General features: G+C 73.6%; 54 protein-coding genes and 4 tRNA genes (2 of these 58 running past the window's edge). 24 read left to right on the top strand and 34 right to left on the bottom strand.

Features of this window, described 5'->3' with window-relative positions; genetic code table 11:
• The 4 genes from JNO44_RS17790 to JNO44_RS17775 all read left to right on the top strand — a co-directional run.
• Positions 1 to 234, top strand: partial view of a 2-aminoethylphosphonate ABC transporter substrate-binding protein gene (locus JNO44_RS17790; protein ID WP_205365209.1) — the end only. Its footprint begins 831 nt before the window's first position; 234 of the gene's 1,065 nt are visible here — the last part of the coding sequence; the start codon falls outside the window, past its left edge; the stop codon is at positions 232 to 234.
• A 122-nt stretch (positions 235 to 356) separates the two neighbouring features.
• Positions 357 to 1,136, top strand: coding sequence for an HAD-IIA family hydrolase (locus JNO44_RS17785; protein ID WP_205365207.1), 780 nt, complete (start codon positions 357 to 359; stop codon positions 1,134 to 1,136).
• A gap of 105 nt (positions 1,137 to 1,241) precedes the next feature.
• The gene (locus JNO44_RS17780; protein WP_205365205.1) at positions 1,242 to 1,577 is read left to right on the top strand and encodes a hypothetical protein; all 336 of its coding nucleotides are present in this window, start codon (positions 1,242 to 1,244) and stop codon (positions 1,575 to 1,577) included.
• Positions 1,561 to 1,896, top strand: a complete 336-nt coding sequence (locus JNO44_RS17775; protein WP_205365204.1) for a hypothetical protein — start codon at positions 1,561 to 1,563, stop codon at positions 1,894 to 1,896. The genes JNO44_RS17780 and JNO44_RS17775 overlap by 17 nt, the downstream gene beginning before the upstream one ends.
• A gap of 34 nt (positions 1,897 to 1,930) precedes the next feature.
• Here JNO44_RS17775 and JNO44_RS17770 read toward each other — a convergent pair.
• Positions 1,931 to 2,004, bottom strand: a tRNA-Lys gene (locus JNO44_RS17770).
• 78 nt (positions 2,005 to 2,082) lie between these two features.
• Here JNO44_RS17770 and JNO44_RS17765 point away from each other — a divergent pair.
• The 3 genes from JNO44_RS17765 to JNO44_RS17755 all read left to right on the top strand — a co-directional run bounded on the left by JNO44_RS17765 (position 2,083) and on the right by JNO44_RS17755 (position 4,286).
• Positions 2,083 to 2,250 (top strand): hypothetical protein, encoded by a 168-nt coding sequence (locus tag JNO44_RS17765; RefSeq protein ID WP_205365202.1) that lies wholly within the window; start codon positions 2,083 to 2,085, stop codon positions 2,248 to 2,250.
• Between the two features lie 369 nt (positions 2,251 to 2,619).
• Positions 2,620 to 3,039, top strand: coding sequence for an SsgA family sporulation/cell division regulator (locus JNO44_RS17760; protein ID WP_235093420.1), 420 nt, complete (start codon positions 2,620 to 2,622; stop codon positions 3,037 to 3,039).
• On the top strand, positions 3,039 to 4,286 hold the full coding sequence (locus tag JNO44_RS17755) for a hypothetical protein (protein WP_235093419.1): 1,248 nt from the start codon (positions 3,039 to 3,041) through the stop codon (positions 4,284 to 4,286). Before JNO44_RS17760 ends, JNO44_RS17755 begins: the two co-directional genes overlap by 1 nt.
• 324 nt (positions 4,287 to 4,610) lie before the next feature.
• Here the strand turns inward: JNO44_RS17755 and JNO44_RS17750 are convergent, their stop codons facing one another.
• Positions 4,611 to 5,138, bottom strand: a complete 528-nt coding sequence (locus tag JNO44_RS17750) for a DinB family protein (RefSeq protein ID WP_205365200.1) — start codon at positions 5,136 to 5,138, stop codon at positions 4,611 to 4,613.
• Positions 5,139 to 5,333: 195 nt separating this feature from the next.
• Here JNO44_RS17750 and JNO44_RS17745 point away from each other — a divergent pair, with 195 nt between their 5' ends.
• A complete protein-coding gene (locus tag JNO44_RS17745; RefSeq protein WP_205365198.1) occupies positions 5,334 to 7,277 on the top strand; it encodes an AMP-binding protein in 1,944 nt (647 codons plus the stop codon).
• A 234-nt stretch (positions 7,278 to 7,511) separates the two neighbouring features.
• Here the strand turns inward: JNO44_RS17745 and JNO44_RS17740 are convergent.
• The 6 genes from JNO44_RS17740 to ehuB all read right to left on the bottom strand — a co-directional run bounded on the left by JNO44_RS17740 (position 7,512) and on the right by ehuB (position 12,216).
• Positions 7,512 to 7,585, bottom strand: a tRNA-Lys gene (locus tag JNO44_RS17740).
• Between the two features lie 107 nt (positions 7,586 to 7,692).
• Positions 7,693 to 8,451: an IclR family transcriptional regulator gene (locus JNO44_RS17735; RefSeq protein ID WP_205365196.1), complete on the bottom strand. Its 759-nt coding sequence runs from the start codon at positions 8,449 to 8,451 to the stop codon at positions 7,693 to 7,695.
• A gap of 571 nt (positions 8,452 to 9,022) precedes the next feature.
• A complete protein-coding gene (gene ehuA / locus JNO44_RS17730; protein ID WP_420882656.1) occupies positions 9,023 to 9,865 on the bottom strand; it encodes an ectoine/hydroxyectoine ABC transporter ATP-binding protein EhuA in 843 nt (280 codons plus the stop codon).
• Complete coding sequence (ehuD, locus tag JNO44_RS17725) at positions 9,855 to 10,505, bottom strand: ectoine/hydroxyectoine ABC transporter permease subunit EhuD (protein ID WP_039636160.1); 651 nt, start codon at positions 10,503 to 10,505, stop codon at positions 9,855 to 9,857. The genes ehuA and ehuD overlap by 11 nt, the downstream gene beginning before the upstream one ends.
• The gene (gene ehuC, locus JNO44_RS17720; protein ID WP_235093416.1) at positions 10,502 to 11,242 is read right to left on the bottom strand and encodes an ectoine/hydroxyectoine ABC transporter permease subunit EhuC; all 741 of its coding nucleotides are present in this window, start codon (positions 11,240 to 11,242) and stop codon (positions 10,502 to 10,504) included. Before ehuC ends, ehuD begins: the two co-directional genes overlap by 4 nt.
• Positions 11,239 to 12,216: an ectoine/hydroxyectoine ABC transporter substrate-binding protein EhuB gene (ehuB, locus tag JNO44_RS17715; protein WP_420882655.1), complete on the bottom strand. Its 978-nt coding sequence runs from the start codon at positions 12,214 to 12,216 to the stop codon at positions 11,239 to 11,241. Before ehuB ends, ehuC begins: the two co-directional genes overlap by 4 nt.
• 108 nt (positions 12,217 to 12,324) lie before the next feature.
• On the opposite strand from ehuB, the gene JNO44_RS17710 reads away from it, so the two are divergent.
• A complete protein-coding gene (locus JNO44_RS17710; RefSeq protein WP_039636164.1) occupies positions 12,325 to 12,825 on the top strand; it encodes a DUF3830 family protein in 501 nt (166 codons plus the stop codon).
• 200 nt (positions 12,826 to 13,025) lie between these two features.
• Here the strand turns inward: JNO44_RS17710 and JNO44_RS17705 are convergent, their stop codons facing one another.
• Positions 13,026 to 14,444, bottom strand: coding sequence for an amidase (locus JNO44_RS17705; protein ID WP_205365192.1), 1,419 nt, complete (start codon positions 14,442 to 14,444; stop codon positions 13,026 to 13,028).
• 85 nt (positions 14,445 to 14,529) lie between these two features.
• Positions 14,530 to 15,558: a D-2-hydroxyacid dehydrogenase gene (locus JNO44_RS17700; RefSeq protein WP_235093414.1), complete on the bottom strand. Its 1,029-nt coding sequence runs from the start codon at positions 15,556 to 15,558 to the stop codon at positions 14,530 to 14,532.
• 208 nt (positions 15,559 to 15,766) lie between these two features.
• On the opposite strand from JNO44_RS17700, the gene JNO44_RS17695 reads away from it, so the two are divergent.
• The 3 genes from JNO44_RS17695 to JNO44_RS17685 all read left to right on the top strand — a co-directional run bounded on the left by JNO44_RS17695 (position 15,767) and on the right by JNO44_RS17685 (position 18,817).
• Positions 15,767 to 16,666, top strand: a complete 900-nt coding sequence (locus JNO44_RS17695) for a maleate cis-trans isomerase family protein (RefSeq protein WP_073442377.1) — start codon at positions 15,767 to 15,769, stop codon at positions 16,664 to 16,666.
• 154 nt (positions 16,667 to 16,820) lie between these two features.
• On the top strand, positions 16,821 to 17,546 hold the full coding sequence (locus JNO44_RS17690) for a maleate cis-trans isomerase family protein (RefSeq protein WP_205365190.1): 726 nt from the start codon (positions 16,821 to 16,823) through the stop codon (positions 17,544 to 17,546).
• Positions 17,547 to 17,686: 140 nt separating this feature from the next.
• A complete protein-coding gene (locus JNO44_RS17685; RefSeq protein ID WP_205365188.1) occupies positions 17,687 to 18,817 on the top strand; it encodes an LLM class flavin-dependent oxidoreductase in 1,131 nt (376 codons plus the stop codon).
• An 18-nt stretch (positions 18,818 to 18,835) separates the two neighbouring features.
• Here JNO44_RS17685 and JNO44_RS17680 read toward each other — a convergent pair whose 3' ends face one another.
• Positions 18,836 to 20,701, bottom strand: coding sequence for a putative bifunctional diguanylate cyclase/phosphodiesterase (locus JNO44_RS17680; protein ID WP_205365186.1), 1,866 nt, complete (start codon positions 20,699 to 20,701; stop codon positions 18,836 to 18,838).
• A gap of 403 nt (positions 20,702 to 21,104) precedes the next feature.
• Between JNO44_RS17680 and JNO44_RS17675 the strand changes: the two genes are divergently transcribed.
• Positions 21,105 to 22,310, top strand: coding sequence for a M6 family metalloprotease domain-containing protein (locus JNO44_RS17675; protein ID WP_205365184.1), 1,206 nt, complete (start codon positions 21,105 to 21,107; stop codon positions 22,308 to 22,310).
• A 50-nt stretch (positions 22,311 to 22,360) separates the two neighbouring features.
• Here JNO44_RS17675 and JNO44_RS17670 read toward each other — a convergent pair.
• The 6 genes from JNO44_RS17670 to JNO44_RS17645 form a co-directional block, all read right to left on the bottom strand.
• Positions 22,361 to 22,434 (bottom strand) — tRNA-Lys (locus JNO44_RS17670).
• A gap of 56 nt (positions 22,435 to 22,490) precedes the next feature.
• Positions 22,491 to 23,186 carry a bifunctional DNA primase/polymerase gene (locus JNO44_RS17665; RefSeq protein WP_052286881.1) on the bottom strand — a complete coding sequence of 232 codons (696 nt, stop codon included), beginning with the start codon at positions 23,184 to 23,186 and terminating at the stop codon, positions 22,491 to 22,493.
• Positions 23,187 to 23,464: 278 nt separating this feature from the next.
• On the bottom strand, positions 23,465 to 23,848 hold the full coding sequence (locus tag JNO44_RS17660) for a hypothetical protein (protein ID WP_205365182.1): 384 nt from the start codon (positions 23,846 to 23,848) through the stop codon (positions 23,465 to 23,467).
• Positions 23,849 to 23,929: 81 nt separating this feature from the next.
• A complete protein-coding gene (locus JNO44_RS17655; RefSeq protein WP_205365180.1) occupies positions 23,930 to 25,288 on the bottom strand; it encodes an AAA domain-containing protein in 1,359 nt (452 codons plus the stop codon).
• An 82-nt stretch (positions 25,289 to 25,370) separates the two neighbouring features.
• Positions 25,371 to 26,921, bottom strand: a complete 1,551-nt coding sequence (locus JNO44_RS17650) for a hypothetical protein (protein ID WP_205365178.1) — start codon at positions 26,919 to 26,921, stop codon at positions 25,371 to 25,373.
• On the bottom strand, positions 26,912 to 28,102 hold the full coding sequence (locus tag JNO44_RS17645; RefSeq protein WP_205365176.1) for a hypothetical protein: 1,191 nt from the start codon (positions 28,100 to 28,102) through the stop codon (positions 26,912 to 26,914). Before JNO44_RS17645 ends, JNO44_RS17650 begins: the two co-directional genes overlap by 10 nt.
• Before the next feature lie 216 nt (positions 28,103 to 28,318).
• Between JNO44_RS17645 and JNO44_RS17640 the strand changes: the two genes are divergently transcribed.
• Entirely contained in the window at positions 28,319 to 28,912 is a 594-nt protein-coding gene (locus tag JNO44_RS17640; protein WP_205365174.1) for a histidine phosphatase family protein, read from the top strand.
• Between the two features lie 63 nt (positions 28,913 to 28,975).
• Here the strand turns inward: JNO44_RS17640 and JNO44_RS17635 are convergent, their stop codons facing one another.
• Positions 28,976 to 30,505 carry an NsdA family TPR-like regulatory protein gene (locus JNO44_RS17635; protein WP_205371448.1) on the bottom strand — a complete coding sequence of 510 codons (1,530 nt, stop codon included), beginning with the start codon at positions 30,503 to 30,505 and terminating at the stop codon, positions 28,976 to 28,978.
• Between the two features lie 281 nt (positions 30,506 to 30,786).
• Here JNO44_RS17635 and JNO44_RS17630 point away from each other — a divergent pair, with 281 nt between their 5' ends.
• The gene (locus JNO44_RS17630) at positions 30,787 to 31,260 is read left to right on the top strand and encodes a hypothetical protein (RefSeq protein WP_372516309.1); all 474 of its coding nucleotides are present in this window, start codon (positions 30,787 to 30,789) and stop codon (positions 31,258 to 31,260) included.
• Positions 31,261 to 31,338: 78 nt separating this feature from the next.
• On the opposite strand, the gene JNO44_RS17625 is transcribed toward JNO44_RS17630, so the two are convergent.
• The 4 genes from JNO44_RS17625 to JNO44_RS17610 all read right to left on the bottom strand — a co-directional run bounded on the left by JNO44_RS17625 (position 31,339) and on the right by JNO44_RS17610 (position 36,390).
• Complete coding sequence (locus tag JNO44_RS17625; RefSeq protein WP_102924155.1) at positions 31,339 to 32,592, bottom strand: glycosyltransferase; 1,254 nt, start codon at positions 32,590 to 32,592, stop codon at positions 31,339 to 31,341.
• Between the two features lie 118 nt (positions 32,593 to 32,710).
• Complete coding sequence (locus tag JNO44_RS17620; RefSeq protein ID WP_205365172.1) at positions 32,711 to 34,141, bottom strand: sugar transferase; 1,431 nt, start codon at positions 34,139 to 34,141, stop codon at positions 32,711 to 32,713.
• Positions 34,138 to 35,316 carry a glycosyltransferase family 4 protein gene (locus JNO44_RS17615; protein ID WP_240167575.1) on the bottom strand — a complete coding sequence of 393 codons (1,179 nt, stop codon included), beginning with the start codon at positions 35,314 to 35,316 and terminating at the stop codon, positions 34,138 to 34,140. The genes JNO44_RS17620 and JNO44_RS17615 overlap by 4 nt, the downstream gene beginning before the upstream one ends.
• A 63-nt stretch (positions 35,317 to 35,379) precedes the next feature.
• Positions 35,380 to 36,390: a hypothetical protein gene (locus JNO44_RS17610; RefSeq protein WP_205365170.1), complete on the bottom strand. Its 1,011-nt coding sequence runs from the start codon at positions 36,388 to 36,390 to the stop codon at positions 35,380 to 35,382.
• A gap of 219 nt (positions 36,391 to 36,609) precedes the next feature.
• On the opposite strand from JNO44_RS17610, the gene JNO44_RS17605 reads away from it, so the two are divergent.
• A complete protein-coding gene (locus JNO44_RS17605; RefSeq protein ID WP_205365168.1) occupies positions 36,610 to 36,912 on the top strand; it encodes a chaplin in 303 nt (100 codons plus the stop codon).
• Positions 36,913 to 37,068: 156 nt separating this feature from the next.
• Positions 37,069 to 37,926, top strand: a complete 858-nt coding sequence (locus tag JNO44_RS17600) for a spermidine synthase (protein WP_073442364.1) — start codon at positions 37,069 to 37,071, stop codon at positions 37,924 to 37,926.
• A gap of 29 nt (positions 37,927 to 37,955) precedes the next feature.
• Here JNO44_RS17600 and JNO44_RS17595 read toward each other — a convergent pair whose 3' ends face one another.
• Positions 37,956 to 38,528 carry a hypothetical protein gene (locus JNO44_RS17595; RefSeq protein ID WP_205365166.1) on the bottom strand — a complete coding sequence of 191 codons (573 nt, stop codon included), beginning with the start codon at positions 38,526 to 38,528 and terminating at the stop codon, positions 37,956 to 37,958.
• A gap of 201 nt (positions 38,529 to 38,729) precedes the next feature.
• Here JNO44_RS17595 and JNO44_RS17590 point away from each other — a divergent pair, with 201 nt between their 5' ends.
• The 4 genes from JNO44_RS17590 (at position 38,730) to JNO44_RS17575 (ending at position 42,509) form a co-directional block, all read left to right on the top strand.
• Positions 38,730 to 38,888 carry a hypothetical protein gene (locus JNO44_RS17590; RefSeq protein WP_205365165.1) on the top strand — a complete coding sequence of 53 codons (159 nt, stop codon included), beginning with the start codon at positions 38,730 to 38,732 and terminating at the stop codon, positions 38,886 to 38,888.
• 141 nt (positions 38,889 to 39,029) lie between these two features.
• The gene (locus JNO44_RS17585) at positions 39,030 to 39,722 is read left to right on the top strand and encodes a response regulator transcription factor (RefSeq protein WP_039636196.1); all 693 of its coding nucleotides are present in this window, start codon (positions 39,030 to 39,032) and stop codon (positions 39,720 to 39,722) included.
• An 88-nt stretch (positions 39,723 to 39,810) separates the two neighbouring features.
• On the top strand, positions 39,811 to 41,292 hold the full coding sequence (locus JNO44_RS17580; protein ID WP_205365164.1) for a HAMP domain-containing sensor histidine kinase: 1,482 nt from the start codon (positions 39,811 to 39,813) through the stop codon (positions 41,290 to 41,292).
• 152 nt (positions 41,293 to 41,444) lie between these two features.
• Positions 41,445 to 42,509, top strand: coding sequence for a chitinase (locus JNO44_RS17575; protein ID WP_205365163.1), 1,065 nt, complete (start codon positions 41,445 to 41,447; stop codon positions 42,507 to 42,509).
• Positions 42,510 to 42,621: 112 nt separating this feature from the next.
• On the opposite strand, the gene JNO44_RS17570 is transcribed toward JNO44_RS17575, so the two are convergent.
• Positions 42,622 to 43,530, bottom strand: a complete 909-nt coding sequence (locus JNO44_RS17570; protein WP_205365162.1) for a helix-turn-helix domain-containing protein — start codon at positions 43,528 to 43,530, stop codon at positions 42,622 to 42,624.
• 162 nt (positions 43,531 to 43,692) lie between these two features.
• On the opposite strand from JNO44_RS17570, the gene JNO44_RS17565 reads away from it, so the two are divergent.
• Positions 43,693 to 44,343, top strand: coding sequence for an NAD(P)-dependent oxidoreductase (locus tag JNO44_RS17565; RefSeq protein ID WP_073442358.1), 651 nt, complete (start codon positions 43,693 to 43,695; stop codon positions 44,341 to 44,343).
• 85 nt (positions 44,344 to 44,428) lie between these two features.
• Here JNO44_RS17565 and JNO44_RS17560 read toward each other — a convergent pair.
• From JNO44_RS17560 to JNO44_RS17550, 3 genes are all read right to left on the bottom strand, one after another.
• A tRNA-His gene (locus tag JNO44_RS17560) sits at positions 44,429 to 44,504 on the bottom strand.
• A gap of 106 nt (positions 44,505 to 44,610) precedes the next feature.
• Positions 44,611 to 45,231, bottom strand: coding sequence for an oligoribonuclease (gene orn / locus JNO44_RS17555; RefSeq protein ID WP_039636204.1), 621 nt, complete (start codon positions 45,229 to 45,231; stop codon positions 44,611 to 44,613).
• Between the two features lie 5 nt (positions 45,232 to 45,236).
• Positions 45,237 to 46,505 carry a GlxA family transcriptional regulator gene (locus tag JNO44_RS17550; protein ID WP_067351257.1) on the bottom strand — a complete coding sequence of 423 codons (1,269 nt, stop codon included), beginning with the start codon at positions 46,503 to 46,505 and terminating at the stop codon, positions 45,237 to 45,239.
• A gap of 1,023 nt (positions 46,506 to 47,528) precedes the next feature.
• Here JNO44_RS17550 and JNO44_RS17545 point away from each other — a divergent pair.
• Entirely contained in the window at positions 47,529 to 48,050 is a 522-nt protein-coding gene (locus JNO44_RS17545) for a universal stress protein (RefSeq protein WP_205365161.1), read from the top strand.
• A gap of 321 nt (positions 48,051 to 48,371) precedes the next feature.
• Here JNO44_RS17545 and glmS read toward each other — a convergent pair whose 3' ends face one another.
• The gene (gene glmS / locus JNO44_RS17540; RefSeq protein WP_067358745.1) at positions 48,372 to 50,201 is read right to left on the bottom strand and encodes a glutamine--fructose-6-phosphate transaminase (isomerizing); all 1,830 of its coding nucleotides are present in this window, start codon (positions 50,199 to 50,201) and stop codon (positions 48,372 to 48,374) included.
• A gap of 71 nt (positions 50,202 to 50,272) precedes the next feature.
• On the bottom strand, positions 50,273 to 50,548 hold the full coding sequence (locus JNO44_RS17535) for a hypothetical protein (protein ID WP_073442355.1): 276 nt from the start codon (positions 50,546 to 50,548) through the stop codon (positions 50,273 to 50,275).
• Positions 50,549 to 50,784: 236 nt separating this feature from the next.
• Here JNO44_RS17535 and JNO44_RS17530 point away from each other — a divergent pair, with 236 nt between their 5' ends.
• Positions 50,785 to 52,380, top strand: coding sequence for a beta-N-acetylhexosaminidase (locus tag JNO44_RS17530; protein ID WP_205365160.1), 1,596 nt, complete (start codon positions 50,785 to 50,787; stop codon positions 52,378 to 52,380).
• Positions 52,381 to 52,615: 235 nt separating this feature from the next.
• Here the strand turns inward: JNO44_RS17530 and tgmC are convergent, their stop codons facing one another.
• From tgmC to JNO44_RS17505, 5 genes are all read right to left on the bottom strand, one after another.
• Positions 52,616 to 53,746 (bottom strand): ATP-grasp peptide maturase system methyltransferase, encoded by a 1,131-nt coding sequence (tgmC, locus tag JNO44_RS17525; RefSeq protein WP_240167574.1) that lies wholly within the window; start codon positions 53,744 to 53,746, stop codon positions 52,616 to 52,618.
• The gene (gene tgmB / locus JNO44_RS17520) at positions 53,743 to 54,696 is read right to left on the bottom strand and encodes an ATP-grasp ribosomal peptide maturase (RefSeq protein ID WP_205365158.1); all 954 of its coding nucleotides are present in this window, start codon (positions 54,694 to 54,696) and stop codon (positions 53,743 to 53,745) included. Before tgmB ends, tgmC begins: the two co-directional genes overlap by 4 nt.
• A complete protein-coding gene (gene tgmA, locus JNO44_RS17515) occupies positions 54,693 to 55,004 on the bottom strand; it encodes a putative ATP-grasp-modified RiPP (protein WP_205365157.1) in 312 nt (103 codons plus the stop codon). Before tgmA ends, tgmB begins: the two co-directional genes overlap by 4 nt.
• 78 nt (positions 55,005 to 55,082) lie before the next feature.
• On the bottom strand, positions 55,083 to 55,301 hold the full coding sequence (locus tag JNO44_RS17510; RefSeq protein ID WP_235093400.1) for a hypothetical protein: 219 nt from the start codon (positions 55,299 to 55,301) through the stop codon (positions 55,083 to 55,085).
• Positions 55,298 to 55,556, bottom strand: partial view of a hypothetical protein gene (locus JNO44_RS17505; RefSeq protein ID WP_205365156.1) — the 3' portion only. It continues 17 nt past the right edge of the window; only the last 259 of its 276 coding nucleotides appear in the window; its start codon lies beyond the right edge, outside the window; its stop codon occupies positions 55,298 to 55,300. The genes JNO44_RS17510 and JNO44_RS17505 overlap by 4 nt, the downstream gene beginning before the upstream one ends.

Below are 55,556 nucleotides of genomic sequence, written 5' to 3'. Positions count from 1 at the left end.
GCCGCCAACGCCCGCAAGTTCCTCGACTACCTGATCAGCAAGCCCGTCCAGCAACAGGTCTCCGCCGTCGGCGGCGGCTTCACCTCCCGCAAGGACGTCAAGGCCACCGACCCCAACGCCGCCGCCCTCGCCAAGATCATGAACGGTGTCGACGTCTTCGAACCCAACTGGAACGACATCGACAAGAACCTCGACACCTACATCAACGCCTGGAAGACGGCAACCGGAAGCTGACCACCACCGACCGGGACCAGCGGCCCACCGCTGACTTAGGCTGGGGCCGTCGGCCGCCACCCGGCCGGCCGGCGCCCTGGCCAACCGGCCAGCCCTGGTCAACACGCACCACAGGAGTGGCAGTGGCAGAGCGTAAGCCGATCGAGTCCTGGCTCACCGACATGGACGGCGTCCTCATGCACGAAGGCGTCCCCGTCCCCGGCGCGGACGCCTTCATCAAGCGACTGCGCGAGTCCGGCAGGCCCTTCCTCGTCCTGACCAACAACTCCATCTACACCCCCCGCGACCTCCACGCCCGCCTCAACCGCATCGGCCTGGACGTCCCCTGGGAATCCATCTGGACCTCCGCGCTGGCCACCGCCCAGTTCCTCGACGACCAGCGCCCCGGCGGCACCGCCTACGCCATCGGCGAAGCCGGCCTCACCACCGCCCTGCACGACATCGGCTACATCCTCACCGACCACGCCCCCGACTACGTCGTCCTCGGCGAAACCCGCACCTACAGCTTCGAAGCGCTCACCAAGGCCATCCGACTCATCGAGAACGGCGCCCGCTTCATCGCCACCAACCCCGACGAGACCGGCCCCTCCCCCGAAGGCCCACTGCCCGCCACCGGCTCCGTCGCCGCCCTCATCACCAAGGCCACCGGCGTCGAACCGTACTTCGTCGGCAAGCCCAACCCGCTGATGATGCGCCACGCCCTCAACGCCATCGGCGCCCACTCCGAGAGCTCCGCCATGATCGGCGACCGGATGGACACCGACGTCGTCGCCGGCCTGGAAGCAGGCATGGAAACCTTCCTCGTACTCACCGGCCTGACCCGCCCCGAGGACGTCGAACGCCACCCGTTCCGCCCCTCCCGCGTCGTCGACTCCATCGCCGACCTCGTCGACCTGGTCTGACCCCACCCCGCCGGACCCCGCCCACCCGAACGGCGCAACCCGGCCCCGCCCCGGATGCGCCCGGCAGCGCACCGGCGGACCTTCGGAAGTATCCGGAGGTGCACCATGCGCTCACCGCAGCTCACACTCTGCGCCGCGATCGCGGCGTGCGCGTTGACCACGACACCCGCGTACGCCGCCACCGCCGCACACGGCCCCGCCACCGCGCCGACCACCGTCGCCCCGGCCGCCACCACCCCGCCCCGCACCCCGCCCGCCGCCCCGCACCCCGCCGGCCCCGACCCCCGGCAGATCGCCGCCCACCGCGAACTGAGCAGCACCTCCGCCGTCGGCCTCGTCCTCGCCGGCGGCGCGGCCCTGGTCATCGCCGGCCAACTGCTCCGCCTCCGACTCCGCCTCCGCCGCGAACGCCAGGGGAACGGCAGTGCCGACGAACATTGAGGAAACCACCACCCCGAACCGCCCCGACCGGCCCGCCGCCCCGACGGACGCACCGCACAGGACCGCCTCGGCGACCGCCACGGGGAAGGAACCCCCGCACGACGCAGCCGCCGCCACCCGCCTCCTGGCGGGCATCGTCTGGACCGTCCTGCTGCTGACCTGCTGGCTCTGCGGCGGCCACCCCGGCCTGCCGGACAACGGCCCGGCGCGCTTCCCCGCGACCGGCGACGCCGCCGCCGTCGGCCGCCCCACGACCCACGCACCCCCGACGCGCCCCGCGACCCCGGACACCCACGACACCGCACCACAACACGACTGAGGCCCCCCGCAATGCGAGGGGCCTCAGTCCTACGTGCGCCGCCAGGGACTCGAACCCCGGACCCGCTGATTAAGAGTCAGCTGCTCTAACCAACTGAGCTAGCGGCGCGCGCTGACGAAGAAAACTCTACACGAACTCCAGGGGTGGTCCGTACCCAGCAATACGCCCCCCACGCCCGCGACCCCTGTGACCCCCGTCACCTACGCGCCCACCCGCCACCTGCCCCGCCCACGCACCCGCGCGCACCCCGCCGACCCCACCCGCCCCTACCGCACCACCCGCCCTTCCGGCCCGGGCCGAAAGTCCCGCGACATCAGGACCTTCGCCTGCAAGGTCGCCCACATCGCTCTGTGAAGATCGAATCCATGGCCGCAGTGCCGCAGTTGCCCCGTCAACATGCGATATCTCCCGCCAGTTGAGAGGCTGAGGCCGGCGCCGGGGTGCGGCGGGACCGGGCCGGGCACGCGGAACCCACGACCAGTCGGCCCGGAGGTGAAGGGAAATGGCACCCCCCGAACACCCCGCCCACAACACCGCACCCACCCCGCCCCACCCGGCCTGGACACCGGACCACCGGCCGCACCCACCCGCCCCCCGCGGATCATGGCGTCCATCACTACTCCGCCATCGCCTGCAACCCCATCCCGCGAGCCGACGTCTGCTAGGACGCGAGCCCCGACCCGGGGCCCCGGGACTCGCCCCTCCTCGGAAAGGTTGATCGTCGTGGTGTCGACAGCCAAGCGCACCCTTGAGATGCAGCTCCTCCTCGGGCCGGACGAAACGATTCCGGTGGCCGGCCGGTTCAGCTACCGCAGCGACCGCCCCTACGAGGTCGAGGTCGCCTTCATCAGCCGCGGCGAGACCGTCGCCACCTGGCTGTTCGCCCGCGACCTGCTGATCGACGGACTGCACGACGAGGTCGGGCACGGCGACGTGCGGGTCTGGCCCACCCACCGCGCCGGCGGAGCCCACCGCGTGCACATCGAACTCGCCACCGACGACAGCGTCTGCGAGCTGGCAGTGCGCACGACCGAACTCACCGCCTGGCTGGAACAGACCACCGCCATCGTCCCGCCCGGCCACGAGGGCCGCCATCTCGATATCGACGCCCACCTGGCCCGCCTGCTAGCGGGGAAGTGCTGATGACTCCCACTCCCATGACGACCACCCCCGACGTCCGCCGCACCATACGCGCGACGACCGCCACCGAAGCGGGCGCACCCCCGGCCACCGGCGCCGACCCGGCCGTCCGCATCCCGGCACAGGCTGGCCCGCCCGGCGCCCGCACCGGCTGCACCACACCCGCCGACACCACCCCCGCCGACGGCGACACCGCCGGCGCCCCGGCCCCGCACGACCCCTGCGCACACGGCTTCCTCCCCGAGCGGCCCCCTGTACGCTCCATGATCGGCACCTGGACCCGGCTGGACGCCCTGGCCCGCGAGGCCGCCGTCGCAACCGACCGCGCGACCGCGGTCGACATCGTCGACCGCGCCGACTGCGCCGACGAATTGACCGCCCTGCGACAGCGCGTCTCCCGCCTCTCGCCGCGCAACGCCGAGGCCGCCGCGATGCGCGTCGCGGTCATCGCCGTGTCCTGCGGCTGGGGCGCCCTCGACCCGCAGGCACCGGCCGCCCGCGAGGTCGCCAACGAGGCGTTCCTGGAACTCTGGGCCGCCATCGCCCACCGCATCGACCACGACCAGTTCGTCGCCCTGCCCACCCTCGCGCTCCACAACTGGGCCCCCGAACGCAAACCGCGCCGTCACATCCCCATCGACCAGCTGGCCCGCACCGAACAACTCGTCCCGATCGTGCGCTGGGCCCCGGAAGGCCAGCCGCTCAGCCGCCTGGACCGGCTGATGCTCGCCGCGACCCGCCTGGAGGCGCACGGCATCTGGCTCTTCCGCCTCGCCGACACCCTGGCCGGCCGCGCCCCCGACGACTCCTCCACACCGACGGCACTGCGCCGCCTGGTCCGCATCCAGCACGCTCTGCGCGCCCAACTCCACTCCGAAGCGGCGGAGTTGGCGGCGGCCCCGGCCACCGACCAGCAGCGCGCGGTGCTCGCCGCGCTCGCCGAACAGGGCGCCCTGGAGCCCCCGGTCCTCCAGGCCGCCGACGCCGTCCTGGGCATCGGCGGACGCCGCCCCGGCGAAGGCCGACGCCAACACCTGCGCCGCCACCTGCCGGCCCAGCACCGCGCCTGGCTCAGCGCCATGGACCGGCACTGCGCGCCCGTCCGCACCCTCGCCCACCGCGGCGGCCCCGACGCCGCCGTCTACCGTGAGGCCCAGGAGTCCCTCATCGCGCTGCGCCGCACCTACACCGCCCTCGTCCAAACCGCCGCCGCCCCCACACCGGGCGGCCCCCTCCCCGAGGCGGCCTAGGGCGCTTCTGACGGATCTCCGCGGCGTCGCGGCGCCTGGCACGCACTCCCCCACGCCTAAAGGGCGCGGGGGGACCCCCATGCGGCGTTGCCGCAATGTCCCCATAGCTCCGCTATGAAGACATCCCGGCGCCTTGCGATCGCACGCACCAGGCGCCGCTCCTTCTTCCACGGAGATCCGTCAGAAGCGCCCTAGGCCCCGCCCAACGGGGCGGGGCCGGCCGGCCCCTGGGCCCCACCGCCGCGACACCCGGCGCTCCCGAGGAGGGGTGCCGCCCCGCCGCCCGGTGAGTGCCGGAGCCGACCCGGTGGCCGGCAGCCGACCTCAGGCGCCCGTGGCGCCGTCGATGCCTTCCCGGATCAGATCCGCGTGCCCGTTGTGACGCGCGTACTCCTCGATCAGGTGGACCAGGATCCAGCGCAGCGACACCCCCTGGTCGCCGAGGTGCCCGGCCTCCCGCTCTGGGAGCGCACCCGAGTCCTCCAGCGACGCGTCGGCTATCAGCTCCTTGCCCCGGGCGACCTCCGCACGCCAGAGGTCCAGGGCCGCATCGATCCCCCGGTCCGGGGAGAGCGCGAAGCCGTCACCCGAATCCTCCCCGTACACCAGCGGCACATCCTCACCCGCGAACACCCGCCGGAACCAATTGCGTTCGACCTCCGCCAGGTGCTGAACCAGCCCCAACAACGTCATCGACGACGATGTCACCGAAGCCAGCCGCAGCTGACGGTCGTCGAGGCCCGCACATTTCAGTTCCAGCGTCGCGCGATGGAAGTCCAGCCAGCTCTCCAGGTTCTCGCGCTCCCCGGCGTGCGGGGGCGGAATGGGGCGGCCATCAGGTGTCGTCTGCATGCCTGTCACTCTCACACAGACCACTGACAATCCCCGCCCACCCAACCGAGGCACGAACGCGACGGAGGCACGAACACGACGGAGGCACGAACGCGATGGAGGAATGAAGGCGGCGGAGGGGCGAACGCGAGGGAGGAACGACCGGCCCGTCCCCGGGCTCCACATCTGACGCAGTGTCAGTTAGGCTCCGTCGGCATGGTGGCCGACAGCTCCCGCAGCGACAGCCCGCTCGTCCGCGACGCCCGCGATCGCCGTCCGCCCGGCCGTGACGCGGCCCACAGCCCCGCCGAGGCTCGCGTCGGCGCCCCCATCACCGCCCCCGACCGCCCCGGCGCCCGCACCATCGCCGAGCTGGTCCAGGCGCAGTGGGGCGACCACCGCATCGCCCTCAAGTACCAGGACTCGGCGCTCACCCATCACCAGGTCGCCGGCGCCGCCGCCGCGCGGGCCGCGCTGCTGGGGGACGTACTGCCGCGCGGCGCGGAGCCGCACATCGGTGTCCTGCTCGACAACGTCCCCGAGTTCCCGCTGTGGCTGGGCGCGGCGGCGCTCGCCGGAGCCGCCGTCGCCGGCATCAACCCCACCCGCCGCGGCCCGGAGCTGGTCCGCGACATCGCCCACACCGACTGCGCGCTGCTGATCACCGAACGGGCCCACCTGCCGCTGCTCGCCGGACTCGACCTGCCGCTCCCGCCCGAGCGCATCCTGCTCACCGACGACGCCCCCGGCGCTCGGGCCTACCGGGAGTTGCTCGCCCCGCACGAGGACGCGCGGCCGGAGGACGTCCTCGGGTCCGCGCTCCGTGCCACCGGGCACGGCCGGGCCGGCGGGCCGGACCCCGCCACCCGTATGCTCCTCTACTTCACCTCCGGCTCCACCGGGGCGCCGAAGGCCGCGCTGTGCACCCAGGGCAGGCTCGCCGCCGCCGGCCATTCCCTGGTCTCCTCCTTCGGGGTGCGCAGGGAGGACGTCCACTATCTGTGCATGCCGATGTTCCACGGCAACGCGGTGATCGCCGGTTGGTCCCCGGCACTCGCCGGCGGCGCGGCCGTCGCCCTGCGCCGCCGCTTCTCCGCCTCCGCCTTCCTCCCCGACGTACGCCGCTACGGGGCCACCTACTTCACCTACGTCGGCCGAGCCGTGCAGTACCTCCTCGCCACGCCGCCCGCCCCCGACGACCGCGACCACCCGCTGCGCACCGGGTTCGGGACGGAGGCGGGGGCCGTGGACATCGCCCGCTTCGCCGATCGGTTCGGTGTCCGTCTGACCGAGGGGTACGGCTCCTCCGAGGGCGGCGCGTCCCTGCAACGCACCCCGGACACCCCGGCCGGCGCCGTCGGCCGCCCCGCCCCCGGGGACGACCTCGCCGTCGTCGACCCGGATACCGGCGACGAACTGCCGCGCGCCCACCTGGACCCGGCCGGCCGGCTGCTCAACGGCGCACAGGCCATAGGGGAGTTGGTCAATCGGGGGCGCAGCGCCTTCGAGGGCTACTGGCGCAACCCGGAGGCCACCGCCGCCCGCACCCGGGGCCGGCCGGGGGACGGCGTCGGCGCGGGCTGGTACTGGACCGGTGACCTGTTCTTCCGGGACGCCGAGGGGTTCTTCCACTTCGCCGGGCGGGCGGACGACCGGCTGCGGGTGGACAGCGAGAACCTGGCCGCCGCGGTGATCGAGAACATCCTCGCCCGCTACGCCCCGGCCACCGGAGCCGCCGTCTACGCCGTGCCCGACCCGGTCGCCGGCGACCAGGTCATGGCGGCGCTCGCGCTGCCCGACGGCATGGCCTTCGACCCGGACGACTTCGCGACCTTCCTCGCCGCCCAGCCCGACCTCGGTACGAAGATGGCGCCCCGGTTCGTGCGGGCCGTCGCCGCGCTGCCGGTCACCGCGACCAACAAGATCCATCGGGTCGCGCTCCGGCGGGCCGGTTTCTCCTGCCCGGACCCGGTCTGGTGGCGGCCGATCGAGCCCCCGACGCGCCGTCGCACGCGCACCACGGACGGCCACGTCGAACGGCCCGGCTCCGGACGGCCCGGCTCCGCACCGTTGCGCTACCGCCGTTTCACGGACGAGGACCGTGCCGCCCTCCTGTCGCAGTACCGCGACCACGGCCGGGAGCATCTTCTGGAGCGTTGACCACCGCCACCGCCACCGCCACCGCCACCGCTAACGGCACGCCGTCGCCGTCGCCGTCGACGGCAGCCGGCGAGCCGGCAGCGGAAGGATAAGGATGGACGTGGATGAATATGGACAGACATGGGCGTACGCGGACGGACTGCGTCACGCGACAGCCAAGGCACACGCCACCACGGCATGCGAAAGGGGCTTCTCGGTGAACCGAGAAGCCCCAGGTCAGCGACCTATTCGCTGTGCGCCGCCAGGGACTCGAACCCCGGACCCGCTGATTAAGAGTCAGCTGCTCTAACCAACTGAGCTAGCGGCGCCTGCTGACGAAAGAAATACTACCTGGTCGAGAGGGGTGCTCATGACCACCCGGGTGATCGGGTCCGGAGGGGCCCTGCGCCGGGGTGCTCACTGCCGGTCCCGGTGCTCAGATCGCCAGTGACAGCAGGACCGGCGCGGCCTTGCGGTTGAGGGTGTCGGCGGCCTGCCGCAGGCGGTGGGCGTTCTCCAGCGGCATCGACAGCGCCAGACAGCCGACCGTCTTGCCGGCGGTGATCGGCACCGCGGCGCAGACCGTGCCGACCGCGTACTCCTGGAGGTCCAGGACGGGGACGGTCGGTGGCTGGCTGTCGAGCTTGTGGAAGAGCACCTTCTCGTTGGTGATCGTCCGGGAGGTGAGCCGGGCGGTCTTGTGGCGTGAGAGGTGGTCCATCCGCCCGTCGTGGTCGAGCTGGGCCAGCAGGCACTTGCCGACCGCGCTGGCGTGTGCCGTGCGGCGGAATTCGGCCCACTCGTTGACCTTGGGGGCCAGCGGGCCGTCGGCGTAGTGGAGGATCTTCACCTCGCCGTCGATGTACCGGCTGATGTAGACCGCCGCCCCGACCGAATCGCGCAGCTGGTCCAGCGTGCGCTGGAGCTTGTCGCGCAGGGCGCGGCTGCGGTCGGAGTCCGAGCCCAGCAGGAGCAACGACTCGCCGACGACATACGCGCCGTCGGCGAGCTGTCGGGCGTAGCCTTCGCGGCGCAGCATCGACAACAGCTGTGTGAGGTGGGCTGCCGGCAGGCCGGTCTCGCGAGCGATCTGCGCGTCGGTCACGCCATCGGCGTGCCGCGAGATCGTTTCGAGTACGCGTAGGGCGTGCTGCACCGAATGGAACGGCGCGGTCGGCTCGGGCTTCAGCGCCACGGTGTCCCCCTAGGAGGTTGGTACCGCTTGCGTCGTGACCGTTGTCGGCGGGTGCGACCACGTGGAACGCGGTTCGCTTCCGGACAACGGGCTCGTATCACGATAGCGGTCAACGGGCCCGGATGGAGGGGGTCTTGACCGAAAACCGGATTGGTTCACGCGTCTGTGCAGGCGCCCTACACTCTGGCATATGCCCTGGTCATGAGCGGAGCGTGGGATGCCCCGCGGACCGGCGGCAACGGCGGACCGGAGCCGACCGGCCGGGCCGCTGACGTTCGGGGTTGACGGCCGGTGGTGACGTGCGGAGTTGACGGAGTGTCGGGTTTTCGCCTGAGGCTCGCACGCCCCGCCCTTCCACCTGATGTACGTCTTTCCGTCTGATGTTCATACACCTCACCCGTCACTCGCGGCGCAGTGGTCACGGATGTCTCAAAAATGCGCGGTGCGCGGTTCCGGCACCCGTCCACCGGGCCGACGGGACGCGGGCGGGGCGCGCGGAGACGCGCACCACGTGCCGCACCTCCGCACGCCCCCGGGCGGCGCCCCTCGGGGCACCGCCCGGGGGCGCCGTCTACCGCACCGCGCTCAGGAACTCCCGGGTCCGCTCGTGCTCCGGGGCCGTGAAGATCTGCTCCGGCGGGCCGAATTCGATGACCCGCCCGGCGTCGAACATCATCACGCAGTCGGAGATGTCCCGGGCGAAGTTCATCTCGTGCGTCACGCAGAGCATGGTGATGTCCGTGCTGTGGGCGATGTCCCGCAGCAGGTCCAGGACGCCGGCCACCAACTCCGGGTCCAGGGCCGAGGTCACCTCGTCCAGCAGCAGCACCTGCGGGCGCATGGCCAGTGCCCGGGCGATGGCGACCCGCTGCTGCTGGCCGCCGGAGAGCTGCGAGGGGTACTTGTCGAGGTGGGCGGTGAGGCCGACCAGGTCCAGGAGCTCGCGGGCGCGTTGCTCGGCCGCGTCCTTGTCCATGCCGAGGACGTGCACGGGGGCCTCGGTGATGTTCCGCAGCACCTTCATGTTGGGGAAGAGGTTGAACTGCTGGAAGACCATGCCGATGTTCTTGCGGATCTCGCGGCTGTAGCGGTCGCTCGCCGGGACGAGTTTGCCGCCCTTGTCCTCGTGGGTGAGGTACCGGTCGCCCAGTTTGATGGTGCCCTCGTCCGGCTTCAGCAGCGTCATCATCAGCCGCAGGATCGTGGTCTTGCCGGAGCCGGACGGGCCGATCAGCGTGACGTGCTTGCCGGGGTAGACCTTCATGTCCAGCGCGTCGAGGACGGTGTGCGAGCCGAACCGCTTGGTGACCTTGTCGAAGCGGATCAGCTCGGTCTGTCCGGAGGCGGAGGCGGAGGCGGCGGCGTCGGTGCCGTCGGCGGGCGGGGTGTTCGGGGTGCTGCGGTCAGCGGACAAGGCGGCGCTCCAGGGCTCGCAGGAGAAGGGAGGCGGGGTAGGCGATGGCGATGAAGGCGACCCCGACGACCGTGTACGGCTCGACGGTCTGGAAGGTCTGGGACGAGAACTGCCGGGCCTCGCCCAGCATCTCCAGCACACCGATGGCGAAGAGCATCGGCGAGTCCTTCAGCATCGCGATGACGTAGTTGCCCAGGGCCGGCGCCACCCGGCGGATCGCCTGCGGCAGGATCACCGCGGTCCAGGTGCGGCGGCGCGGCAGGCTGAGCGCGATCGCCGCCTCCCACTGGCCGGCCGGGACGCCGTCGATACCGGAGCGGTAGACCTCGGCGGTGTACGTCGAGTAGTGCAGCCCCAGCCCGATCACGCCGGTGGCCAGGGCGCTGAGCGTGACGCCCCACTCGGGCATCACGTAGAAGAGGAAGAACAGCTGCACCAGCAGCGGGGTGTTGCGCACGAACTCGGTGAGCGCGGTCACCGGCCAGCGCACCACCTTCAGGGACGAGCGCTGCGCCAACGCCCAGACCAGGCCGAGTCCGAAGGCGATCAGCGACCCGAGCGCCAGGGCCTGGAGGGTGACCAGGACGCCGTTCCAGAACGTCGGCAGGAAGGCGCCGACCGCGGACCAGTCGAACTTCATCGGGCCTCACCTTCCGCGGGAGCGGTGGCACCGGTGACCGTCGGTCCGGTGGCGGGCCGCAGCCGCGACCGCCCGGCCGGCGCCTGCCCGATGCCGGCCTTGGCGTGCCGCTCCACCGCCCGCATCCCGCGGGTCAGGGCGAACGCCAGGACGAAGTACATCACCAGGATGATCGTGTAGACGGGGGCGCTCTGCGCGGTGGCGTTGCGCACCAGGGAGGCGCCGAAGGCGATGTCGCCGACGCCCAGGATCGACACCAGCGCGGTGCCCTTGAGCAGCTCGATCAGCAGGTTGTTGAACGGCGGGACCATTCCCGGCCAGGCCTGCGGCAGGACGATCTTCCGCAGCGTCTGCGCGGGCGAGAAGCTGAGCGCCACGCCGGCCTCGCGCTGTCCCGGCGGCACCGCGGCGATCGCGCCCCGGACGACCTCGGACCCGTACGCGCCGTAGGTCAGCCCCAACGTCAGCACCGCGGCCCACATCGGGGCCAACTGCCAGCCGAAACCCATCGGCAGCACGAAGAACATCCAGAACATCAGGATCAGCGCGGAGGTGCCGCGGAAGATCTCGAAGTAGGCCCCGGACAGGAACCGCACGATCCACCGCCGGTGGGTGCGCGCCAGACCGATGCCGAAGGCCGCGACGGCGGCCAGTGCCGCGCTGTAGACGGTCAGTTGGACGGTGATCCACACGCCCTTGAGGAGGAGTTCCCACAGACCCCAGGTGATGTCGCTCATGGCCGGCACTTCTCCTTGGCGGTGATCTCCGTCATCTGCTGCGCGGTGAAGCCGAAGGGCCGCATGAGGTCCAGGAGTTCCCCGGACCGCTTCATCTTGTGGAGCTCACGGTTGAACGCGTCACGGAGGTCGGTCTCCGGGGTGCGGAACGCGAACCCGCCGACGTCGATCACCGGCTTCCCCTTCACGTACGGGGTGACCTCGGGCGTGGCCTCCGCCTTGGTGGTGCGCGACTGCTTCACCACGTTGCGGACCGTCACCGCGGTGCCGACGAAGACGTCCACCCGTCCCTGCTCGACCGCCAGCAGCCCCGCCAACTGGTCGGGCAGCGTGGTGATGTCGGTGACGCCGGCTTCCTTGGCGTAGTCGATCTCGGCGTAGCCGACGCCGGTGGCCATCCGCGCGCCGGTCCGCGCGATGTCCTTGTAGGTGCGCAGCTTCAGCGGATTGCCCTTGCGGACGATGAAGGCGTCCAGCATCTGGTACTCGGGATCGGCGAAGATGACCTGCGCGCAGCGCTCGGGGTTGATGTACATCCCGGCCGCGACCACGTCGAACTGCTGGGAGTTCAGGCCGACGATCAGTGAGCCGAAGTCGGTCGGGAAGGGCTCGACGCGCGGGACGCCGAGCCGCTTGAAGATCACCCGGGCGATGGTGGGCGCCGAACCGGTCATCTTGCCGTCGGTGCCGATGTAGCCGTACGGCTGCTCGCCGGCCAGGCCCAGCGTCACCGAGCCCTTGGCGCGCAGCCGCTCCAACAGCCGCCCGCCGCCCTGCGCCTGCGCGGTCGGGACCCGGCTGCAGCCGCTGGCCGCGCCGATCGCACCTGCTGCGCCGAGCGCCGCCACCCCCGCGAGCAGCGACCGGCGGCGGAGACCGCTGGCCCGTTGTCCTGATATCTCGGGTCTCCAGGGGGTGTGGCCTTGAGGATGTGGTCCCTGATTGTCTGAGGTTGTGCTCTGTGGTGGAGCCATGGGCGCGCGGCTACCCGAACCGTTCACACCTATGCCGATGGTTTCGAGCCCTTCACACCGCCGCGGGAGATGTTCCCGTACGCCGGTATTGCCCCCTACGCTCGGGATATGACCGATCGCTTCATCGAAGTCTCCCTGGACAAGCGCGGCGTCAGCTGCACGGCCAAGTTGCTCGACGATCGCGCTCCGCTCACGTGCGCCGCCATCTGGGACGCGCTGCCGCTCGGCGGCGACGTCTACCACGCCAAGTACGCCCGCAACGAGATCTACGCCCTGGTCCCGCCGTTCGCCCCCGAGGAGCCGCCGCTGGAGAACCCCACGGTCACGCCGATCCCCGGCGACCTGTGCTACTTCACCTTCAGCGACACCCAGTTGGGCACCGCCTCCTACGGCTACGAAAGCGCGGCCAAGCACCGCGGCCGGGCCACCGTCGTCGACCTCGCGCTCTTCTACGAACGCAACAACCTGCTGATCAACGGTGACGCGGGCTGGGTGCCGGGCATCGTCTGGGGCGCGGTCGTCGAAGGCCTGGACCGGATGGCCGACGCCTGCCAGGACCTGTGGCGCGCCGGGGCGCTGGGGGAGACCCTCGCCTTCCGCCGGGCCTGACGCCCGTCCTGACGCCGGGCCCGATGCGGGGCCCGGCGCCGCGCCCACCACGGGGCCCGGCGCGCGGGCGCTCCGTGCGCCCGGAGGCGTCGGAATCCCCACCGCCCCCGCCGCGTTGTGGCCCCGTAGGGGGCGCACCCACCCCCTACGGGATCTGTTCGCCCCCGCCCTAGGGGACCCCCGCCGCAGGGACCCCGCCCCTACGGCACCGCCGGCGCCGGGATCCCGGCCGCCCCCGCCTCGTAGAGGGCGTGCGCGGCGCGCAGCACCAGTGCGTCCGCGTGCCGCGCGCCCACCAGCTGCACCCCGATCGGCAGCCCGTCACCGTCCACCCCGCACGGCACGGTCGCGGCGGGCTGCTGGGTGAGGTTGAACGGATAGGTGAACGGCGTCCAGCCCGTCCACCGGGCGTGGCCGGAACCGGGCGGCACCTCCACGCCGGCCGCGAACGCGGTGATCGGCTCGGTCGGCGTCACCAGCAGGTCGTAGACGCTGTGGAATTGGCCCATCGCCCGGCCCAGCGCCATCCGGACGTCCACCGCCGCCAGATAGTCCAGTGCGCCGTACCGGGCGCCCTGCTCGCAGATCTCCCGCAGCCCCGGGTCCAGCAGCTCCCGGTCGGCCGGCCCCAGCGGCTGCACCAGCCGCGCCGCGCCGCTGAACCACAGCGTGTGGAACGCCGCCACCGGATCCGCCACGCCCGGGTCGACCTCCTCGACGTCCGCGCCGAGCCCGGCCAGCGCGTCCACCGCCCGCCGGACCGCCGACGCCACCTCCGGTGCCACCGGCACGTCCCAGCCCAGCGACGGACTGTAGGCCACCCGCAGCCCCGCCACCTTCCCGGCCAGCGCCTCCCGGAACGATCCGGTCGGCGGGGCCAGCTGGGACCAGTCCCGCCAGTCCGGGCCGCAGATCACGTCCATCATCAGCGCCGCGTCCGCCGCGTCCCGGGTCATCGGCCCCACGTGCGCCAGCGTCCCGAACGGGCTCGCCGGATACGCCGGCACCCGCCCGTAGGTCGCCTTCAGCGCGAAGATCCCGCAGAACGACGCCGGGATCCGCACCGACCCGCCGCCGTCCGTCCCCAGGCTCAGCGGCCCGGCCCCCAGCGCCACCGCCGCCGCACCGCCCCCGCTGGAGCCGCCCGCGGTCCGCCCCGGGTCGTACGGATTGCCCGTCACCCCGTGCCGCGGACTGTCGGTGACACCCTTCCAGCCGAACTCCGGGGTGGTGGTCTTGCCGACGAACACCGCCCCGGACTCCCGCAGCCGGGCCACCGCCGGCGCGTCCTCGTCCCACGTCGCGCCCTCCGCCCGGACCGTCCGCGACCCGCGCAGCGTCGGCGCGCCCCGCATCAGCAGCACGTCCTTGACGGTGACCGGCACCCCGTCCACCGGCCCGGCCGGCGCCCCGCGCCGCCAGCGCTCCGCCGACTCCGCCGCCCGCGCCAGCGCCTGCTCCGCGTCGATCCGGGTGAAGGCGTTGACGGCGGCCTGGGCGGCCTCGGCGCGCGCCAGCACGGCCCGGGTCACCTCCACGGGGGAGAACTCGCCGGCGGCGTAGCCGGCCGTCAGGCGGGTGGCGGTCAGGTCGGCGAGGCGGGTCGGTCCGTTGGTCATGCGTCCTCCGAGCGTCGGCCGCCCCGGGCGGGACGGCGGGCGGGGCACGGACCGCCGCGGGCCGGACCCGGACGGCCCGCGCCGGTCACTGCACCGGTACGTATCCGAGGCGTTTGTCGACCACGTTGAGCAGCGGTTCCCCGGCCGCCCACCGGTCGAAGTTGTCCTGGAACTGCGCGGCGAGCACGTCCCGCCAGCCCAGGGTGTCGCCGCTCATGTGCGGCGAGACGATCAGGTGCGGCACGTCCCACAGCGGGCTGTCCGCGCCCAGCGGCTCGTGCGCGAAGACGTCCAGCGCCGCCGCCGCGATCCGCCACTCCCGCAACGCCGCGACCAGCGCCTCCTCGTCCACCAGCGGCCCCCGCGCGACGTTGATGAAGCGGGCCCGGCGCGGCATCAGCGCGAACGCCGCCGCCCCGAACATCCCCCGGGTCTCCTCCGTCAGGGGCGCCGCGCAGACCACCCAATCGGCATGCGGCAACAGCCCGTTCAGGGCCCCGGCGGCGTGCACCCGGCCGAATTCCGGATCGCCGTCCCGCTCCCGACGGCCGACCAGATCGACCTCGACACCCAGTGCCAGCAGGGTGCCTCCGACGGCCCGGCCGATCGGCCCCGCGCCCACCACCACCGCGCGGGTCCCGGCCAGCCGCAGCGTCTCCCGGTGCTGCCAACGCCGCTGCCGCTGGAGCTCCCAACTTCCGTAGAAGTCCTTGGCCATGGCGATCACCAGTCCGGCGACGTACTCGGCGATCGGCTGCTCGAAGACCCCGCGGGCGTTGGTGACCACGGTGTCGTCGGCGATCAGCGCCGGGCACAGCAGCCGGTCCACGCCGGCGCTCGCGGTGTGCACCCAGCGGGGCCGCGGGCCGCGCCCGGGCCAGCTCTCCCGGATCGCGTCGGAGGTGAAGTCCCAGGCCAACAGCACATCGGCGGTGGGGAGTAGGTCGGCCAGCATCTTCTCGTCGGCGAAGACCACCTCGGCCCGGCCGGTGAGCCGGTCCAGCCGCGGGAGCGGATCGGAACCCAGCACGAGAACGGTGCTGACGGGGCTGACGGTGCTGCCAGTGCTTCCGGTGTCGTCGGTGCTTCCGGTGTTTCCGGTGCGATCGGACATAGGCCAGAGAAACCGTTCTGAAACGAGTGCCCCGTATCACGGAACAGGGCGCCGACAGATGCCTGAGATGCGAGGATTGACCACGCTAAGAAGTCGTATCTACCGTGTCAACAACGGCTCTGTCCCGACGTCCCGGCTTGTCCGGCTGCACCACCTCTCCCGGCCACTGGCCCTGCCATTCCAGCCCTTCGTGCCTCTAGGGGCCTTCATGGACGTCTCTTTCCTGGGTGGCCCACAGCCCCAGCTCGGTGTGGGCGTCGTCGCGCCCTTCGACTTCGCGCTCGACCGCGAGCTGTGGCGCTGGGTCCCCGACGACGTGTCCCTCCACCTGACCCGAACTCCCTTCGTACCCGTCGAGGTCAGCCTCGACCTGGCCCGTCTGGTCAGCGAGCACGAGACCCTGGACGCCGCCGTCCAGGCGCTGTGCGCGGTATCGCCGCAGGTCATCGCCTATGCCTGTACGTCCGGCAGCTTCGTCGGCGGCATGGCCGGCGAACGCGCGATGTGCGCGGCCATGGCCCAGGCGGGGGAGGTACCCGCCCTCACCACCTCGGGCGCCGCGCTCGCGGCGCTCCAGGAGATCGGGGCGCGACGCATCGCCGTCGTCACCCCGTACACCAAATCGGTCACCGATTCCCTGGAGGAGTACCTGGGCGAGGCCGGCATCACCGTCACCGGCCGCGCCTACCTTGGACTCACCCGGCACATCTGGAAGGTCCCCTACCGCGACGTCGTCGACATGGCCCGCGCGGCCGTCGTCGGTGCCGCCGACGCCCTCTTCATCAGCTGCACCAACCTCCCCACCTACGACGTCATCCCCCAACTGGAGGCGGAGCTGCGGATGCCCGTGCTCTCCGCCAATCAGGTGACGATGTGGGCCGCGTTGCGCGCCATCGGCGTGCAGGCCGTCGGTCCGTACCAGGCGCTGCTCGACCCGGTGGCGCGCAGCGGCCCGGCCGCCATGACCTGTCCGTCTGCCGGCGTACCGGAAGGCGGGCCGCAGGCTACGCCCGAGGCCGCCTTCGCCGGCACCACTGCACCGCCCGAAGGGGAGGTGGTGGACGGCGGCGATCCGCCGCCCTTCTTGCCCGATGAACTCGGGCCCTAGTTCATCCGCAAGGGAGAACCGCGTGACTCCGCTCCCTCCTCAGGGAGGGGGCTTCCAACCCTGAGGGTTGCGGTCCAGCCCGGACCGATCCCCTGTGGGACGCGGGGACTCTGCGGCGCTCCGAGAAGCCCGGTCAACAGAGAAGGAGAACTGCATGGCATCGGTCGGCTTCCTCTACCCCGGCCACTCCGCCGAGGACGACTACCCCCGCCTGGAGGCCCTCCTGGGCGGCGCGGTCCGACTGCCGCTCGTCCACACCGACATCGGCGAGGACGCCCACCGCGTCGACGCCCTGCTGGAGATGGGCTCCGCGGCCCGGCTCGCGGCCGGCGTCGGCGCGCTGCGGGACCGCGGCGCCGACGTCGTCGTCTGGGCCTGTACCAGCGCCAGCTTCGTCTTCGGCTGGGACGGCGCCCAGCAGCAGGTGCGGGAGCTGTCGGCCACCGCCGGGCTGCCCGCCTCCAGCACCTCCTTCGCCTTCGCGCACGCCGTCCAGGCGCTCGGTGTCCACCGGGTCGCGATCGCCGCCACCTACCCCGCCGACGTCGCCGCGTACTTCCACGCGTTCCTCAAGGCCGCCGGCGCCGAGGTCGTCGCCACCCGCGGCAGCGGCATCATCACCGCCGCCGAGGTCGGCACCTGGGGCCGCGAGGAGGTGCTGGCCCTGGCCCGCGCCGGCGACCACCCGGACGCCGAGGCCGTGCTGCTGCCGGACACCGCCCTGCACACCGCCGCCCACCTGCCCGCCCTCGAAGCGGCGCTCGGCAAACCGGTCCTCACCGCCAATCAGGTGACGGTCTGGGAGGGGCTGAGGCTGCTCGACCGCCCGCTCGCCCGCCCGGAGCTGGGCGCCCTCTTCTCCCGCGCGGTGGGCGCGTAGGTCCCGCCGCCCCGCCCGCACGGAATCCCCGTCCCCGCCCGGGAATAACCGGAGCATTGCTCCGGTTGTCCTGCTCGCAGACCACCGGCGTCGGAACCCCCGACGACGTCACCACGCGCGACGCGAGGAGGACCCGCACCGTGAGCGGCGAAGACCAGCAGACCCCGAGCACCGACGACCGGCCCGGGGGCGACGGGATACCCGGCACCGCCCTGGGCACCGCACCCGTCCCCCTGTCCGTGCTCGACCTGGTGACGGTCGGCGCCGGCAGCACCGCCGGCGCGGCGGTACGCACCGCCGTCGACCTGGCCCGCACCGCCGAGCGCCGCGGCTTCCACCGCTACTGGGTCGCCGAGCACCACTCCATGCCCGGCGTCGCCTCCTCCTCGCCGGCGGTGCTCCTGGCCCATCTCGCCGCGCACACCGACCGCATCCGGCTCGGCTCCGGCGGCGTGATGCTCCCCAACCACGCCCCGCTGGTGATCGCCGAACAGTTCGGCACCCTGGAGGCGATGGCCCCCGGCCGCGTCGACCTGGGACTGGGCCGCGCCCCCGGCACCGACGGCGCCACCGCCGCCGCGCTCCGCCGCACCGACCGCCTGCACGAGGGGGCCGACGATTTCCCGCAGCAGCTCGCCGAGTTGACCCGCTTCCTCGACGACTCCTTCCCCGACGGCCACCCCTACTCCCGGATCCACGCCGTCCCCGGCCCCGTCCAGGCCACCGCCCCCGGCGGCGTCCAGTCCCCGCACCGCCCGCCGCTGTGGCTGCTCGGCTCCTCCGGCTTCAGCGCCCGCCTGGCCGGCACGCTCGGCCTGCCGTTCGCCTTCGCCCACCACTTCTCCGCGGCCAACACCCTCCCCGCACTCGACCTCTACCGCGCCTCGTTCCGCCCCTCCGAGACGCTCGCCGAGCCCTACGCCCTGATCGGCGTCTCCGCGCTGGCCGCCGAGGACGAACAGGAGGCGCTCCGTCAGGTCCGCACCGGCGCGCTCGCCATGATCCGGCTGCGCACCGGCCGCCCCGGCCTGGTCCCCACGCCCGAGGAGGCCGCCGCCCACCGCTTCACCGAGGCCGAGCAGAACTTCGTCGACAGCTGGCTCGGCAACGTCGTCCACGGCACCCCGGACGCCGTCCGCCAGGGTCTCGACGACCTCGCCAAGCGCACCGGCGCCGACGAGTTGATGATCACCGCCAACGCCCACACCGGCGAGGTCCGCCGCCGCTCCTACGACCTGATCGCGGACGCCTACGACTTCCCGCGGGGCTGACCGGGCGCGGGGCGCGGCTCAGCCGCAGGCGCGCCCCGCGTCCAACAGCGCCTCCACCCGGTCCGGGGCCACCGGCCGGGAGTAGAGCCAGCCCTGGCCGGTGTCGCAGCCGATCCGGCGGAGCCGCTCGGCCTGCTCGGCGCTCTCCACGCACTCCGCGGTCACCGTGAGCCCGAGCCGGTGCGCGAGCGCGACCAGTGCCTCCACGATCATCTCGTCCGCCGGATTGGGGTGCTCCTGCGAGCGGAAGCCGTGCACGAACGACCCGTCCAGCTTCAGCACCGACACCGGCAGCCGGCTGAGGTAGGCGAGGTTGGAGTAGCCGGTGCCGAAGTCGTCGATGGCGATCCGCACGCCCATGTCGCTGAGCGCCTGCAGCGCCTGCAGCGGCCGGCCGGCCGAGCCCATCACCGCCGACTCGGTCAGCTCAAGCTGGAGCAGCCGCGGCGGCAGCCCGGTCTCCGCCAGGATCCCGGCGACGTCCGCGACCAGGTCGGAGTCCCACACCTGACGCACGGCCACATTCACGCTGACGAACAGCGGCTGCCCCCCGGGGTGCGCCAGCTGCCAGGCCCGCGCCTGATAGCAGGCCCGCTCCAGCACCCAGCGGCCCAGTTCCACGATCGCGCCGTTCTCCTCGGCCAGCGCGATGAACCGATTCGGCGCCAGCACCCCGAACTGCGGGTGCCGCCACCGCACCAGCGCCTCCACCCCCTGCGCCCGGCCGTCGCCCAGCCCGACCAGCGGCTGGTACTCCAGGGTGAACTCCCCCCGGTCCACCGCCGGCCGCAGCGTGCTGGACAGCGCCTGCCGGGTCATCCGGTGGGCGTTGCGCTCCGGGTCGAAGAGCGTCCAACGGGCCTTGCCGTCCTCCTTGGCCCAGTACAGCGTGGTGTCCGCGGCCTGCATCAGCCCGGTCGCGGTGGTTCCGCCGGCGGCCCGCTCCACGACGCCGATGCTCGCCGACACCGACAGCCGCTGCCCGGCCAGGTCGAACGGCTGCTGGAGCGCGTCCAGCAGCGACTGCGCCAGCTCCGCCAGTTGGTCGGTGCCGGTGGAGTTCTCGACCAGCAGCGCGAACTCGTCGCCGCCCAGCCGCGCCACCAGATGCCCGCCGCGGCCCGGCCCGCGCTCCGCTGCGCTCTCCGCACAGCGGGTCAGCCGCTGCGCCACGGCGCTCAGCAGCCGGTCGCCGACCCGGTGCCCCAGGGTGTCGTTGACCGCCTTGAAGCCGTCCAGGTCCAGGTAGCACAGCCCGATCCGGCCGGTTCCCGACCGCTCGAAGGAGGCCGCCTCCAGTGCCGCGGTGAGCCGCTCGAAGAACAGCGTGCGGTTGGGCAGTCGGGTCACCGGATCGTGCATCTGCAGATGCCGCACCCGGGCCAGCAGATCGTGCCGGTCGCTGATGTCCGCGGCCGACAGCAGCACCCGTTCGGCACCGCCCGGCTGCCCCTCGGCGACCGGCTCGACCGTCACCTCCACCCACACCGACGCCCCGTCGGACCGTTTCAGCCGCCGGGTGCAGCGCAGCCGCTCGCTGCGGCCGCACAGCACCTCGCGGTAGGCGGCCCACACCCTGGGGTCGGCGCCCAGGTCGGTGAGGTCGGCGGCGTTGGCGGCGATCAGCTCGTCCGGGTCGGCGCCCACCAGTTCGCCGAGCGCGGGGTTGGCGGCGAGCACCAGTCCGTCGCGGTTGAGGACGGCCATCGGCAGGCTCGCGGTGTGGAAGGCGGCGCGGTAGTCGCCGAGCGAGGCGGCGGTGCCGTCGCAGCGCGCCGAGGCGTCGCACGACGGCGGTCCGGTCGCGCCGTCCGAAGCGGCAGGGGAGCACGGCGGTGCGGTCCGGGCATCGGGGTCTTTGGTTGAACCATCACGCTCCGTCACCGAGGGCAGTGTCGCTCCGGGCGTGCGGCCCGTGCTGTCGGGGTGTCCGCTCACTGCTCGCTCCCGCATGGCGCTTGTCTCGTGACGGAGGGGGGACCTCGCGCTGGAAAGTGTGGCGATCATAGAGGCTGGCACGAGGGCCGATCCAGCGACGAAGCCGTGACCATCCGCACGCATGACGGAAGTTCAGCCAATTCTGCCCGGCTCTGTTCGTCCCTATTGCACCTTTAGTCGCTTGTGACTTTCCGTTACGAGGCGGGGGAGGTGCGCGGGTCACTCATTCGGGCTGCCATATCAGGACGAAGACCATGAAATCACCACAGGGTAAGTGGGTGTCCCGAATCCACCCCTGGAGGTCTACGTGCCGCGCGTACAGACACCCCACGGGGTGGACCGCCGCCGCATGCGGCGCGTCGCAGCCGTCGCCACCTCCTTGAGCGCGCTCATCGCGACCTCCATCGTCGCCGGCCCGGCCACCGCCTCCGAAGCCGCCCTCTCCTGCGCCCTGGGACGCACCGAAGCCCACCACTCCGAAGGCGTCGACGGCTGGAACAGCGCCTACCCCCGCCCCGACCGCCATCTCGAAGCGGTGATGATCTTCCTGTCCTTCCCCGACGCCAGGCCCACCACCTCCCCCCAGCAGCTCTCCGGCGACTACTTCCCCGCCACCTCCCGCTTCTTCGACCGCGCCTCGTACGGCAAGTTCCGCCTGCGCACCCACGTCCACAACCGCTGGGTCCGCATGCCGCACCCCTCCACCTCGTACGGCATACAACGCGACTGGGACTCCGGCCGCCGCTCCGCCTACCTCCGCGACGCGGTCGCCGCCGCCGACCCGGTCATCGACTTCAGCCGCTACGACCTCGTCTACTTCACCGCCGACCCCGGCGCCCCCGGCGTCGACTCCGACGCCACCAAGGTCGTCAACCTCGACCAGCCCATGCACGCCGACGGCGTCGAGCTCCGCCGCTTCGTCACCGTCTTCGAGCACAGCCCGCCCGACCGCAACGTCCTCGCCCACGAGACCGGCCACGTCTTCGACCTGCCGGACCTCTACCACCGCCCCGAGAACGGCCACGGCGACTGGGACACCTACGTCGGCGACTGGGACCTCATGGGCAGCCAGTTCGGGCTGGCCCCCGACCCCTTCGGCTGGCACAAGTGGCGGCTGGGCTGGATCACCGACGCCCAGGTCGACTGCGTCGGCCTGGACCACCCCCGGATGCACGCGCTGCGCCCGCTCTCCGCCCCCGACGACCCCGACGACCGCCACCGCCCCCGGCTCCTGGTGGTCCGCACCGGCCCCGACAGCGCACTCGCCATGGAAGCCCGCGTCGCGGGCGGCAACGACCGTTCCCTGTGCACCGAGGGCGTCCTCGTCTACCGCGTCCGCAGCACCACCGCGTCCGGCTCCGGACCCGTCCAGGTGCTCGACGGTCACCCCGGCACCTCCGCCTGCCGGGGCTCGTCCGTCTACCCGCCGCTCGCCGACGCCCCGCTCGGCGTCGGGGAGGGCATGAACGACACCGAGGACGGCGTGCGCATCCAGGTCGAGGGCCGCACCACCGACGGCGAATGGGCGGTCAAGGTCACCCGCAGCACCGCATGACCCCCGGCACGCCGAAGGCCCCCACCGGAGTGGGGGCCTTCGACCGTCTGTGCGCCGCCAGGGACTCGAACCCCGGACCCGCTGATTAAGAGTCAGCTGCTCTAACCAACTGAGCTAGCGGCGCCTGCTGACGGGGAAAACATTAGCATCCTGGCCGGGTAGGGCAAAAATCGATGGTCCTCAGCCGCCCGTCAGCGCGGTATCCGCAGTGTGCACGGCGGGCTCCTGGTGCGGGCGGGCGGTCTCCTGGTCCGCGCCGAGCCCGCCGCGGGCGGCCCGCACACAGGCCCACAACAGCACGTCGGGCCCCGGCAGCCAGGGGTCGCGGACGTCCGGCGCCACCAGCCAGCGCGAACCGGCGGACGCCGCGGGATCGCCCGGCTCGGCACCCTCGGCGGGGTGTCCGACCGCCCGCCCGCGCCCGGCGCCCGCGGCCCGCGCCGTCCCCGTGCGGGCGGTACGGGGACGGGGGTGCAGCGGCGGCACCGTCACCGCGTCCCCGCTGCCGTGGCACAGCAGGTGCGGCACCGCGCTGCCCCACTCCTCCCAGGCCAGCAGCGCGGGCAGCCGCTGCGCGGTGCCGGGGGAGGCGAAGAGCAGGATCCGGCCCCGGTGCGTGGCCACCGGACCCGACCCGGGGCCGGCCGACCACAGGCGGTCCACCATGCGCCGGCCGAAGAGCGCCGGGGCGTTGATCACGTCGAAGACCGCCCCGCACGGCAGCACGCTCGGCGCCGTGGGCCGCTCCGCCCACAGCATGTGCATCCCCTCCGGGTGCGGGCTGGCGGAGGCGAGCCAGTCGGCCCCGGCGAGGGTCACATACGCCGTGGTCGGGAAGGCCAGGTTCCGGGGAGTCTCAGGCAGCCAGTCGCTCATGGGACAGGTCTATCGACTTCCCGTGCCCGTGCCGAGTCGATTGGCGGAAATCAGGACAGGGCGGGGCGCCGGGGAGTATCTTCCCCTCCCCGCATATGCCAGCGGCTCATGATCTTGGGTCATGAGCCGAGAGGGGCGCCTGTGGTGGATGTGACGTATGTGACGGGGGCCGGGGCGATCGACGGGGGTGCCGGCCGATGCACGAAGGCTCCCGGGCCGCCCGGCCCCTTGCCCCCGTGGCGCGCGCGTGCCCACCCGCCGACGCCCGGCACCGGCGCTCAGTCGATGTCGGGCGGCACGGTGCTGCCGCTGCGCATCAGGCTCTGGCCGAACTCGACCATCTTCTGCGCGTAGTCCTCGGTCCAGTCGGCCCGCTCGGCGACCTCCGCGAGCGGCAGCCGGTCGAAGCGACGGGGGTCGGTCAGCTGCGCGGCGGCCATCGCCTGGAACTCCGTCGCGCGGTCCGCCGCCGCCCGGAAGGCGATGGTGAGCTCGGTCGCGCGGCCGAGCAGGGCGCCGGGGTCCTCCATCGACTCCAGCCCGAAGAAGTGCTCGGGATCGGCGGTGGCCTCGGGCGGCTCGAACAGCAGCTGCGCGGGTTTCATGCGGTGGGGGGCGGGCGCCGTACCGCGGGGATCGGGAGCCGACTGCGGCTCGGACATGTACCTACCTCCATCGTTGTCTGCCGCATTCCATTGTCCCGCTCCGCGCAAGGGGGCCCGGAGCCGCGGTGCGCGGGGTGATCACGTCCGCAGGACCACCCGGTGTTCCGCGAGGTGGGCGAGGACCGCGTGGTTGGCCTCCCAGCCGTCCGGGAACTTCACGGTGACGCCGAGTTGGACCGGTTCCGTGGCGGGGTGTTCGTCCAGCAGCTCGGTGACGCCGGCGCGGCAGACGACGATGCAGGCGTGCCGGTGTCGGGAGGCGAGCACGCACAGGCGGCCGGTCTCCAGGTGGAAGGCGGTCGCGTCGGGGCGGCCGGAGAGCGGGTGGAGGACGACGGTGACGTCGAACTCGCGGCCCTGGAGGCGGTTGGCGGTGTCCACCGTGACACCGGTCACGCCCAGCCCGGCGAGGGCGGCGCGGACCGCCGCGGCCTGGTCGCGGTGGGCGGTGCCGACCGCGATCCGGGCAGCCGTCAGCGGCTCCGGGGTGCCCGCGTGCTCGCTGGTGGCGGCCCCGCCGCGGTCCAGCAGCCGGCGGACGACCCCGGCGACGGCGCGGACCGCCTCCGGGTCCGTCCGCGGGGTGTGCCGGGCGGGCAGCTCCAGCAGGCCCCAGCCGGACTCCGCGGCCTCGTCCAGCACGCGGTCCACGGCCGAGCCGTCGCCGCGCACGCCGAACGCCAGCCGCCGGTCGCCGGGCCCGGTGCCGCTGCGGAACGGCGTGTACGGGTAGAACGCGCCGGACACCAGGGGCGCGGCGGAGGCCGGCAGCCGCCAGGAGACCGGGAGCCGGTGCTGCGGCAGGTCGGGGTTGTGGGCGAGGAGGGTGGCGACGGCGCTGGCGGAGGGGTCGTAGGAGAGGCCGGCCCACTGGTCGGCGCCGACGACGCTGAAGGGGTCCAGCTGGCCCGGGTCGCCGACGAACAGTGCCCGATCGAAGAGGCCGGCGACGCTCAGCAGCGCGTCCGAGCGCATCTGGTACGCCTCGTCCACGATGGCGTGCCGCCAGGGCTCCTCGACCTTGGTGTAGGCCCACTTGGCGGCGGTGGAGACGACGACGTCCAGCGCGGTGAGGTCGGCGATCTTGGTGGAGGTGCGGACGGCGGGGAGGTCCGCGAGGGCCGGGTCGAAGGCGCCGGGCTCGCTGCTGTGCAGGCGGCCGACGGGGAGTTCGGGGTCCTTCGCGGCGAGCCGCAGCACGAGGTCGTCGACCTGGGCGTTGGTCTGCGCGACGATCATCAACCGGCGGCCCGCGGCGGCCAGTTCGCGGGCGGCGCGGACCACCAGGGTGGACTTCCCGGCGCCCGGCGGGGAGTCGACGACCACGCCGCGCCGGGGGCTGTGCAGGGTGTCGTGGAGGATCGCTGCGGTGGCCTCGGCCGCCGCCGCAGCGGGGTCGACCGGCGGTGGGACGGGCAGGGGCTGAGGGGGCGTCATGCCGGGGCGCTCTCCGGGGAGTGGGCGGGCGTCGGGCGGTGGCCGCGCGGCGCCGGAGGCCGACGGCGGCGGGGCGGTCCGGTCACAGGAAGTCCTCAAGGGTCACCGGGTCGGGCGCGGCGGGCGGCGCGTCGCCGGGGCCGGACGGCGGGCCGCCGTGCGTCCACGGGGTGTCCTCCGGCTCCGGCAGGCCCGGGCCGCCGCGCGGGGCGTGCTCGAAGAGCGTCCAGCAGGTCGTCTCGCCGGGCTCCGGGACCGAGCCCGGCTCGGGAGTGCGGCTGCGGCCCATCCCGCCGGTGAGCCGGACCACCGGCGCGCCCTCCTCGCCGGCGGCGTACCCGACGAACTCGGCGGTCTGGGTGCGGCCGTCGGCCAGCGGGCGGTGGACCTTGACGCCCTCGGACAGTTGGGGGCGGTCGTCGGTGTGCAGCGTCACCAGGGGGCGCGGCATCGGCCGCCGGCCCTCGGAGAACGCCATCTCGACGGCGGTGACCGTGCCGTACAGCGCCTCGCCGGCCAGCCGCCGGGCGGCCATCACCAGGGGGTCGTCCAGGGCTTCCTGGGCGTCCAGTTGGGCCTGCGCGGCCTCCCGGGCGGCGAGCTTCCGGGCGGCGGTGACCGCGTCGTCCTGTTTGGGCTGCGGCGGCTCCCCGGCCCGGATCCGGTCGCGGTGGGCGGTGTACGACCAGCGGTCGCGCTTCCAGCGGTCGGCGACCCGGGCGCCCTCGGGGAGGCCGCGGAGCAGGTCGATGCCCTGCCAGACGGCGTCCCAGGTGGGCCGCAGCTGGCTCTCGACGAGGGCGCGCAGGGCCTCCTCGGCGCCGGGCAGACCGGCGTCGTAGCCGGCCATCGCGGGCGCCAGCAGCCGGTTGTCGAACGCCGGGTCGGTGGCGGGCCCGGCCGGCGGGCAGCGCAGTTGGCCGTCCGCGTCGCGCGCCGCCTCGGCGTACTCGGCCGCCTGCGGGGCTGGTACGCCGGGCGGCGGGGTGATCCAGGCGAGCAGCGCGCCCAGGTGCTGGTCCTCCAGGACGCTCTGGCCGGTCGCCCAGTGACGGGACAGCAGGCCCGTCATGGACAGCAGCAGTCCGGCGCCGGGCACCCGGGCCCGCTCGCCGAGGTGGGTGAACCAGCGGCCCAGCAGCGGGACGTGCGGCGGCGCGGGGTGCGGCGTCTCCGGCTCCTGCTCGGCCGTCCGCCGGAACCGCATGGAGCGGCCCAGCAGCCGGACGTAGTCGATGCCGGCCGCGCTGGGCACGATCACCTGCGGCGCGTCGGTGCACAGTTCGACCTGCACCGGGACCTTCTGGCCGGTCTCCGCGTCGGTCTCCTTGCGCTCCTCGAACTCGACGTCGTCGGCGAAGCCGTCCACGTAGGGCAGCACCGCCTCGGCGAGGTCGGCGAGGAACCCGAACCGCAGGTCGCGGTCGCGGGGCTGGGGGACCGTCAGCAGCAGCGGCTTCTCCCGGTCCGTGCCGACCAGGGCGCCCAGCGGGGCACCGGCCTCGCCGGCGGTGGTCAACGGGACCAGGACCAGCGGGCGTTCGGCGAGGTGGCGGTGGCGGACCGTGGTCAGCGGCTGGGCGCGGCCCGCGGCCACCGCCTCCATCCGGGCCAGCGTCTCGATCAGTGACATGTGTCCTCTCCCTGCCGGGGTGCGCGGCCGGAGAGCGCTGCGGCGCGCAGTGCGGCGGCGGTGCGGAGGGCCTGCACGGCCGGGTCGTCGGGGTCCGCCCCCGGTGCGCCGCCGGCCGCCGCCAGCGCCTCCTCGATGGTGCGCAGTCCGCCCAACTCGCCCCGCAGGCCGCGGCCCAGGCTCTCCACCGCGCCGTCCTGGCGGGACCGCCGGCGGCAGTGGAAGGCCAGTTCGCAGGCGGCCAGGCACTCCGGGGCGTAGGCCGCGGTGACCGCGTCCACCGCCTCTGCCAGTTCCGCGGCCGGGCGGGTCGGGGTCTGGCCGTCGTCGGCCAGCCGCAGGTCGAAGGTGGTCCCGGGGGGCAGCGCGGCGGCGATCTCCTCGACGCGGGTGAGCCGGGCCAACTGGCGCCGGGTGGTGGCGCGTTGCTTGCGGACGTCGACGGCGGCGGCCGTCGGGAGGTTGGAGAAGTCCTTGGGGCAGACCAGCAGCGCCCGGTCGCGGACCCGGGCGGGGCGGCCGGTGTGCGCCGCGGTGTGCTCCGCGACCGCCTCCAGGGCGAGGACGTACACGGCGGCCTGCCGGGCGGCGGCGCCGACCTTGGCGGCGTCCGCGGTCCCGTCGATCATCGGGAAGGACTTGATCTCGACGACCGTCCAGCTGCCGTCCGGGTGGACCACCACCGCGTCCGGCTCCACGTAGGCGGGGGAGCCGGCGACCTCCATGGCCAGCAGGGGGTGGTCCAGCAGTGCCCAGCCGCCGGCCGCGGTCGCCTCGCGCAGCGCCAGCGCGGTGCGCGCCGCCCGGCCCTCGGGACCGGCCGCGGACAGGTCGGGCCGGGCGACCGCGCCGTCCTCCGGTGCCGCCGTGCCCGGCGCCAGCCGCTCGCACACCAGCCGCAGCAGCTCCAGGCCGCCGTCGGCCTTCACCCGGGCCTCGAAGGAGTTGCCGCGGGCCAGGGCGAACTGGGACTGGCCGTACGCCGCGGGCGATCCCAGCGCGCGGGCCAGTGCGCCCTTGTCGACGCCGGCACCGTCCAGCAGCGCCCGGCGCCGGCAGCCGGGGTTGGCGGCGAGCGCGGCGAGCGCGCGGGCGTCCAGCGAGCGGGGGCGCACGCCGGGTCCGCGCAGCTCGGTCAACTGCTTCCGCAGGCTCGGTCGGCTTTCGCGGGAAACGTTCACCCGCCGAAGTCTGGCATCTCACACCCCCGGTACGGGCACCGGTCCCCAAGCTCGCGCATCCGCCCCGGCGCGGCGGATCGGCCGGTGCCGGGCCCTCGGCTGAGGCCCTGGGCCGGCTTCCCGGCGGGTACGCGATGATGGAAGGGCCGCGGTCAGCGCCGCCCGCGCCCAGCCGAGCACGACGACAAGCCGGGAATCCGGCGAGAGGTACGACCCATGGCACCGCGCATTCTCCTGGCCAGGCACGGACAGACGGAGTGGTCCGTCTCCGGCCGGCACACCGGACGCACCGACATCCCCCTGCTCGACGAGGGACGCCGGGGCGCCAAGCTGCTGGGCGAGCGGCTGCACCACGCCCCCTGGGCCGGCCTGCCGGACGTCGAGGTCCGCACCAGCCCCCTGGTGCGCGCCAAGGAGACCTGCGAGCTGGCCGGCTTCGGGGCGCGGGCCCAGGAGTGGGACGCGCTGCTGGAGATCGACTACGGCGCGTACGAGGGGCTGACCCCGGCGCAGATCAAGGCCGACCGGCCGGACTGGCTGATCTGGCGGGACGGGGTGCCGGCGGGCGAGACGCTCGCCGAGGTCTGCGCGCGGGCCGACGCGGTGGTCGACTGGGCGCGCTCGGCCGACCGCGACGTGCTGGTCTTCGCGCACGGCCACATCCTGCGGGTGCTGGGCGCGCGCTGGCTGGGCCTGGACGTCTCCTTCGCGGCGCGGCTCCGGCTGGCGCCGACGTCCCTGTCGGTGCTCGGCTGGGCCTACGGCGAGCCGGCCGTGGAGAGCTGGAACGACACCGGCCACCTCGACTGAGCCGGCACCCGGCCGGGGGCGCGGCGTCGGCCGCACCGGTGGAGCCGGTGCTTGCACCGGGGGTCAGGACGGCTGGCGCCGCGCGGGGTCGCCGGCCGCCCGGTACCGCCCCAGGAACGCGGCGACCGGGGCGCAGCTGCGGTACGGGCGGAGCGTGCGGGCGATGGCGTCCAGCATCGCCCGGATCCGGGCCGAGCGGACCTGCGTCAGCAGGGCGAGCGTCTGGAGGGCCGCCGCGGCGGCCTCCTCGGCGGCGCCGCTGGCCGCGAGGTTGCCGGCCAGCTCCGTGGTGAACAGCGCGATGTTGCGGGTGAAGTGCGGATCCTGCAGTGCCACCGCGCGGCGGGCCAGCTCCGCCGCCCGCCCCCGCTCGCCCAGCGCGGACCAGCACTGCGCCGTGAGGCCGGCCAGCTCGGCCTCCCCGTAGAAGGTCATCCACTCCGGGTCGCGTTCGCTCGGCCCGGCCGCGAACAGCCGCTCGGCCCGGGCCAGTGCCTGCGTGCAGCCGGTGCGGTCGCCGAGCCCGGCCCAGCCGCCGGCCTCGCGCAGCGCCAGCAGCGACCGCAGCCGCGGCGAGCCGAGCCGCTTGGCGGCCTGCTGGGCGGCCTGTGCGGCCCGCACCGCCTCGCGCGGCCGGCCGGCGTCGCGGGCCAGGAACGCGGTGTTGCAGAACGCGTGCGCCTCCAGGGCGGCGTTGCCGCAGACCCGGGCGGTGGACAGCGCTTCCGCGTAGTGCGAGCGGGCGTCCTCGAAACGGCCGGAGTCGTGCGCCAGCCAGCCCACGGAGATGGCGAGTTCGCCGGCTCCGGCATGCAACCGGTCGTAGACCGCGCGGCGTTGGATGCCGGCGTCGAGCAGTTCGTAGGCGATGCGCAGGGGTTGGGCGGCGCGCTGGTAGAGGCCGTCGGCGCCGTGCCGGTCGTCCAGCAGGCGGATCCGGCGGACGGCCTCCTCGACGGCGGTGGCCTCGGCGGCGCCGGCCCGGCTGCCGGAGGCGGTTCGGGGCCCGGGCACGGTCGCGGCGAAGCCGTCGGGCGACAGCGCTCTGCCCTGGTCGAGCGGGCTCGACGGCCTGGGGATCGATGCGTGCGGCGGGGGGCCGGGCGGGCAGAGGCCGGCCAGGCCCAGGGCGGCCGCGGGGCCGCCGGTGATGAACGCGCGACGTAGCACGTCGCTCTCCTCGCAGTTCTGGATACGGGTATCGCGGTGGTCGGGGTCGGTCGCCAGGGACGCGGGGGCCCCCGGTGCGAGCACCTGCTCCACCGGGCCGCCCGACGCCGCCCGCCCCTTCGGCGCCCGCCGTCCGCGTACCGTCTCCCGCGGCGCGAACCCCATGTCGGGCAGCGTCAGCCCCGGGAACATGTGCCGGAACACCCGTTCGTAGGCGTAGTTCGGGCACCGGATCTCCCCGGACTCGACGCGGCCCACATAGCGGGCGTCGCACGAGACCTGCTCGCCGATCTCACGGGCGGACCGTCGGACCGCCGCCGCGAACTCGCCGGGCGACAGCCGGCCGCGCAGCTGCCGGAAGGCGGTGTTCGGGCGGGCGGGTGCGGTGCGGGACGACGCTGGACGTTGAGCTTGCGACGTCATGGCGGACCTCTCCGTGCCCCAGGGTCGGCCTGGTGGATCACGGCCGGGCCCGACCCCGATCCACCAGGCCGGCCCTCCTCCGTGCCATCGTGTGACCTTGCCGCGTCCTGGCGGTGCGGCGGGACGACGGTACCGGCTGTGATGGGTCCGCCACCCTGTGTTTGGCCACAAACCGGAATATCTCACCCGCGATCCGCCATGAAGTGCCATCCTTTGCAGCGTTCCGCCGCCGTAGCTGTTGACGCGTTTCTCCGTTGAAGACGGTGTAAAGGGTGTGGCGCGTGCAGGAGGAGGGGTTCTCCGTGTGGGAGACCGGCGTCAGCAGGGGCGGCAAGGAGTCCGCGGGCCGGGTCGCGGGCCGCGAGGGGCGCATCGCCCCCGGGATCGTCGCCCAGCCCTGTGACCTGGTCACGGTGCCGGCCCGGCAGGGACTGGAGGCGGTGGACATCCTGCGACTGCGGGACGGCGTCGGCCCGGTGCTGCACGACGGCGCCTGCGACACCCTCGGTTTCCTGGTCCCGCCGGGGACGGCCGCCGGGTGGGACGTGCCGGGCAGCGCCTGTACGCAGACGTCCGGGCGCGGGATCCCCCTGGGCGGGCCGGAGGGCGGCGCGGCACCGGAGCCGCCGGTGCAGGGCACCGGCTGGCTGGTGCCGCCGGACGGCGCGTACGCCGACGCCACCGACCCGGCGGTGCTGCGGGCGGCGTTGGGCGAGGCGGCCCGCACGATCGAGGCGGTCGACCGCTGCCAGTGAGGCGGCCGGCGACGGAAAGCGGTGGAGGGGCGGCCGGTGCCGCCCCTCCACCGCTTCGTGTGCCGCCCCTGTCGCCCGTCAGCGCTTGGAGAGCGAGTGCCCGTCCGGGGCCGGGGCCGGCGACGGGTCGGGCAGCGTGAAGCCCGGGGGCAGCCCCTGGGGCGGGGGTCCGACGGGCGGCGCGGTGAGCTTCGCCGCCGGGCGGGCCCGGCGCGCCGCGTCGCGGGCCTCCTCGTAGACGGCCATCAGTTGCTGGGCGCTGCGGTCGATGTCGTAGCGGCGGACCACCGGGGGTACGGGCAGCCGGCCGGGCTCGGTGCGACGCAACTCCCGCAGTGCGGTGGCCAGTTCGTGGACGCCGTGGCCGAAGCGGTGGGCGCCGGGGGCCTGGTCGTCGGGGAGGTCGTCGACGGCCGGGCAGCTGCCGTAGAGGACGTGCAGACCGGACGCCAGGGCCTCCAGCGTCGCCAGGCCGAACGCCTGGTCGGGGGAGGGGGAGACGAAGACGTCGATGGCCGACAGCATCCTGGGGATGTCCGGCCCGTCGCCGGGCACCGGGCCGTCCGCGCCGCCGTAGGCGCCGAGCAGGTGGATCCGGTCGCCGGAGCCGAACTGCCCGGCCATCCGCTGCAGCAGCTCCCGCTCCGGTCCGTCGCCGGCCAGCAGCAGGTGGATGCCGGGGAGTTGGGTGATCGCGCGGACCAGGACGTCGAACCGTTTGCCGGGCACCAGCCGGCCCGCGCCGCCGACCACGAACGCGTCGGGCGGCAGTCCGAGTCGGGCCCGGAGCGCGGCCCGGGCCGCCGGGTCGTAGGCGAAGCGGTGCGCCTCGATGCCGTTGGGCACCACGTGGATCCGCCGCGCGGGGACGCCCCAGCGGCGGAGTCGGGCGGCGACGGTGTCGGAGACCGCGACGGTGGCCGAGCCCAGCCGTTCGGTGGCCCGGTACAGGGTGCGGACGCCGCGGGTCAGCCGCCGGCCCTCGATGACCGCGTCGCCCAGCGAGTGCTCGGTGGCGACCACCGCCCGGACGCCGGCCATCCGGGCGGCGATCCGGCCGTAGACGCAGGCCCGGTAGAGGTGGGTGTGGACGAGGTCGGGGTCGGCGGCGCGGATCAGGCCGGCCAGGCGGGGGAGCACCGACAGGTCGCGGTTGCCGGTCATGTCGAGGTGGGTGACGCGGGTGCCGTCCGCCTCGATGGCCTCGGCGAGCGGGCCGGGTCGGGTCAGGGTGACGACCTCGCAGTGGGCGGGCAGCCGCCGCAGCAGCAGCCGCAGCTGCTGCGCGGCGCCGCCCACTTCGAGGCCGGTGATGACGTGCAGGACTTTCACCGGATCCCTCCAGGGGTAGCGGCCAGGGTGGCCTGGTCAGCGGCCGGGTCGGCCTCGTCGGGGGGCCGCGCGCGGCGGTGCCGCGGCTGCGGGCATCGGCCGGTCGGGGCGGTCGGGGTCATCCGTCCTCCCGCCGGAACAGCGTGCGGGCCGCGGCCCGCAGCAGGATCCGCAGGTCCCCTCCCGGCGACCAGCCGTCGATGTAGAGGTTGTCGAAGCGCGCCCGCTCCTCGGTGCGGGCGCCGTCGCGCAGCCCGTGCACCTGGGCCAGGCCGGTCAGGCCCGGCGGCATCCGGTGACGGGCGGCGTAGCCGGGGTGGCGGCGGGCGAACTCGGCGGCCCGGGACGGGCGTTCGGGGCACGGCCCGACCAGGCTCAGCTCGCCGCGCAGCACGTTCCACAGCTGCGGCAGCCCGTCCAGCGAGGTGCGCCGCAGCCAGCGGCCCAGGCCGCCGGGCGGGGTGCCGGGGCGCGCGATGCGGAACCGCAGCAGGGCGCAGCGGCGGCCGTCCTGGCCCAGCCGGGGCAGCCGGCAGAACACCCCGGGCCCGTCCACCAGCCGTACCGCCAGCGCGCAACCGAGCAGCAGCGGCAGCGTCAGCAGCAGCGCCGCCGACGCCAGGACGAGGTCCAGCGCCCGCTTGGCCGGTCCGCCGGGCCGGGCGCGGCCGGCCTCCCACGGCCGGCAGGCGAACCCCCACAGGTGGCCGGCGCCGGGCCTCGGCGGCCGGCCGTCGCGGGCCGCGGCGGCGCCGGCCAGCCAGACGGCCGTGCCCTGGCCGAGGAACCGGCGCAGCAGCGCCGCGGCGTACGGGTCGCTCTCCGGCGGCAGCAGGAAGACCGCGTCGCGGACGGTGTACCGGATGACGGCGCGGGTGAGTGCGTCGGACGAACGGAGCAGCGGCGGCGCCGTGCCCGCCGGGGCGCCCTGCGGCGTGGCCGGCCCGGTCGGCACCAGGCCCACCGGGCGCAGCCCGTACTCGGGGTGCGCCAGCAATGCCGCGGCCAGCTGCCGGGCGACCGGCTCGGGGCCGACCAGCAGCGTCGACCGCGGCCGGCGCCGGGCGGTGGCCCGTCGCACCCGGTAGACCACGGCCCGGGCGGTGGCGGCCAGCGCCGCCTGGGCGGCCACCGCGGCGGGCAGGGCGACCGGGCCCAGCGCGAGCCCGGGGTGCAGCGCGGCCAGCGCCGCGCCCGCCGCGCACCAGCCGGCGGCGGCCCGGCCCAGCAGCGGTGCCACCTCGTCCAGCGCGGCCGGGGCCGGGCCCGGACGGTAGAGCCCGGCCCGGGAGTTGAGCAGCAGCAGGACCGGCACCAGGCCCGCGAGCAGAGCCGGGTCGGTGTCGACGAGGAGGGTCGCGCCGGCCGTGGCCAGGGCGTCGGCCGCCGCCAGCAGGACGGGGACGGCCCGGCGCGGCACGGCCCGGCCGGGGGGCGCCGGTGCCACCGGCGCGGCGGCCGGGGCGGCGGGGCGGGGCAGTGCCCCGGCGGGCGGCCGGGCGTGCCGTCCCGCGTGCGCCGGGGGAGCGTCCGCGCGCTCGGCGGTCACCGCTCGGCCCGCGGCACGGTCAGGACGGGCGGCACGGCCAGCAGTTCGCGGTAGAGGTTCAGCACCGCGCCGGCCGCCCGCTGCCCGTCGTGGGCCATCCGTACGTGGTCCCGCAGCCGCTCGCCGAGCGTTGTCCGCCGTTCGGGGTCGGCCAGCAGGGTGATGACGGCCCGGGCCAGCGCGGCCGGGTCGCCCGGCGGCACCAGGCAGCCGTCCGCGGCGTCGGCCGGCAGGCACTCGCGGGCCCCGCCGACGTCGCTGAGCACCACGGCCCGGCCGCAGGCCATCGCCTCCAGGGGGACCAGCGCCATGCCCTCCCACCGGGACGGCACCACCACCAGGTCCGCCGCCTGGTACCAGGGGGCGACGCTGTCGGTGGCGCCGGTGAAGAGCACTCCGGGCGGCGCGGCCCGGTGCAGCGCCGCCCGGTCCGGCCCGTCGCCGACCAGCGCCAGGCGCGCGTCGGGGACCGCCGCCGTCACCTGGGGCCAGGCCCGCAGCAGCGTCGGCAGGCCCTTCTGCGGGAACAGCTGCGCCACGCACACCACCAGCGGCGCCCCGGCCGGCACCGCGTCGCGCAGCGCGGGCAGGGACGTGCGCAGCGCCGCCCGGCCGTCGTCGTCGGCGGGGGCGAACCGCCGCAGGTCCACGCCGTTGGGGATCACCACCCAGCGGCCGGTCACGCCCACGGCCGTCCCGCGCGCCCGCTGCGCCTCGCTCACGCACAGCATCCGGTGCGTCCAGCGGGCCGCGTACCGCTCCCAGACCCGCGCCGTGCGGCCCGCCGGTCCACCGTCCTCGAACGGCCAGCAGTGCGGCTGGTGGACGGTGGGGATCCGCCCGCGCACCGCCCGCCGGACGGCGTACCCGGCCCGGGCACCGTGGGTGTGCACGAGGTGCGGGCCGGTGCGCCGGACGAGTCGGGCCAGCCGCGCCGACGCGGACAGCGCCGTGCCGAGGGCGCCGCGGGCCGGCCAGAGCACCACCTCGGCGCCCGCGACCGCGGCCTCCGCGTGCAGGGTGCCGCCGGGCGGCGCGGCCACCACCACCCGCAGCCCGGCCGCCACCTGGGAACGGACCAGGCCGGCGACGACCCGGGCGATCCCGCCGTCGACCGGCTGGGACACATGCAGGACCGTGAGCCGCTCCTGGGACGGCGGGTCTTGTGGCGGCACGCGCACTGCTCCCCTGATTACCGAGCTGTCAAAAACTCCGCGGGAATTGCCGAAGCCCGCCGCTCAGCGCCGCAGATCGGCCTGGACGAAGAGCGCGCCGAGCAAATAACCCGCCTTTCGGGTGGTGAAGCGGAATGCCAGCCGGTCGCCTCCGGACCGGAGCGCCGGCGTCAGGTCGAAGACATCGGAATCAAAACCGAGGGCGTTGTGGTATGTGGCCCTACCCGGCGCCTGCCGACCGGAATTCGGGCGCATCGATTGCGGCCCCTCATTCGCTGGATCGGCCGCACCATGGAGCGCGACCGGAGTAATGCGGCCGGCCCGGGCGGAGATTTTTCCGTGGGTTCCGCGCGTTCCGCGGTAGGCCACGACTCCGGCCCGTCCCCGGGAATGCGCCGGAATGCGCAGCCCGGGCAGTTCCACCGCGAGCGCCCGGCGCTTCCCGCCCAGCGCCTCGAATCCGTCCCACAGCGTCAGCCGCCGCAGCGGCTCCCGCGGGTTCTCGTAGGCGGCCACCAGCACCCAGCCGCCCCAGGACCCGGCCCGCGCCGCCCGGCGCCCGGTGGCCGCCCGGGCCACCGTGTACGTGCCCGGGCCGCCGCGCCGCACCAGGGCGGTGACGTCCGCGGACGCCTGGTAGACGTCGGTCCGGGCGGTGCTGCGGCGCCCGATCGGGCCGTCCGCGCGCACCTCCTCGTACCGGCCGCGGGGACCGGCGAGCAGCACCTGGCCGGTGTTCCGGGCCGCCCGGGGCCCGCCGGGGCGCAGGTCGCCGCCCCAGTACAGCCGGGCGTAGCGCACCCGGGAGCCGGCCGGCAGCCGTAGCCGGGCGCTGCTGGAGCCGACGGTGCGCGGGGCGTCGTCGGTGTCGAGGTGCGCCGTTCGGGTGACGGTGGTGCGGCCGGCCCGCGCGATACCGCCGTGCCCGGTGCTGTGGAAGCGCTCGGCGAACGGAATGCGCGGGGATTCCGGGGGAGCCGGGGCGGCCACTGCCGAAGTCAGCGCGGCCGACAAAGCCAGGGTCGCGAGCGCGCATACCGCGCCGCACCTGGTGCGGTCCATCGACTTCGGCATGTGGTCCTCTCCGACTTCAATCAGTCAAACAGGAGAGCACTCTGGCAGAAATCATGTTGGAAATCGCGGCAGGCGCGCCGCGGCCCCACCCCCGTTTTCCACCGGTCGTCCGCCAGCCAGTCAGCCTAATGAATCCGCTTAAGTGGTAACGGCCGTATCCGTAACCCATATTGTTCGTTGTGTCCGATGCCCCATACGCGAGCTGAAAAGGAGAATGGGATGAAGCGGTTCGTCAAGACCGCCGCGATGGCCGCGGCCACCTCGGCCCTGGTGCTGAGCGGCGCGGGCGCCGCCACCGCCTACGACGGCGGGCACCACGGCAAGAGCCACGGCCGTTTCAAGGAGGGCCGTCACCATGGCCGGGGCGCGCACGCGAAGGGGATCGCCAAGCACTCGCCGGGCGTCCTCAGCGGCAACGTCATCCAGATCCCGATCGACATTCCGATCAACGTGTGCGGCAACAGCGTCGACATCATCGCGCTGCTGAACCCGGCGTTCGGTAACCACTGCATCAACAAGTGATCCGGAGCCGGTCCGAAGGGACATCGGACCGGCTCGGGTCGCGGCACACCAGGCGGGCTGCCCGCGGCTCCGGCCGTCGGGCGGTCCGCCGCCTGGCTTCTCGCACCATCCCTGACCTGCGGATACCGTGCCACGGCTGACCGCCATACTGGAGGCATGGCGAGAAGCAGGCGCGGGCGCGGCCCGGAGTCCGTCACCGGAACGGTGGGCGGCGGGGTCGCGGAACTGCGACCCGATCGGGACCGGCCGCGCGGCTGGACGCTGTTGATAGACGGCGCCCCGCAGTCCCACGTGGACCTCGACGACCCGGCGTACCTGGAGTTCTCCTACCAGCGGCGGCTGGGGCACATCGCCGACCTGGTCGCCCCGCCCGGTGCGCCGCTGCGCGTCGTCCACCTCGGCGGCGGCGCCCTGACCCTGGCCCGGTACATCGCCGCGACCCGGCCGCGGTCCACCCAGCAGGTCGTGGAGATAGACACCCCACTGGTCCAGCTCGTCCGTGAGCGGCTGCCGCTGGAGAGCACCTGGCGGATACGGGTGCGCGGTGCGGACGCCCGCGCCGGGCTGGCCAGGATCCCGGACGGCTGGGCGGACCTGGTCATCGCCGACGTCTTCGCCGGCGCCCGCACACCCGCGCACCTGACCAGCGTGGAGTTCGTGACGGAGGTGCGCCGGGCGCTGCGGCCCGGCGGCCATTACGCGGCCAACCTCGCCGACGGGCCGCCGCTGGCGTTCCTGCGCGGCCAGATAGCCACCGTCCACACCGTCTTCCCCGAGCTGGCCCTGACCGCCGAGCCGGCCGTGCTGCGCGGCAGGCGGTTCGGCAACGCGGTGCTGCTCGCCGCCGACCGGACGCTGCCGGTCGCCGAGCTGACCCGGCGGGCGGCCGGCGACCCGCACGCCGGCCGGGTCGAGCACGGCCGGGCGCTGCTGGACTTCACCGGCGGCGCGGCCCCGGTCACCGACGCCACCGCGGTCGCCTCGCCGTCCCCGCCCGCCGGGGTCTTCACGTAGGGGCGTCCGACGGCATGTCAACTCCCGTGCTACGACGCGTGGTTGCTGGTCTCCACCAGTGGTGGATGGCCGTTCCAGGTGCAGATCACCGAGGTGTGCGCGCCGCCGCCGGTGAAGTCGACCCGGAGCCATTGGTTCTGCTTCCACACCTGCATCTGCCAGCCCGCGTTCGGTGTCGCGGACACCAGCTCGGCGGAGTCGGCGCCCAGCGAGAGCACCACCCGGCCGCCGTTGGTGACATAGCCGCGGATCCGGTCGCCGGTGGGCGCCGGGGTGCCGCTGTCGGGCAGGGCCGAGGAGGTGGACGAGGGGGCGTCCAGGGAGCGGGACGGCGCCGCGGTCCGCGGCGGCCGGTCGTCGGCGGGGGAGGAGGAGGGGCTCGCGGACGGCGAGGCGGACGGCTTCGGCCGATGGGTGGAGGAGACCTGCGGCAGGGCCGAGGACGCCACCTGGTCGGAGAGCGGAAGCGCCCGCGGCGCGTCGTACACCGTGCCGGACAGTACGGTGTGCACGCCGAACCACGACAGGGCGACCGCGGCGCCGGTCGCCAGCGTCCAGGCCGCCGCGTGCACCAGGCCCCGCCCCGAACTCCCTCTGTCCATGCCCCCTATAGGACCATGCCGGCCGGCGGAAAGAACAACCCCGTCCACGCGGGCTTGACGGTGCGGGGCCGGGGCGGCGCCTCGCTTTCCCCGATCCGACGCCGCGTCATATAACCGCCACAAGAGGGATTTAGCGCGTATAGGCGGAGGAAGTCGGGCAGAGTGAGCGAAAGATCAGCGACTTCCCGGGAGGCTCGTGCAATGCGCCGTGTCGCAGCCCTCATCGTCGGAACCCTCATCACGCTGGCCGTGTTCAGCGCGCCGGCCAGCGCCGATCCGGACCCCTCGGGGAGCGGCCTGTTCGGCTCCCGACTCATCGACCCGCAGGTCGGCGACACCAACATGGTGGGTCCCGGCTAGGGCGCCCGCCCGTACGGGCCGCGGGAGGCCGTCATTGCGGCGCCGGTGGGGATGAATCCGCCCGCCCGCCACCGGGGGTGACGCCGTCCGGTCGTCAACCGTGCGCAGGGGAACGCGCCCGTATGGCGTACGGTGCCGCCCATGGCACGAGTGCTCGTGGTCGAGGACGACCAGTTCGTACGCTCCGCGCTCATCCGGCATCTGACCGAGGCCGGGCACGCGGTGCGCAGCGTCGGGACCGCCCTGGAGGCGCTGCGCGAGGTCGCGCACGTCGGATTCGACCTGGTCGTCCTCGACCTCGGTCTGCCCGATCTGGACGGCGGCGAGGCGCTGAAGATGCTGCGCGGCATCACCGACGTCCCGGTGATCATCGCCACCGCGCGGGACGACGAGGCCGAGATCGTCCGGCTGCTCAACGACGGCGCCGACGACTACCTCACCAAGCCGTTCTCGGTCGAGCACCTCTCGGCCCGGATGGCGGCCGTGCTGCGCCGGTCCCGGGGCGGGGCGCCGGGGGCCGAACCGCCCTCACGGGCGACCCGGGTCGGCGGGCTGTCCATCGACCCGCTGCGCCGCCAGGCCGAACTCGACGGCGTCGCACTGGACCTCACCCGCCGCGAGTTCGACCTGCTGGCCTTCCTCGCCGAGCGCCCCGGCGTGGTCGTGCCCCGCAAGGAACTCCTCGCCGAGGTCTGGCAGCAGTCCTACGGCGACGACCAGACCATCGACGTCCACCTGTCCTGGCTGCGCCGCAAACTGGGCGAGACCGCGGCCCGGCCCCGGTACCTGCACACCCTGCGCGGTGTCGGGGTGAAGCTGGAGCCGCCCCGGTGAGCCGGGGGCAGCCCCGCCCGGCGGCCGCGGCAGCCGCACCGCCGCGCCTCGCGGGCGGCGCGCCGAAGGAGTGGAGAGGCGGGACGCCGTGAGGTGGGCCCTGGTCAAGGTGGCCCTGGCGGTCACCACGATGGTCGTGGTCGCCTTCGCGGTCCCGTTGGGTCTGGTGGTCAAGGAGATGGCCTCCGACCGCGCCTACGGAGGCGCCGAGCGGCAGGCCGCCGCCATCGGCCCCGTCCTGGCCATCACCACCGACCGCACCCAGTTGGAACGGGCCCTGGCCAGCGCCGAGACCGGCCCCGGCGGTGGGATCGGCATCCACGTCCCGGCTGCCGCCAAGGGCGGCAGCCCGACCGAGGTCGGTGTCCGCCGGGCCGCCCCCGCCGATGTCGCCGCCGCCGTCCGGCTCGGCCGGGCCTCCATCGCCGAGGTCCCCGGCGGCACCTCGCTGCTCCAGCCCACCGCGGTCGCCTCCGGCATCGCCGTCGTCGAGGTGTACGTCCCCGACGACGCGCTCACCAACGGTGTGGCCACCTCCTGGGCGGTACTGGCCGGCGTCGGACTGGCACTGGTCCTGGGGTCGGTCGCGGTCGCCGACCGGCTCGGCACCCGGATGGTGCGCCCCGCCGAGCGGCTGTCCGCCGCCGCCCACGACCTGGGCCGCGGCGACCTCGGCGTCCGCGTCCAGGAGGACGGCCCGAAGGAGCTGCGCTCGGCGGCCAGCGCCTTCAACTCCATGGCCGACCAGGTCGTCCAACTCCTCGCCAACGAACGCGAGTTGGCCGCCGACCTCTCGCACCGGCTGCGCACCCCGCTGACCGTGCTCCGGCTCAACGCGGCCTCGCTCGGCGACGGTCCGGCCGCCGAGCAGACCCGGGCCGCCGTCGAGCAACTGGAGCACGAGGTGGACCAGATCATCCGCACCGCCCGCGCCCAGCGGGAGCACACCGCACAGGCCGCCGCCGCGGCCGGCTGCGACGCGGCCGAAGTGATCCGCGAGCGGATGGACTTCTGGTCCGCGCTGGCCGAGGACGAGGGCCGCACCGTCCGGGTCGCCGGCGCGGACCGCCCGGTGCGGGTACCGGTCGCCCGCCCCGACCTCGCCGCGGCCCTGGACGCCATGCTCGGCAACGTCTTCCGGCACACCCCCGAGGGCACCGCCTTCGCCGTCGACGTCCACAATGCCGACGATGCGGTGATCGTGCTGGTCTCGGACGCCGGGCCGGGCATCGCCGATCCGGCCGCCGCGCTGCGCCGCGGCTGGTCGGGCGGCGGCCGGGAGGACCGTCCGGCGGCGGCCGGGGGCGGCTCCACGGGGCTCGGCCTGGACATCGTCCGCCGGCTGGCGGAGTCCACCGGCGGCGACGTCCGGATCGGACGCTCGGTGCTGGGCGGCACCGAGGTCCGGGTCTGGCTGGCCCTGGACGGGCGGCGGGCCCACGCCGGCGCCCGGCGCGGCCACCGGTTGCGGCGCCGGATCGGCGGCCGGGTGTTCGGCGCCCGCGGACGGCGGGCCGCCCGCACCGCCGCACCGGGCGCCGGCTCCCCGGGCCGGGGCACCGGCTCTTAACCACCCCCTTCGGCTTCCTTAAGGGGGCCATAATTCCGCCAACCGCCGTGCGGAACCCGGCATTTGTCCGTTTCGCTGCCGCTAGCGTGCAGGATGCACCTCCCCCTCGGTGCGCCCCACCCCACCCCCATGTGACGACAGGCAGGCACGAGATGAGTTCCTCGGCACACCGGCGCCGGACGAGCCGCACGACCATGGTGATCGGCGCGGCGGTGGCCGGCGCGCTGGCGGTCGGCGGCGGGTTCGTCGTCGCCGGCTCCGCGATGGCCACCAAGGCCCCGCGGCCCGGCGCCCCCGCCGCCGGCACCCCCGCTGCCGGCGCCAAGGCCGGCTTCGCCCCGTACGTCGACACCTCCCTCACCCCGGCCTTCGACCTGGCCGGCACCGCGCAGCAGACCGGGGTCAAGCACTTCACCCTCGCCTTTCTCACCTCCGGCGGCGGCTGCGTCCCCAAGTGGGGCGGCTCGGGCGACCTCGGCAGCGACGCGGTGGCCAAGCAGATACCGGCGCTGCGCAAGGCCGGCGGCGACGTCCGGGTCTCCTTCGGCGGCGCCAACGGCACCGAGCTGGCCGCCGCCTGCTCCTCCGCTTCCCAACTGGCCGCCGCCTACGGCAAGGCCGTCGACCAGTACAAGCTCACCAAGGTGGACTTCGACATCGAGGGCGGCGCGCTGCCCGACACCGCCGCCAACACCCGCCGCGCCCAGGCCATCGCCCAGCTCCAGAAGCAGCACCCGGGCCTCGACGTCTCCTTCACCCTGCCGGTGATGCCCGAGGGCCTCACCCAGGACGGCGTCAACCTCCTGGCCAACGCCAAGCAGAACGGCGCGCGGATCTCCGCGGTCAACATCATGGCGATGGACTACGGCTCCTCCTACAACGGCAACATGGGCACGTACGCCACCCAGGCCGCCACCGCCACCCAGGCCCAGCTGAAGAAGGCCCTCGGCCTGGGCGACGCGGACGCCTGGAGGACCGTGGCGGTCACCCCGATGATCGGCGTCAACGACGTCCAGGGCGAGGTCTTCAAGCCCGCCGACGCCGCCGCCCTGGTGAAGTTCGCCCAGAGCAAGCACCTGGCCTGGCTGGCCATGTGGTCCGCCAACCGCGACCGGCCCTGCCCCGGTGGATCCACCAACTCCGCCCAGCCGACGTGCAGTTCCCTCGACCAGGCCCCGCTGGCCTTCACCAAGGCACTCGGCGCCTACACCGGCTGACCCCCCACCGGTCCGGGCCCGTTCCGAGCCCCGGACTGCCCCCGATGCGGGGCGCGGCGGCCCCACCCCCCACCCGCCGCGCCCCGCCCCTCCCGGGGCCGACGGCGGCCGGTCAGTCGCCGCCCCGCACGGCGGCCCGGAACGCGATCGGCGTGACCCCGGCCTGCCGTTGGAAGAACTTGCTGAAGTTGGTGGCGTCCGCGAAGCCCAGCCGGTCCGCGATCCGCGAGGCCGGCTGATCGCCGTGCGCCAGCAGCCGCTTGGCCTCCAGCACCACCCGCCGGTCGATGAACTCCTTCGCGCCGACCCCCGCCGCCGCCTCGGTGGCCCGCGAGAGGGTGCGCGGCGCATAGCCCAGCGCCCGGGCGTAGTCGGCCACCCGGCGGCTGCGGGCGAACCCCCGCTCCACCGCGTCCCGGAACCGCAGATACGTCTCGCCCGCCTCGCACGTCCCGTCGGCCGCCCCGTCCGCCGGCCCGGCCGGATGCGCGGCCCGCAGCACCAGGACGGCCAGCAGATGCCGCAGCACCTCCAGGTGCACCTCCAGCGGCAGCCCGCCCAGCGCCCCGAACTCCCGGTGCAGTTGCCCCAGCGCCTCGTCCAGCGCCCGGGCCGCGGCGCCCTCGGGGTGCAGCACGGCCGGCCCGTACCAGTCCTCGATCCGGGCCGCGGCGGCGGTCGCCGGGTCCAGGAACCCGGACTCGAAGAGCACCAACCGCCCCTCCGCGCCCGTCAGGTCCCCGAAGTGCTGCACCTGCCCGGGCCGCGACCACAGCAGGTCCCCGGGCGCGAGGCGGTGCTCCTTGAAGTCGACGCAGTGCACCAGCCGCCCGCGGTCCAGGACCAGCAGATGGTGGAATCCGGGCCGGTGCGGGGTGGAGAGTCGGCAGGCGTCCGCACGCTCGCGCAGCTCGGCGAGGGTCAGCACCTCCACGCCGGCGGGCCGCCCGGCCGGCGCGGAGAACGGCACCTCACGGATCGCCTCTGCGTCCTCTCGGGGGTCCTGTCGCTTTTTCACCATGACCCGTCGCCTCGCTACCCCGAAATCTCCCGTTGATACCCCTAGCGTAGGAGACGTCAGCACGACTGATGGCGGAAAACGGCAGCCGCACCGCGGAGGCCGGAACACCGCGGTCCACGCGGGCGCACCTCGCCCCCCACCGAACCACCGGGAGAACCCACCATGTCCAAGATCGCTCTCTTCGGGGCCACCGGCACCATCGGCAGCCGCATCCTCGACGAGGCGCTGCGCCGCGGCCACCAGGTCACCGCGGCTGTCCGCGACCCCGCGAAGGTCACCATGACCCACCCCGCCCTCACCGTGACCTACGGCGACGTGCTCGATCCGGAATCCGTCGCCGAGGTCGCCAAGGGCCAGGACGTGGTGGTGAGCGCGGTCGGCGGCGGCGACGGCCCGGGCCACATCGCCACCATCCGGCCCGCCGCCGAGGCACTGGTCGAGGGCCTGCGCATGCTGGGCGGGGAGATGCCCCGATTGATCGCGGTCGGCGGCGCCGGCTCGCTCCGCAAGCCCGACGGCGTCCAGGTCTGGGACACCGAGGGCCTCCCGATCCCGCTGCTGCAGATCATGCACGCGCACGGCGACGCGCTGGACTTCTACCGCACCGTCTCCGACGTCCGGTGGACCAACCTCAGCCCGGCCGGCACCATCGAGCCCGGCGAGCGCACCGGCACCTACCGCACCGCCCTGGAGGACCTGGTGGTCGCTGCGGACGGCAGCAGCCGGATCTCCACCGAGGACTACGCCGTCGCGCTCCTCGACGAGCTGGAGCAGCCCGCCCACCTCGGCGAGCGCTTCACCGTCGGCTACTGAGGCTCGGCCGGCCCGCCCCGGCCGGCGGCGGCGTCCGCCCGGAAACACTCGAGGCCCCCGATCCGAAGATCGGGGGCCTCGACAGTGGGGTGAGTAACGGGACTCGAACCCGCGACATCCTGGACCACAACCAGGTGCTCTACCAGCTGAGCTATACCCACCAAGACCGGTGCTGTGTGGTTCCTTTTCCCCACCGGCTGAGAAAAAGTGTACAGGTTCCGGAGGGGTGCTCGCTCCCAGGTTTCGCGTCCCTGGGAGCGAGCTGCGTCACTGTGCCGCCGACTCCGGTTCGGCAGGCAGCTTGTGCTTGGCCGCGATGGCCTTCGCGGTCTCCGAGTCCGGCCCCGGCTGGGGCACGAACACGGCCTCCCGGTAGTAGCGCAACTCCGCGATGGATTCGCGGATGTCGGCCAGCGCCCGGTGGTTGCCGTTCTTGTCCGGACTGTTGAAGTACGCCCGCGGGAACCAGCGCCGGGCCAGTTCCTTCACGGACGACACATCGACGATCCGGTAGTGCAGGTAGCTCTCCAGCGTCGGCATGTCGCGCAGCAGGAAGCCGCGGTCGGTACCGACGGAGTTTCCGCACAACGGCGCCTTCCTCGGCTCCGGCACATGCTGCTTGATGTAATCAAGCACCTGTGCCTCGGCCGCCTCCAGCGTCGTTCCGGAGTCCAGCTCGGCCAGCAGCCCGGAGGCGGTGTGCATCTGTCGCACCACCTCCGGCATGGTGGTCAGCGCCTCGGCCGGGGGACGGATCACCACATCCACTCCGTCACCCAGCACGTTCAGTTCCGAGTCGGTGACCAGGGCGGCCACCTCGATAAGCGCGTCACTCGCCAGCGAGAGTCCGGTCATCTCGCAGTCGATCCACACCATGCGATCGTTCATACGTCTCACCCTACGGGGCGCTCCCGCTGACCGGGCAGTACGGGCCGACCGGCCCCCCGGCCGACCGGGGTCTCCGGCAGTCGTGTGGCATACCCCTCCGACGGCGGCTTGGTCGCGTCCGCCACCTCGGCGGCCAGACCGTGCCCGCCCAGTGCGGCGGCCGAGAACCGCTCGCTGCCCAGCGCCGCCCGCTCGCGCTCGGGACGCTCGGCCCGCTCCGGACGCAGCGCGGGCTCGGGTGCACCGCTCTGCGGCCGACGGGCGCGATAGGCCGCCCGATAGGCCGCGGGCGAGGCGCCCAGCTGCCGCCGGAAGTGGCCGCGCAGCGCGACCGGCGAGCGGAACCCGCACCGGCCGGCGACCTCGTCCACCGAATAGTCGGAGGTCTCCAGCAGCCGCTGGGCCTGGAGGACCCGCTGGGTGATCAGCCACTGGAGCGGCGCGCTGCCCGTGAGGGAGCGGAACCGCCGGTCGAAGGTGCGTCGGCTCATGTACGCGCGGGCCGCCAGCGTCTCCACGTCGAACTGCTCGTGGAGGTGCTCCAGCGCCCAGGCGACGACCTCGGCGAGCGGGTCGGCGCCGATCTCCTCCGGTAATGACCTGTCCAGGTAGCGCTGGTGCCCGAGGTCGGACGCGGTCCGCCGGGGCGGGACGACCAGTCGGCGGGCGAGCGCGTTGGCCGCGTCGGCGCCGTGGTCGGTGCGCACGATGTGCAGGCACAGGTCGATTCCGGCGGCGGTGCCGGCGGAGGTGAGCACGTCGCCGTCGTCGACGAAGAGCTCGCGCGGATCCACATGGACGGACGGATAACGCTTGGCGAGCGTCGGCGCGTACATCCAGTGGGTGGTGGCCGGTCGGCCGTCGAGCAGTCCGGCCGCGGCGAGGACGAACGCCCCCGTGCACAGCCCGACGATCCTGGCCCCTTCTTCGTGCGCGCGGCGCAGCGCGTCGAGCGCCGCGGGCGGCGGGGCCTGGGTGATGGAACGCCAGGCCGGTACGACGACCGTCCCGGCACGGGAGATCGCCTCCAGCCCGTAGGGGGCCGATAGTTCGAGCCCCCCGGTCGTGCGCAAAGGCGCATCTTCGCCGGCGCACACAAGCAGCCGGTACCTCGGAACGCCGGCGTCTTGGCGGTCGATGCCGAAGACCGAGAGCGGAATGGAGCTCTCGAAAATGGGGCCGCCGCTGAAGAGGAGCACCGCGACTATTTCGCGGCGTCGTCGGGCGGCGAGCTTGCGTGCGGCATCTGGTACGGCAGCGGAGTCCTGGCTCATGGCACTTAAGCCCCCCTCGGTCGTCTCGCCCTCTCGGTCCTGCACAGTTCCCCCGCCGTCACTGACCAAGATCGAATCTACTGTGTCCCGTGAGGATGGAGTGCCAAGTTCACCACCCACTGGTATGTCGATATGGCAACTTGGCGCGAAGCATTCGATCACGAAGCGTTCCACTCGTCGGGCCTGCATGGGAAGTGCGCGTCTCGGCTCTGCCCGTTCGCAATAGGGCACAACCATGCCCGGCGGTCCTTTCCTCCCTGCTCACACCCGGGTTGAGGGGGGTCTGGGGCAAGGTGAGGATCCGGGCCGGAAGTTGGCTGAAAACGGTCGTGCACAGACTTGCGGACGCCTCTACCGGTCGGTGTACGCCCCCTCTCAACACGCCTCCCCCTTTGCCCTTCTGTCCAAATGTGCCCACTTATGTCCCCCTGGTGATCGATGCCTGCACCGGGCCGCCGTACGGCCGTCCGTCCGGGCCGCGTTGACAACCCGCGCCGCGCGCCGGCCGCCGCCGAGGGGCCGTCGGCACCGCCGCCCGCATCCGTCCCGGCGGTCCCGCACGCGATCAAGGTGACGGGCGCCGGGGCGCATCCGGATGCGCCCCGGGGTGCGCCGCCGCTCACCGGGTCGGGTGATCTACCGGACGGCGTCGGTGGCGTGGAGATCGCCGCGGGCGGTCGGCGGGGGCGGTGCCGCCGGCGATCGCAAGGGGCCGCCGGGGGTACGTACGGGGGCAGGCCGGGGCATTGCCATCCGCGCCACGCTCCGGCATGCTCCGGGGAACGCTTGCGGTCCCGGGGTGCCCGTGCGGGCTCCCCGGGGGGCCGTGTGCGTTCTGGGCGGTGGAGGAGTAGCGCCGTACTCTTGGGGTATCGGCTTGGGAAGATGATTCCCAGTCGTATCGTTCCTCTTTGAACTATGGCTCCCGCTCCTTGATCGAGCCGCCCAGGTCAACTGCCGGATCAAGTCAATCGCCGTTCCCCGTTCGCCCCTCCGCAAGAGGACGTTCTCGCCGAGACACCCATGGCCGGTCACGAAACCCCTGAACCCGCGGACCGCAAGCAGGTCGCCGATCCGATGGCGGACCTCGAAGCGGCGGAACAGAAGCACCACTCCTGCGATCCCGCCTTCCGGCACGGCGTCGTGGTCGGCTTCGACGGCTCCACGTCGAGCGAACGCGCGTTGGCGTATGCAATCGGTATGGCGCGGCGCCACGGCACGGGCCTGATCCTCGTCCACGTGGCCAATCGGCTGCCGACGACGGTGTGGGCGGGCTGCGAGCCCCCGGTCTTCGTGGACGTCCCCGATCACCGCACCGAGGTGCTCGGGCTGGAGCTGGCCTGCGCCGACCACCTCGCCGAGGTCCCCTGGATCCTCGTCGAGCGCGGCGGCGACATCTGCCACGAGCTGGAGGAGGTCGGCCGGGAGTACGAGGCCGACGCCATCGTGGTCGGCTCGACGCACGGCCTCGTCGGCCGGATCTTCGGCTCGGTGGCCGGCCGGCTGGCGCGCCGTGCGCAGCGCCCGGTCATGGTCATTCCCTGACGCCGGCGCGCGGCCGCCCGGCCCGGAGCGCGGGCGAACTCCCTTGCGCGCGCCCCTCGTTGATCGGCTCTCCGCGGTATGTCCACAGTTGAGGGGGCGTCATGGGGATTGTGGGCAGTGGGCGTCCGGTTGCCGTCCGGAGGTTGCTCGTGCGCTTGTGACGGGTAGAAAACGGTCACAACGACGTGCTGCCGGTCGGGAAGTGACGGATCCCGGGGCGGCGGCATCCCGCCGGCGTAATGGGCGACGCCGGCAAAAGGGGAGGCGCCGGCTCCGTGTGCGTATGGTGGCACGCACGCGGAGCCAGCGCTCGCGGGGGGACTACTCCACCGTGACGGACTTGGCCAGGTTGCGCGGCTTGTCGATGTCCCGGCCCAGGGCCAACGCCGTGTGGTAGGCGAGGAGTTGGAGCGGGATGCCCATCAGGATCGGGTCCAGCTCGGGCTCGTTCTTCGGCACCACGATGGTGTGGTCGGCCTTCTCCTGCTCCTGGTGGGCGACGGCGAGGATCCGACCGCTGCGGGCCTTGATCTCCTCCAGCGCGGCCCGGTTCTTCTCCAGCAGGTCGTCGTCCGGCACGATCGCGACCGTCGGCATCGCCGGCTCGATGAGCGCCAGCGGGCCGTGCTTGAGCTCGGAGGCCGGGTACGCCTCGGCGTGGATGTACGAGACCTCCTTGAGCTTCAGGGACGCCTCGCGGGCCACCGGGTAGCCGCGCACCCGGCCGATGAACATCATCGACTTGGCGTCGGCGTACAGCGCCGAGAGCTTCTTGATGTCGTCCTCGCCCTTGAGGATCTCGTCGATCTGGCCCGGCAGCTTCCGCAGGCCCTCGATGATCCGCTTGCCGTCCGCGACCGACAGGTCCCGGATCCGGCCCAGGTGCAGGGCGAGCAGCGCGAAGGAGACCACCATGTTGGTGAAGCACTTGGTGGAGACCACGCAGACCTCGGGGCCGGCGTGCACGTAGATGCCGCCGTCGGTCTCCCGGGCGATCGCCGAACCGACCACGTTGACCAGGCCCAGCACCCGGGCGCCCTTGCGCTTGAGCTCCTGGACGGCGGCCAGCACGTCGTAGGTCTCACCGGACTGGGAGACGGCGACGTAGAGGGTGTCGGGGTCCACGACCGGGTTGCGGTAGCGGAACTCGGAGGCCGGCTCGGCGTCCGAGGGGATGCGGGCCAGCTCCTCGATCATCTGGGCGCCGATCTGGCCGGCGTGGTAGGAGGTGCCGCAGCCCAGGATCTTCACCCGGCGCACCGCGCGGGCCTCGCGGGCGTCGAGGTTGAGGCCGCCGAGGTGGACGGTGGAGAAGCGGTCGTCGATCCGGCCGCGCAGCGCCCGGTCCACCGCCTCCGCCTGCTCGGAGATCTCCTTGTGCATGTAGGTGTCGTGGCCGCCCAGGTCGTAGGACTCGGCCGCGTACTCCACGGTCTCCGGCGTCGCCGTCGTGCGGGAGCCCTCGGTGGTGTACGTGCGGTAGTCGTCGGCCTTGAGGGTGGCCATCTCGCCGTCGTCGAGGGTGACGACCTGGCGGGTGTGCGAGACCAGCGCGGCGACGTCGGAGGAGACGAACATCTCGTGCTCGCCGATGCCCAGGACGACCGGGGAGCCGTTGCGGGCGACCACGATGCGGTCGGCGAAGTCGGCGTGCAGCACGGCGATGCCGTAGGTGCCCTCGATGTGGCGGAGCGCCTCGCGGACCTTCTCCTCCAGCGTGGCGGCGGTGGAGCTGCCGATGAGGTGGGCCAGGACCTCGGTGTCGGTCTCCGAGGCGAAGGTCACGCCGTCGGCGGTCAGCCGGGCGCGCAGCTCGGCGGCGTTGTCGATGATGCCGTTGTGGACGACCGCGACCTTGCCCTCGGTGTCCAGGTGCGGGTGGGCGTTCTCGTCGGTGGGGGCGCCGTGGGTGGCCCAGCGGGTGTGCGCGATGCCGGTGCTGCCCGCGAACCGCTTCGGCAGGCGGGACTCCAGCTCTCGGACCCGGCCCTTGGCCTTGGCGGTCTTCAGACCGCCCGCGGCCTTGCCGGTGCCCTTGGCGTGGATGGCGATACCGGCCGAGTCGTAGCCGCGGTACTCCAGGCGCTGGAGGCCCTCAAGGAGCAGCGGCGCGACATCGCGCTTGCCGATGTATCCGACGATCCCGCACATACGGTGACCCTTCTCGTTGGCGTTCATGGGTGCCCGGCCGTCCTCCGGCGGGCGCTGGTCCGTCCCGGCGGTCAGCCGTAGACCAGGCGGCGCAGCTGGCGCAGCGAGAGCGAGGGGGGCGACACGGCGCGGTGCGGCAGCTCGTGTGCGATCCGCTCGAAGATCGCCTCGTTCCGCAGCCCCTGGGACTGCAGCTCGCGGTGTCTGCGGCGGACGAAACCCTCCGTGGTCTCGTCGAAGTACGCCAGCACGTCCAGCACCACCCGGGCCGCCTCGCCGCGCTGGAGCGGCGTGCTGCGGACCAGGTGGTCGATGAGGTCCTCATGGGACGGACGGCGTTCGAGCACCCGTCGATATTGCGGGTCCTCGCCAAGATTCGCAAGAAATCTGCCCGATATCGGGCACGTATACCAGAACGCGCACCGAAACTGGTCTACACCTTGACCGGTAACCAGGCGCGCGGTACGCATGGTCACCGTCCGGTCGCTCCACGCCAGTCAGAACGTGCGCCCAGGGAAACGCGCCGTCCGCAACGCCCCAGCCAAAGACGTGCCGCGCTCGAAGCTCGCCGAAGGGACCGTCCATGAGACGACGCAGACTCCTGACCTCGCTGCTGCTGGTCGCGGCGGCCGGCACGGCGACCGCCGCCGTGCCGTCGCAGGGCGCCGCGGCCCGTGCCGTCACCCCGCTGGACCGGGTGATCCCGGCGCCCGCCTCGGTCCGCCCGACCGGTGACGCGTACACGATCGGTGAGGGCACCCGGATCCGGGTGCCCGGCAACTCCGGCGAGGCCCAGCGGATCGCCGGCTATCTGGCGGGGCTGCTGCGGCCGGCCACCGGCTTCTCGCTGCCGGTCACCACCCGCGGCGGCACCGACGGCATCGTCCTCAGGCTCGGCGGCCGGGACACCCGCGGCCTCGGCGCGGAGGGCTACAAGCTGACCTCCGGCGGGCGCGCGGTCACCATCAGCGCCGCCCGCCCGGCCGGCCTCTTCCACGGCGTCCAGACCCTCCGGCAGCTGCTGCCGGCCGCGGTGGAGAAGGAGACCCGGCAGCCCGGGCCCTGGCGGATCGCCGGCGGGACGATCTCCGACGCGCCGCGCTACGCCTACCGCGGCGCGATGCTGGACGTCTCCCGGCACTTCTTCACCGTCGGGCAGGTCAAGCGGTACATCGACCAGCTCGCCCAGTACAAGATCAACAAGCTGCATCTGCACCTCTCCGACGACCAGGGCTGGCGGATCGCGATCAGCTCCTGGCCGCGGCTGGCGACCTACGGCGGCAGCACCCAGGTCGGCGGCGGCCGCGGCGGCCACTACACCAAGGACGACTACCGCGAGATCGTCCGCTACGCCGCCAGCCGCTACCTGACCGTCGTCCCCGAGATCGACATGCCCGGCCACACCAACGCCGCGCTCGCCTCGTACGCCGACCTCAACTGCAACGGCCAGGCGCCGCCGCTCTACACCGGCACCAAGGTCGGCTTCAGCTCGCTGTGCGTGCCCAAGAAGATCACCTACGACTTCGTCGACGACGTGATCCGGGAGATCGCCGCGCTCACCCCCGGCCGCTACCTCCACATCGGCGGCGACGAGGCGCACTCCACCAGCCACGCGGACTACGTCGCCTTCATGGACCGGGTGCAGCCGGTGGTCGCCAAGTACGGCAAGACCGTGATCGGCTGGCACCAGCTGACCGGGGCGCACCCGGTCAGGGGCGCCCTCGCCCAGTACTGGGGCTACGACAAGACGGGCGCGCAGGAGCGGCAGCAGGTCGCCGACGCCGCGCGGCACGGCACGGGGCTGATCCTCTCGCCCGCCGACCGCGCCTACCTCGACATGAAGTACGACAAGGACACCCCGCTCGGCCTGAACTGGGCCGGCTATGTGAACGTCCGGCGCGCCTACGACTGGGACCCCGGGAGGTACCTGGAGGGCGCGCCCGCCGGGGCGGTCGCGGGAGTCGAGGCGCCCCTGTGGTCGGAGACCCTGACGACCTCGTCGAACATCGAGTACCTGGCGTTCCCGCGGCTGCCCGGGATCGCCGAGCTGGGCTGGTCGCCGGCCCGGACGCACGACTGGGGCGCGTACCGGACGCGGCTGGCCGCCCAGGGCCCCCGCTGGGACGCCCTGGGCATCGACTACTACCGGGCGCCGGAGGTGCCGTGGCCGGCACGGTGACGCGTCGGGGCGGTGGCGGTTGACGCATCGTTACGACGCGGCGGGCCCGGGAACAGCTTCCCGGGCCCGGCACGTTGGTGGACCGGCTGCCACGGCCATGGTGTGCCGGTTCAGGGCTTACTGACGGCCTTCCGTTCGCCGACCGGCCGTAAGTGCTGTTGTCTGCGGGCCGCCCAGCGGTCCAGAGGTTCGTCTGCCGAGTTGCCCATCGTCCCACTCCTGGTTGTCGCCGCAGTCAGACCTTGGGCCAGGTGACGGTCTGGCCCTCGGGGGTGACAGTGACCTCGAATCGTTCGAGGTCGGGGGCGCCATCGGCGCGCCAGCGGATGACGTGCCCCTCGACCGCGTCCCAGAGACGGACAGGTCCACCCTGCCGAACCATCCAGTCGTCCCCGACCTGGGCAAGAGATGCCCACGCACCGGCGGATACGTCGATGAGGATGTGCTCGGTACGCCCGTTGCGGTCCAGGCTGATGCGCTGCGCTCCGGGAGCGGCGAGCTGGGCGACGAAGCGGGTGTTCCAGTCGTCCAGCGCATCGGCCCCGAGCGAGGTGGGACGTTCGGCTCCGTTGTCCAGGTCGGGCAGCATCCCGAGTGGTGGGGGTAGTTGGGGGCGGACGAGCATGAAAGAGATCTGACCGCCGAGGAACCGGCCGTGGGCTGTCCCGTCCTCACCCACGGTGAGCCGGGCGAGTTCGGAGGAGTAGAGCCAGCCGCACAGGGTGGCGAGGATGATTCCGCCGGGTCGGGTCTGCTCGACCCAGGCGTACGGCACATCGACCACGCCGCACGTGGCGATCAGCCGGTCGTAGGGCGCGCCGTCGGTGTCGCCGACAAGGCCGTCGCCCACGAGGGCGCGCGGGTGGTAGCCGATGTTGGCGAGAGCGCCCCGGGCGCGGCCGGCCACGTCCTGGTCGATCTCCACGGAGGTCACGTGGTCGTCGCCGAGCCGGTGGCACAGGAGCCCGGTGGAGTAGCCGGTGCCGGTGCCGATCTCCAACACCCGGTGACCGTCCTCCACCTGAAGGTCTTCGAGCATCCGCACCACCAGGCCGGGCATGGTGCTTGATGAGGTGGGGGCGCGCAGGATCTCGCCGCGGATGTCCCGGGGGACGATCGTTCCGGCGGTCTGGGTGACGAGGGAGTCGTCGTCGTAGCAGCGCCTCAACCAGCCCGGGTCATGGGGCAGGACCGGCCGCCACGCCGTCGGTGTCGAGTCGGCTACCTGATCGAAGAAGCCGCCGCGCAGGAATGCGTGGCGGGGTAGCTCTTCAACGGCGGCGCGCCACGGGGCGGTGCGAAGGTAGCCACCGGCGGCCAGGCGGTTGGCGAGGGCCGTGCGGAGGGCCTTGTCGTCGTCGGTCACACGGTCTTCCTTTCGAGCAGATCGGCCATGGCCGCGATCATGGGCAAGCCGGTCTCCGGCTCCAGCCACGCCCACTGTCCGGACGGGTTGCACTCCAGGAACCACCATTGCTCTTCGCGGTCGACGGCGAAGTCGAAAGCGCCGAAGACGAGCCGGAAGTGTGCGAGGTAGGCGCGCAGGGCCTTGGTGATCCCCGAGGGCGGCTCGACTACCGAGTAGGTGAGCCGGCCGTAGTCGGTGCGCCAGTCCAACAGGTCCGAGTCGATGCGCACGGCGAAGATCTGGTCGCCGATGACGGTCACGCGGATGTCGGTGGCCTTGTCGATGCGCTGTTGGAACAAGTGGGCGGTGCCGCTGACGGCGTCGTCGATCTCATCCGCCGTGACCTCGGCGACCTTCACCGTGCAGGAAACGCCGTTCTCGTCGCGGTAGAGGGGCGCGGAGAGTGGTTTGTAGATCACCGGTCCGTGCCGCTTGATGAAGTTCCTCGCGGCGGCAGGGTTCGAGGTGATCAGGGTCGGTGAGAGTCGGAACCCGGCTGTCGCCGCGGCGGCGAGACCGGACGGCTTGAACTCCGCGTCGCCGATGCGGTGGGGGTGGTTGACGTACAGGCAGCCGGGCAGGGCGGCGATGACGCCGCCGAGGCCGTAGCGGGCTTGGGTGACGGCGAACCGCGCGGTCTGCTCGTCCAGGTGTGGGAAAGTGAAGCCGGAGGGGCGACGGTAGTACAGCGACCGCACGTGCCCGAGGTCGGCGGTGCGCGACGACGTGGTCAGGGTGCCTGCGAGGCCGTCGCCGGTGAGGGTGGCCGCGACCGACAAGGTGGCGGGGAAGTCCCCGGAGTCGAACCGCACGACCGGGACACCCCGGCCGTGCAGCTCGTCAGTCACCAGGTCGGTCGTGGGGTCGTCCAGGTTGGTGACGACCAGAACCGGACCCGGATGCGTCACTGGTCGCTGTCGTTCCCGGTGTCCTGGTCACCGCCACCGGAGCCCCCCGGACCCGAACCGTCGGACGGGTTACCGGTGTTGGTGGGTGGATTGGTGCCGGTGCTCGTCCCGTGCCCCGGCATCATCATCGGCTGCCCGGCGGCGTCGAAGTAGCGACCGGTCTGCGTGACGGGGTCGAGCTCGACCTGGGCGTAGCCGGGGGCGAACGCCGGGTACGGAGCCATACGGCGCAGGCCCCATGGGGCGGGAGTGAGATGACCGGACGGGAGCGGCGTCCCGGTCGGGAGCCGGTCGGAATGAGCAAACATGTGGTTCCCTTCGTAGGCTTGCGAACAGGCGTCAGACTGAATCCGAGGTCGCCGTCCTCGGTGCGGCGTGGCGGCCGCTCACGGCTGGATCCATTCGCCGCGACGGGCGACCACCGGGTACGACACGAGGTCGCTCCGGCCGACGCGTAGATGCCCCCGGCCGGCAGCGCCGTACAACGGGCGCAGCAGCCACACCGGTTGCCGGGTCTTCAGGCCGGCGATGTCCGTGCACACCCACTTCGTGCCGGTCATGACCGCGACGACGAGATCGCCGACCTCGGGACGCACACCGCTCATGGTGCCGCCGCCTCGGTGGGCATGGCCTCGGCGAGCGCGGCCTCGTTTTCCTCGTCGGTCGCCCGGCGCAGTGTGTCCGGCTCGGCCTCCCACGCCGGTGCGGACCCGACGAGCGGCACGACCAGAACGCAGACGCAACCCGAGCATGCGGGCGGGTATGCCTCCGGATCCGCAACTCTGCCGACGGCACCGGCGACAACGTCGTAGACGACGGTGCCCGGCGGGTAGGTGACGACGCTCTGCTGGCCCTGAACG

The organism is Streptomyces noursei, assembly GCF_016917755.1.
GTDB classification, from domain to species: domain Bacteria; phylum Actinomycetota; class Actinomycetes; order Streptomycetales; family Streptomycetaceae; genus Streptomyces; species Streptomyces yunnanensis.
This window is presented reverse-complemented; position numbering and strand designations above follow the sequence as displayed.

Coding starts and splice junctions, on each gene's coding strand:
- JNO44_RS17780 (WP_205365205.1), top strand. CDS start 1,242: ATGCGCTCACCGCAGCTCACACTCTGCGCCGCGATCGCGGCGTGCGCG.
- JNO44_RS17755 (WP_235093419.1), top strand. CDS start 3,039: ATGACTCCCACTCCCATGACGACCACCCCCGACGTCCGCCGCACCATA.
- JNO44_RS17750 (WP_205365200.1), bottom strand. CDS start 5,138: ATGCAGACGACACCTGATGGCCGCCCCATTCCGCCCCCGCACGCCGGG.
- JNO44_RS17745 (WP_205365198.1), top strand. CDS start 5,334: ATGGTGGCCGACAGCTCCCGCAGCGACAGCCCGCTCGTCCGCGACGCC.
- ehuD (WP_039636160.1), bottom strand. CDS start 10,505: ATGAAGTTCGACTGGTCCGCGGTCGGCGCCTTCCTGCCGACGTTCTGG.
- ehuC (WP_235093416.1), bottom strand. CDS start 11,242: ATGAGCGACATCACCTGGGGTCTGTGGGAACTCCTCCTCAAGGGCGTG.
- ehuB (WP_420882655.1), bottom strand. CDS start 12,216: ATGGCTCCACCACAGAGCACAACCTCAGACAATCAGGGACCACATCCT.
- JNO44_RS17710 (WP_039636164.1), top strand. CDS start 12,325: ATGACCGATCGCTTCATCGAAGTCTCCCTGGACAAGCGCGGCGTCAGC.
- JNO44_RS17705 (WP_205365192.1), bottom strand. CDS start 14,444: ATGACCAACGGACCGACCCGCCTCGCCGACCTGACCGCCACCCGCCTG.
- JNO44_RS17700 (WP_235093414.1), bottom strand. CDS start 15,558: ATGTCCGATCGCACCGGAAACACCGGAAGCACCGACGACACCGGAAGC.
- JNO44_RS17695 (WP_073442377.1), top strand. CDS start 15,767: ATGGACGTCTCTTTCCTGGGTGGCCCACAGCCCCAGCTCGGTGTGGGC.
- JNO44_RS17690 (WP_205365190.1), top strand. CDS start 16,821: ATGGCATCGGTCGGCTTCCTCTACCCCGGCCACTCCGCCGAGGACGAC.
- JNO44_RS17675 (WP_205365184.1), top strand. CDS start 21,105: ATGCGGCGCGTCGCAGCCGTCGCCACCTCCTTGAGCGCGCTCATCGCG.
- JNO44_RS17665 (WP_052286881.1), bottom strand. CDS start 23,186: ATGAGCGACTGGCTGCCTGAGACTCCCCGGAACCTGGCCTTCCCGACC.
- JNO44_RS17660 (WP_205365182.1), bottom strand. CDS start 23,848: ATGTCCGAGCCGCAGTCGGCTCCCGATCCCCGCGGTACGGCGCCCGCC.
- JNO44_RS17655 (WP_205365180.1), bottom strand. CDS start 25,288: ATGACGCCCCCTCAGCCCCTGCCCGTCCCACCGCCGGTCGACCCCGCT.
- JNO44_RS17650 (WP_205365178.1), bottom strand. CDS start 26,921: ATGTCACTGATCGAGACGCTGGCCCGGATGGAGGCGGTGGCCGCGGGC.
- JNO44_RS17640 (WP_205365174.1), top strand. CDS start 28,319: ATGGCACCGCGCATTCTCCTGGCCAGGCACGGACAGACGGAGTGGTCC.
- JNO44_RS17635 (WP_205371448.1), bottom strand. CDS start 30,505: ATGACGTCGCAAGCTCAACGTCCAGCGTCGTCCCGCACCGCACCCGCC.
- JNO44_RS17610 (WP_205365170.1), bottom strand. CDS start 36,390: ATGCCGAAGTCGATGGACCGCACCAGGTGCGGCGCGGTATGCGCGCTC.
- JNO44_RS17605 (WP_205365168.1), top strand. CDS start 36,610: ATGAAGCGGTTCGTCAAGACCGCCGCGATGGCCGCGGCCACCTCGGCC.
- JNO44_RS17600 (WP_073442364.1), top strand. CDS start 37,069: ATGGCGAGAAGCAGGCGCGGGCGCGGCCCGGAGTCCGTCACCGGAACG.
- JNO44_RS17595 (WP_205365166.1), bottom strand. CDS start 38,528: ATGGACAGAGGGAGTTCGGGGCGGGGCCTGGTGCACGCGGCGGCCTGG.
- JNO44_RS17590 (WP_205365165.1), top strand. CDS start 38,730: ATGCGCCGTGTCGCAGCCCTCATCGTCGGAACCCTCATCACGCTGGCC.
- JNO44_RS17585 (WP_039636196.1), top strand. CDS start 39,030: ATGGCACGAGTGCTCGTGGTCGAGGACGACCAGTTCGTACGCTCCGCG.
- JNO44_RS17575 (WP_205365163.1), top strand. CDS start 41,445: ATGAGTTCCTCGGCACACCGGCGCCGGACGAGCCGCACGACCATGGTG.
- JNO44_RS17570 (WP_205365162.1), bottom strand. CDS start 43,530: ATGGTGAAAAAGCGACAGGACCCCCGAGAGGACGCAGAGGCGATCCGT.
- JNO44_RS17565 (WP_073442358.1), top strand. CDS start 43,693: ATGTCCAAGATCGCTCTCTTCGGGGCCACCGGCACCATCGGCAGCCGC.
- orn (WP_039636204.1), bottom strand. CDS start 45,231: ATGAACGATCGCATGGTGTGGATCGACTGCGAGATGACCGGACTCTCG.
- JNO44_RS17550 (WP_067351257.1), bottom strand. CDS start 46,505: ATGAGCCAGGACTCCGCTGCCGTACCAGATGCCGCACGCAAGCTCGCC.
- JNO44_RS17545 (WP_205365161.1), top strand. CDS start 47,529: ATGGCCGGTCACGAAACCCCTGAACCCGCGGACCGCAAGCAGGTCGCC.
- glmS (WP_067358745.1), bottom strand. CDS start 50,201: ATGTGCGGGATCGTCGGATACATCGGCAAGCGCGATGTCGCGCCGCTG.
- JNO44_RS17530 (WP_205365160.1), top strand. CDS start 50,785: ATGAGACGACGCAGACTCCTGACCTCGCTGCTGCTGGTCGCGGCGGCC.
- tgmA (WP_205365157.1), bottom strand. CDS start 55,004: ATGTTTGCTCATTCCGACCGGCTCCCGACCGGGACGCCGCTCCCGTCC.
- JNO44_RS17510 (WP_235093400.1), bottom strand. CDS start 55,301: ATGAGCGGTGTGCGTCCCGAGGTCGGCGATCTCGTCGTCGCGGTCATG.